The organism is Geotalea sp. SG265 (assembly GCF_022808985.1).
Classification (GTDB): domain Bacteria; phylum Desulfobacterota; class Desulfuromonadia; order Geobacterales; family Geobacteraceae; genus Geotalea.
Map to the genome: position 1 here is coordinate 57,672 of NZ_JAKZFT010000004.1, position 56,764 is coordinate 114,435.

The 56,764-nt window shown below is 56.3% G+C and carries 56 protein-coding genes, 1 tRNA gene, 1 pseudogene and 1 riboswitch (2 of these 59 only partly in view); of the genes and pseudogenes, 31 read left to right on the forward strand and 27 right to left on the reverse strand.

Translation table 11 applies throughout. From position 1 onward, the window contains the following. The 10 genes from ML541_RS06085 to ML541_RS06130 all read left to right on the forward strand — a co-directional run. Positions 1-554: the 3' portion of a hypothetical protein gene (locus tag ML541_RS06085; protein ID WP_243371694.1), read on the forward strand. The gene continues 421 nt to the left of window position 1, outside the view; the window shows 554 of its 975 coding nt (coding positions 422-975); its start codon lies beyond the left edge, outside the window; its stop codon occupies positions 552-554. 535 nt (positions 555-1,089) lie between these two features. Beyond that, a complete protein-coding gene (gene pyrR, locus ML541_RS06090; protein WP_243371696.1) occupies positions 1,090-1,626 on the forward strand; it encodes a bifunctional pyr operon transcriptional regulator/uracil phosphoribosyltransferase PyrR in 537 nt (178 codons plus the stop codon). Positions 1,627-1,663: 37 nt separating this feature from the next. Further along, positions 1,664-2,599, forward strand: a complete 936-nt coding sequence (locus ML541_RS06095) for an aspartate carbamoyltransferase catalytic subunit (RefSeq protein ID WP_243371698.1) — start codon at positions 1,664-1,666, stop codon at positions 2,597-2,599. A gap of 97 nt (positions 2,600-2,696) precedes the next feature. Beyond that, positions 2,697-3,971 (forward strand): dihydroorotase, encoded by a 1,275-nt coding sequence (locus ML541_RS06100; protein ID WP_243371700.1) that lies wholly within the window; start codon positions 2,697-2,699, stop codon positions 3,969-3,971. A gap of 40 nt (positions 3,972-4,011) precedes the next feature. Beyond that, the gene (gene carA, locus ML541_RS06105; RefSeq protein ID WP_243371702.1) at positions 4,012-5,139 is read left to right on the forward strand and encodes a glutamine-hydrolyzing carbamoyl-phosphate synthase small subunit; all 1,128 of its coding nucleotides are present in this window, start codon (positions 4,012-4,014) and stop codon (positions 5,137-5,139) included. Between the two features lie 70 nt (positions 5,140-5,209). Beyond that, complete coding sequence (locus tag ML541_RS06110) at positions 5,210-6,136, forward strand: radical SAM protein (protein ID WP_243371979.1); 927 nt, start codon at positions 5,210-5,212, stop codon at positions 6,134-6,136. Next, the gene (locus ML541_RS06115; protein WP_243371704.1) at positions 6,133-6,462 is read left to right on the forward strand and encodes a DMT family protein; all 330 of its coding nucleotides are present in this window, start codon (positions 6,133-6,135) and stop codon (positions 6,460-6,462) included. The genes ML541_RS06110 and ML541_RS06115 overlap by 4 nt, the downstream gene beginning before the upstream one ends. A gap of 34 nt (positions 6,463-6,496) precedes the next feature. Then, positions 6,497-9,739 carry a carbamoyl-phosphate synthase large subunit gene (gene carB / locus ML541_RS06120; protein WP_243371706.1) on the forward strand — a complete coding sequence of 1,081 codons (3,243 nt, stop codon included), beginning with the start codon at positions 6,497-6,499 and terminating at the stop codon, positions 9,737-9,739. A gap of 79 nt (positions 9,740-9,818) precedes the next feature. Continuing rightward, complete coding sequence (gene greA / locus ML541_RS06125) at positions 9,819-10,295, forward strand: transcription elongation factor GreA (RefSeq protein ID WP_243371707.1); 477 nt, start codon at positions 9,819-9,821, stop codon at positions 10,293-10,295. 59 nt (positions 10,296-10,354) lie between these two features. After that, positions 10,355-10,552, forward strand: coding sequence for a DUF1858 domain-containing protein (locus tag ML541_RS06130; RefSeq protein WP_243371708.1), 198 nt, complete (start codon positions 10,355-10,357; stop codon positions 10,550-10,552). Between the two features lie 86 nt (positions 10,553-10,638). On the opposite strand, the gene ML541_RS06135 is transcribed toward ML541_RS06130, so the two are convergent. From ML541_RS06135 to ML541_RS06165, 7 genes are all read right to left on the reverse strand, one after another. Beyond that, a complete protein-coding gene (locus ML541_RS06135; RefSeq protein ID WP_243371709.1) occupies positions 10,639-11,496 on the reverse strand; it encodes a metal-dependent hydrolase in 858 nt (285 codons plus the stop codon). A 117-nt stretch (positions 11,497-11,613) separates the two neighbouring features. Then, positions 11,614-11,907, reverse strand: coding sequence for a hypothetical protein (locus tag ML541_RS06140; protein WP_243371710.1), 294 nt, complete (start codon positions 11,905-11,907; stop codon positions 11,614-11,616). A gap of 196 nt (positions 11,908-12,103) precedes the next feature. Beyond that, entirely contained in the window at positions 12,104-12,850 is a 747-nt protein-coding gene (locus ML541_RS06145) for a hypothetical protein (protein ID WP_243371711.1), read from the reverse strand. Positions 12,851-12,939: 89 nt separating this feature from the next. Further along, positions 12,940-14,055 (reverse strand): glutamine amidotransferase family protein, encoded by a 1,116-nt coding sequence (locus ML541_RS06150; RefSeq protein ID WP_243371712.1) that lies wholly within the window; start codon positions 14,053-14,055, stop codon positions 12,940-12,942. Positions 14,056-14,125: 70 nt separating this feature from the next. Next, a complete protein-coding gene (locus ML541_RS06155) occupies positions 14,126-15,403 on the reverse strand; it encodes an FAD-dependent oxidoreductase (protein ID WP_243371713.1) in 1,278 nt (425 codons plus the stop codon). Continuing rightward, positions 15,400-15,849: a 4Fe-4S dicluster domain-containing protein gene (locus tag ML541_RS06160; protein ID WP_243371714.1), complete on the reverse strand. Its 450-nt coding sequence runs from the start codon at positions 15,847-15,849 to the stop codon at positions 15,400-15,402. The genes ML541_RS06155 and ML541_RS06160 overlap by 4 nt, the downstream gene beginning before the upstream one ends. Positions 15,850-15,909: 60 nt before the next feature. Further along, on the reverse strand, positions 15,910-17,439 hold the full coding sequence (locus tag ML541_RS06165; RefSeq protein WP_243371716.1) for a glutamate synthase-related protein: 1,530 nt from the start codon (positions 17,437-17,439) through the stop codon (positions 15,910-15,912). Between the two features lie 324 nt (positions 17,440-17,763). Here ML541_RS06165 and yhbY point away from each other — a divergent pair, with 324 nt between their 5' ends. Then, positions 17,764-18,084, forward strand: coding sequence for a ribosome assembly RNA-binding protein YhbY (gene yhbY / locus ML541_RS06170; RefSeq protein WP_243371718.1), 321 nt, complete (start codon positions 17,764-17,766; stop codon positions 18,082-18,084). 54 nt (positions 18,085-18,138) lie between these two features. On the opposite strand, the gene ML541_RS06175 is transcribed toward yhbY, so the two are convergent. Continuing rightward, complete coding sequence (locus ML541_RS06175) at positions 18,139-18,711, reverse strand: hypothetical protein (protein ID WP_243371719.1); 573 nt, start codon at positions 18,709-18,711, stop codon at positions 18,139-18,141. Positions 18,712-18,775: 64 nt separating this feature from the next. Continuing rightward, positions 18,776-18,852: riboswitch (cyclic di-GMP riboswitch) on the reverse strand. A gap of 88 nt (positions 18,853-18,940) precedes the next feature. Next, positions 18,941-20,092: a deoxyguanosinetriphosphate triphosphohydrolase gene (locus ML541_RS06180; protein WP_243371721.1), complete on the reverse strand. Its 1,152-nt coding sequence runs from the start codon at positions 20,090-20,092 to the stop codon at positions 18,941-18,943. Between the two features lie 177 nt (positions 20,093-20,269). Between ML541_RS06180 and rsmD the strand changes: the two genes are divergently transcribed. The 5 genes from rsmD to lepB all read left to right on the forward strand — a co-directional run bounded on the left by rsmD (position 20,270) and on the right by lepB (position 24,178). Beyond that, the gene (gene rsmD, locus ML541_RS06185; protein ID WP_243371723.1) at positions 20,270-20,833 is read left to right on the forward strand and encodes a 16S rRNA (guanine(966)-N(2))-methyltransferase RsmD; all 564 of its coding nucleotides are present in this window, start codon (positions 20,270-20,272) and stop codon (positions 20,831-20,833) included. A gap of 11 nt (positions 20,834-20,844) precedes the next feature. Then, positions 20,845-21,330, forward strand: a complete 486-nt coding sequence (gene coaD / locus ML541_RS06190; RefSeq protein ID WP_243371724.1) for a pantetheine-phosphate adenylyltransferase — start codon at positions 20,845-20,847, stop codon at positions 21,328-21,330. Positions 21,331-21,357: 27 nt separating this feature from the next. Further along, positions 21,358-21,552 carry a DUF1858 domain-containing protein gene (locus ML541_RS06195; protein WP_243371726.1) on the forward strand — a complete coding sequence of 65 codons (195 nt, stop codon included), beginning with the start codon at positions 21,358-21,360 and terminating at the stop codon, positions 21,550-21,552. A gap of 125 nt (positions 21,553-21,677) precedes the next feature. Then, positions 21,678-23,477 carry a translation elongation factor 4 gene (gene lepA / locus ML541_RS06200; protein ID WP_243371727.1) on the forward strand — a complete coding sequence of 600 codons (1,800 nt, stop codon included), beginning with the start codon at positions 21,678-21,680 and terminating at the stop codon, positions 23,475-23,477. Between the two features lie 41 nt (positions 23,478-23,518). Continuing rightward, positions 23,519-24,178 carry a signal peptidase I gene (gene lepB, locus ML541_RS06205; RefSeq protein ID WP_243371728.1) on the forward strand — a complete coding sequence of 220 codons (660 nt, stop codon included), beginning with the start codon at positions 23,519-23,521 and terminating at the stop codon, positions 24,176-24,178. A gap of 56 nt (positions 24,179-24,234) precedes the next feature. On the opposite strand, the gene ML541_RS06210 is transcribed toward lepB, so the two are convergent. The 6 genes from ML541_RS06210 to dnaE all read right to left on the reverse strand — a co-directional run bounded on the left by ML541_RS06210 (position 24,235) and on the right by dnaE (position 30,763). After that, positions 24,235-24,669 carry a pyrimidine dimer DNA glycosylase/endonuclease V gene (locus tag ML541_RS06210; RefSeq protein WP_243371729.1) on the reverse strand — a complete coding sequence of 145 codons (435 nt, stop codon included), beginning with the start codon at positions 24,667-24,669 and terminating at the stop codon, positions 24,235-24,237. Between the two features lie 9 nt (positions 24,670-24,678). Then, the gene (locus ML541_RS06215; protein ID WP_243371730.1) at positions 24,679-25,401 is read right to left on the reverse strand and encodes a pseudouridine synthase; all 723 of its coding nucleotides are present in this window, start codon (positions 25,399-25,401) and stop codon (positions 24,679-24,681) included. Between the two features lie 12 nt (positions 25,402-25,413). Beyond that, on the reverse strand, positions 25,414-25,743 hold the full coding sequence (locus ML541_RS06220) for a nucleotidyltransferase domain-containing protein (protein WP_243371731.1): 330 nt from the start codon (positions 25,741-25,743) through the stop codon (positions 25,414-25,416). Further along, positions 25,733-26,152 (reverse strand): nucleotidyltransferase substrate binding protein, encoded by a 420-nt coding sequence (locus tag ML541_RS06225; RefSeq protein ID WP_243371732.1) that lies wholly within the window; start codon positions 26,150-26,152, stop codon positions 25,733-25,735. Before ML541_RS06225 ends, ML541_RS06220 begins: the two co-directional genes overlap by 11 nt. A 130-nt stretch (positions 26,153-26,282) precedes the next feature. Next, entirely contained in the window at positions 26,283-27,239 is a 957-nt protein-coding gene (locus tag ML541_RS06230) for an acetyl-CoA carboxylase carboxyltransferase subunit alpha (RefSeq protein WP_243371733.1), read from the reverse strand. Positions 27,240-27,298: 59 nt separating this feature from the next. Then, entirely contained in the window at positions 27,299-30,763 is a 3,465-nt protein-coding gene (gene dnaE / locus ML541_RS06235) for a DNA polymerase III subunit alpha (RefSeq protein WP_243371734.1), read from the reverse strand. A gap of 201 nt (positions 30,764-30,964) precedes the next feature. Here dnaE and wrbA point away from each other — a divergent pair, with 201 nt between their 5' ends. The 4 genes from wrbA (at position 30,965) to ML541_RS06255 (ending at position 35,212) form a co-directional block, all read left to right on the forward strand. Then, positions 30,965-31,582, forward strand: a complete 618-nt coding sequence (gene wrbA / locus ML541_RS06240) for an NAD(P)H:quinone oxidoreductase (RefSeq protein ID WP_279342377.1) — start codon at positions 30,965-30,967, stop codon at positions 31,580-31,582. Between the two features lie 147 nt (positions 31,583-31,729). Continuing rightward, entirely contained in the window at positions 31,730-33,118 is a 1,389-nt protein-coding gene (locus ML541_RS06245) for a TatD family hydrolase (protein ID WP_243371981.1), read from the forward strand. 112 nt (positions 33,119-33,230) lie between these two features. Further along, a complete protein-coding gene (locus ML541_RS06250; RefSeq protein ID WP_243371736.1) occupies positions 33,231-33,611 on the forward strand; it encodes a desulfoferrodoxin in 381 nt (126 codons plus the stop codon). A gap of 356 nt (positions 33,612-33,967) precedes the next feature. After that, entirely contained in the window at positions 33,968-35,212 is a 1,245-nt protein-coding gene (locus ML541_RS06255; protein ID WP_243371738.1) for an MFS transporter, read from the forward strand. A 443-nt stretch (positions 35,213-35,655) separates the two neighbouring features. On the opposite strand, the gene ML541_RS06260 is transcribed toward ML541_RS06255, so the two are convergent. Then, a complete protein-coding gene (locus tag ML541_RS06260) occupies positions 35,656-36,666 on the reverse strand; it encodes a transglutaminase domain-containing protein (RefSeq protein ID WP_243371739.1) in 1,011 nt (336 codons plus the stop codon). A gap of 139 nt (positions 36,667-36,805) precedes the next feature. Between ML541_RS06260 and ML541_RS06265 the strand changes: the two genes are divergently transcribed. Both ML541_RS06265 and ML541_RS06270 read left to right on the forward strand, forming a co-directional pair. Further along, positions 36,806-37,717, forward strand: a complete 912-nt coding sequence (locus ML541_RS06265) for a selenium metabolism-associated LysR family transcriptional regulator (RefSeq protein WP_243371740.1) — start codon at positions 36,806-36,808, stop codon at positions 37,715-37,717. 59 nt (positions 37,718-37,776) lie between these two features. Continuing rightward, positions 37,777-38,064 carry a DUF1540 domain-containing protein gene (locus ML541_RS06270; RefSeq protein WP_243371741.1) on the forward strand — a complete coding sequence of 96 codons (288 nt, stop codon included), beginning with the start codon at positions 37,777-37,779 and terminating at the stop codon, positions 38,062-38,064. A gap of 77 nt (positions 38,065-38,141) precedes the next feature. Here ML541_RS06270 and ML541_RS06275 read toward each other — a convergent pair whose 3' ends face one another. After that, the gene (locus tag ML541_RS06275; protein WP_243371742.1) at positions 38,142-38,645 is read right to left on the reverse strand and encodes a nitroreductase; all 504 of its coding nucleotides are present in this window, start codon (positions 38,643-38,645) and stop codon (positions 38,142-38,144) included. Positions 38,646-38,657: 12 nt separating this feature from the next. Beyond that, positions 38,658-38,984, reverse strand: a complete 327-nt coding sequence (locus tag ML541_RS06280) for a peptide chain release factor-like protein (protein WP_243371743.1) — start codon at positions 38,982-38,984, stop codon at positions 38,658-38,660. Positions 38,985-39,085: 101 nt separating this feature from the next. Between ML541_RS06280 and ML541_RS06285 the strand changes: the two genes are divergently transcribed. Next, positions 39,086-39,631 carry an HD domain-containing protein gene (locus ML541_RS06285; protein WP_243371744.1) on the forward strand — a complete coding sequence of 182 codons (546 nt, stop codon included), beginning with the start codon at positions 39,086-39,088 and terminating at the stop codon, positions 39,629-39,631. 32 nt (positions 39,632-39,663) lie between these two features. Then, on the forward strand, positions 39,664-40,755 hold the full coding sequence (locus tag ML541_RS06290; RefSeq protein WP_243371745.1) for an AAA family ATPase: 1,092 nt from the start codon (positions 39,664-39,666) through the stop codon (positions 40,753-40,755). Positions 40,756-40,944: 189 nt separating this feature from the next. On the opposite strand, the gene ML541_RS06295 is transcribed toward ML541_RS06290, so the two are convergent. Beyond that, complete coding sequence (locus ML541_RS06295; RefSeq protein WP_243371746.1) at positions 40,945-43,572, reverse strand: cation-translocating P-type ATPase; 2,628 nt, start codon at positions 43,570-43,572, stop codon at positions 40,945-40,947. A 92-nt stretch (positions 43,573-43,664) separates the two neighbouring features. Here ML541_RS06295 and ML541_RS06300 point away from each other — a divergent pair, with 92 nt between their 5' ends. Then, the gene (locus tag ML541_RS06300) at positions 43,665-44,891 is read left to right on the forward strand and encodes an endonuclease Q family protein (RefSeq protein ID WP_243371747.1); all 1,227 of its coding nucleotides are present in this window, start codon (positions 43,665-43,667) and stop codon (positions 44,889-44,891) included. Positions 44,892-44,894: 3 nt separating this feature from the next. Here ML541_RS06300 and ML541_RS06305 read toward each other — a convergent pair whose 3' ends face one another. From ML541_RS06305 to ML541_RS06325, 5 genes are all read right to left on the reverse strand, one after another. After that, a complete protein-coding gene (locus ML541_RS06305; RefSeq protein ID WP_243371748.1) occupies positions 44,895-45,599 on the reverse strand; it encodes a DsbC family protein in 705 nt (234 codons plus the stop codon). 120 nt (positions 45,600-45,719) lie between these two features. Next, the gene (locus ML541_RS06310) at positions 45,720-46,091 is read right to left on the reverse strand and encodes a pyridoxamine 5'-phosphate oxidase family protein (protein WP_243371749.1); all 372 of its coding nucleotides are present in this window, start codon (positions 46,089-46,091) and stop codon (positions 45,720-45,722) included. Between the two features lie 29 nt (positions 46,092-46,120). Then, positions 46,121-46,501 carry a VOC family protein gene (locus tag ML541_RS06315; protein ID WP_243371751.1) on the reverse strand — a complete coding sequence of 127 codons (381 nt, stop codon included), beginning with the start codon at positions 46,499-46,501 and terminating at the stop codon, positions 46,121-46,123. A gap of 302 nt (positions 46,502-46,803) precedes the next feature. Then, positions 46,804-46,880 (reverse strand) — tRNA-Arg (locus ML541_RS06320). 145 nt (positions 46,881-47,025) lie between these two features. Next, the gene (locus ML541_RS06325; RefSeq protein ID WP_279342379.1) at positions 47,026-47,598 is read right to left on the reverse strand and encodes a DUF488 domain-containing protein; all 573 of its coding nucleotides are present in this window, start codon (positions 47,596-47,598) and stop codon (positions 47,026-47,028) included. A 155-nt stretch (positions 47,599-47,753) separates the two neighbouring features. Between ML541_RS06325 and tkt the strand changes: the two genes are divergently transcribed. From tkt to pgl, 6 genes are read left to right on the forward strand one after another with little or no spacing between them, the layout of a single operon-like run. Beyond that, entirely contained in the window at positions 47,754-49,841 is a 2,088-nt protein-coding gene (tkt, locus tag ML541_RS06330) for a transketolase (RefSeq protein WP_279342380.1), read from the forward strand. Continuing rightward, complete coding sequence (locus ML541_RS06335; RefSeq protein WP_243371753.1) at positions 49,841-50,296, forward strand: RpiB/LacA/LacB family sugar-phosphate isomerase; 456 nt, start codon at positions 49,841-49,843, stop codon at positions 50,294-50,296. The genes tkt and ML541_RS06335 overlap by 1 nt, the downstream gene beginning before the upstream one ends. Continuing rightward, complete coding sequence (tal, locus tag ML541_RS06340; protein ID WP_243371754.1) at positions 50,293-51,408, forward strand: transaldolase; 1,116 nt, start codon at positions 50,293-50,295, stop codon at positions 51,406-51,408. Before ML541_RS06335 ends, tal begins: the two co-directional genes overlap by 4 nt. 38 nt (positions 51,409-51,446) lie before the next feature. After that, the gene (gnd, locus tag ML541_RS06345) at positions 51,447-52,472 is read left to right on the forward strand and encodes a phosphogluconate dehydrogenase (NAD(+)-dependent, decarboxylating) (protein WP_243371755.1); all 1,026 of its coding nucleotides are present in this window, start codon (positions 51,447-51,449) and stop codon (positions 52,470-52,472) included. 40 nt (positions 52,473-52,512) lie between these two features. Then, the gene (zwf, locus tag ML541_RS06350) at positions 52,513-54,039 is read left to right on the forward strand and encodes a glucose-6-phosphate dehydrogenase (protein WP_243371756.1); all 1,527 of its coding nucleotides are present in this window, start codon (positions 52,513-52,515) and stop codon (positions 54,037-54,039) included. Beyond that, positions 54,036-54,758: a 6-phosphogluconolactonase gene (gene pgl, locus ML541_RS06355; protein ID WP_243371757.1), complete on the forward strand. Its 723-nt coding sequence runs from the start codon at positions 54,036-54,038 to the stop codon at positions 54,756-54,758. Before zwf ends, pgl begins: the two co-directional genes overlap by 4 nt. Before the next feature lie 86 nt (positions 54,759-54,844). Here the strand turns inward: pgl and ML541_RS06360 are convergent. The 3 genes and pseudogenes from ML541_RS06360 to ML541_RS06370 form a co-directional block, all read right to left on the reverse strand. Next, a pseudogene (locus tag ML541_RS06360) lies at positions 54,845-55,359 on the reverse strand (adenine phosphoribosyltransferase). Between the two features lie 33 nt (positions 55,360-55,392). After that, a complete protein-coding gene (locus ML541_RS06365) occupies positions 55,393-56,400 on the reverse strand; it encodes a sigma-70 family RNA polymerase sigma factor (protein WP_243371758.1) in 1,008 nt (335 codons plus the stop codon). A 69-nt stretch (positions 56,401-56,469) separates the two neighbouring features. Continuing rightward, positions 56,470-56,764 carry the end of a protein-L-isoaspartate(D-aspartate) O-methyltransferase gene (locus ML541_RS06370; protein ID WP_243371759.1) on the reverse strand. Its footprint extends 356 nt past the window's final position, so the window shows 295 of its 651 coding nt (coding positions 357-651); the start codon falls outside the window, past its right edge; its stop codon occupies positions 56,470-56,472.

Below are 56,764 nucleotides of genomic sequence, written 5' to 3' on the forward strand. Positions count from 1 at the left end.
ACCGTTTTGACCAAGAAGGCGCTATTGCGGCATTGGCCAAAGTGCACCCAGAAGTAATGCATGAGGCACAGATTCACCAGGATGCCCTGAACATGCTTAGAAAGGGGCTCAATGAGCAAGACATTGAGGAGGAGTTGGGGGCGCGAATCCCCCAACAAGTAAAAGAATTCATCCTGAAGGTCGACATACTTTCACGTAAGCTCCTGCCCCACGAGACCAGACTTCTCCTGCCGAGCTCAGCTGATGTAGTAAAGAATCGTCAAGTCTCACAAATTCTTTTCCGAGGCGTAAAACGAAAGCTGTACGGCTACGTCTGCGATGAGAACTCTGAAACATATAAGGCTTGGGTACATGGGGGCCTTAATGCTCTTTGCAATGGAGGCTTCGTGGCCAATGCCGTTATTGCAGTTCTAGCTGATTCTAAAATCTTTGTTCCCTCTTTAGCCATTGGACTTACAGCACTTGTCATTAAAAAAGGGATCGGTAACTTCTGTGAGACTAACAGGCCAAAGCGCTTTATGGATCTACGGAGAAAGAGGGGCGCTAATAAGTAATCAGACATATTCGACCCTCGGGTGCTGCTGCCAAGCGGCAGCCCGTCCTGTGCTACAATGATGCAGGTTTATATTTTGTCTGGAAGAAGTCTTTCGACAGGGCTTCTTCAGGAAAGGAGCTTTACTTATGCGCAGTATAATTTGCCTGGTAATGGTAGGGAGCCTGTTTATCTCAGGATGCATGCACCACAGGGGATATGCGCCTCCGGGACAGGTGAAAAAAGCTACGGGATTCAATCCAGCTTCTGGCAAAATCAGGGTCAAATAATCATTAATGTCTGGCAATACCATTGGCGCTTGATCGGTTTTCTCTCTTGACTCCTGACGGCAAGGATGGTACCTTCCAACGACTCAACTCATACTCCCCTTTTAATTTAGCCCCGTGAGGTTAGCAAAGGTGATGAAGAGAGAACTCCCAAGATATCTACTTGTGAAGAGCCTCTCCGTCTTTTGCGCGGGAGGCTCTTTTTTCATGCCCGTTCATCGGCTGTGCCGACCCTGCTGCACCAATCTGATGTGAGAAAGGAGTGCCAAAGTGGGAACCGAAAACACCGTAATTCTCGATGGCGTCGGCGTCAAAAGAGCCCTCACCCGCATTGCCCATGAGGTGCTGGAGCGCAACAAAGGGGTCAAGGACCTGGTGCTGGTCGGCATCCGCACCGGCGGAGTTCATCTGGCCCATGAGCTGGCCTTGAGGCTGGAGGAGATCGAGGGGGAAAAGGTCGGCGTCGGCGCCGTAGATATCACCCTTTACCGGGATGATATCAAGGGGCACGCTGAGCACCTGCCGGTGGGTAAAACGGATATCCCCTTCTCCATCGAAGGAAAGAAGGTGGTGCTGGTGGACGACGTGCTCTTCACCGGGCGCACCATCAGGGCGGCCATGGATGCCATCATCGACCACGGCCGGCCATCGTGCATTCAGCTGGCGGTGCTGGTGGACCGGGGCCATCGCGACCTGCCGATCAGGGCCGACTTCGTCGGGCGCAATGTGCCCACCAGCTTGAAGGAAAACATTACCGTCGCCTTTGACGCCGCCAACAAGCCTGTCGAAGTAGTTCTGGAAAAGTAGCCCGTCGTACCGGTTAACGTCTGAAAAGGGGGGAATAATGGCATTCAAGCACAAGGACATCATTGGGCTGCAGGATCTCACCAGGGAAGAAATAGAGCTGCTGCTCTCCACGGCGGAGAACCTCAAGGAGATCAACAGCCGGGACATCAAGAAGGTGCCGACCCTGCGCGGCAAAACAGTAGTCAACCTCTTCTACGAGGCATCCACCCGCACCCGCACCTCCTTTGAAATAGCTGCCAAGCGGCTTTCAGCCGATACCATCAACATCACCGCCTCGACAAGTTCGGTGACCAAGGGAGAAACCCTCTCCGACACGGCGCGCAACGTCCTGGCCATGAAGCCGGACATCATCGTCATGCGCCACTCCATCTCCGGCGCTCACCATTATCTGGCCAAGCGGGTTTCCTGCTCGGTGATCAACGCCGGTGACGGAGCCCACGAGCACCCGTCCCAGGGGCTTTTGGACATGCTGACCATGCGCCAGAAATACGGCAAGCTGGAAGGACTCAAGGTCGCCATCGTCGGCGACATCACCCACAGCCGTGTGGCCCGCTCCGATATCTTCGGCCTCACAAAGATGGGCGCCAACGTCTTTCTCGCTGGCCCACCGACCATGATGCCCCCAGGTATCGAGCGGCTGGGCAACGTCACCGTCTGCAAAGACATGCGCGAGGCGGTCGATGGTGCGGACGTGGTGATGATGCTGCGCATCCAGCTGGAGCGCCAGGGGAAGACCCTGCTCCCCACCATGAAGGAGTATTCCCGCTACTTCGGCCTGAACAGAAACCTGCTGCAGCTGGCGAAGAAGGACGCCATGGTCATGCACCCGGGCCCCATCAACCGGGGCGTCGAACTGAACTCGGATGTTGCCGACAGCGACCAGTCCCATGTTCTCAAGCAGGTGGAAAACGGCGTCGCCGTGAGGATGTCCATGCTATATCATGTGAGTGGCGGCGAACTGCCTACTGAATAAAAACCGTTCTATGTTCTAAGTTCTAGGTTCAAGGTTAAAAAGCTTGAAACATAGAACTTAGAACCTAGAACATAGAACCTTTACAAGAGGTGAAACTATGAACTTGCTGATAAAAGGAGGGCGGGTTGTTGACCCGTCGCAGAACATCGATGAAACTCAGGACCTTTTGGTGGTGGACGGCACCATCAAGGAACTGGGCAAAGGATTGAAAGCCCCCGCCGGCGCCGAGGTGATCGATGCCGCCGGGCTTGTGGTCACGCCGGGGTTGATCGACATGCACGTCCATCTGCGCGATCCGGGGCTGGAATACAAGGAAGACATCGTCACCGGCTCAAAAGCTGCCGCAGCCGGCGGATTCACTTCCGTTGCCTGCATGCCCAACACCAAGCCGGTCAACGACAACAAGGCCATCACCTCCTATATCCTGACCAAAGCCAAGGCAGAAGCCCTGGTCAATGTTTTCCCGGTGGGAGCCATTACCCAGGGGAGCAAGGGAGAGAATCTGGCCGAGATGGGAGAACTGAAGGAAGCGGGCTGCGTCGCCGTTTCCGATGACGGCCGTCCGGTGGTCAACGCCGAGCTCATGCGCCGGGCCCTTGAGTATGCCAAAGGGATGGGGATTATGGTCATCACCCATTCGGAGGAACTGGCACTTTTGGGTGAAGGGGTGATGAACGAGGGATTCACCGCCACCGAGCTGGGGCTGAAGGGAATTCCCTGGGCTGCAGAGGATGTGGCCGTCGCCCGCGACGTCTATCTTGCAGAGTTCACCAATTCCCCCATCCATATCGCCCACATCTCCACCAAAGGATCGGTGCGGATCATCAAGAACGCCAAAGCGCGCGGCGTGCAGGTTACCTGCGAAACCGCACCCCACTATTTCTCCCTCACCGACGAGGCTGTGCGTGGCTATGAAACCAACGCCAAGATGAACCCGCCGCTCCGGGAAGCAGACGACGTGGCCGCCATCAAGGCAGGTCTGGCCGACGGCACCATCGACGCCATCGCCACCGACCATGCCCCCCATCACCTGGACGAGAAGGATGTTGAATTCAACCTGGCGATGAACGGCATCATCGGCCTGGAAACATCCCTCCCCCTCTCCCTGAAGCTGGTGGAAGACAAGGTGCTGGATATGAAGGCCCTGATTGAAAAGATGGCTGTTAAACCGGCACAGATCCTGGGGCTCGACCGGGGGACACTCAAAGCAGGAACCCCAGCCGACGTCACCATCATCGACCCCAAAGCGGAATGGGTGGTAGAAGCGGACAAGCTCGCCAGCAAATCGAAAAACTCCCCCTTCCTCGGCCAGAAGATGAAGGGTGTTGCCGCCTACACCATCGTAGGCGGGAAAGTGGTATTCAAAAGATAATCGAACAGTAGCAGCGGCTATTGAAGCAAGGGAGATAGAGATGAAAGCAGTTTTGGCGCTCGCCGACGGGCGCATCTTCAAAGGCAGATCGTTCGGCGCATCGGGGGAAGCAACCGGCGAGGTGGTCTTCAACACCGCCATGACCGGGTACCAGGAAGTTCTCACCGATCCGTCGTACAAGGGGCAGATGGTCACCATGACCTACACCCAGATGGGCAATACCGGCATCAATCCGGAAGACATCGAAAGCAAGCAGCTCTATCTTTCCGGCTTCATCGTCAAGGAATACCACGACCACTACTCCAACTGGCGCGCCACCATGAGCTTGGATGCCTATCTGAAGGAAAACGGCGTCGTTGGCATCCAGGGGCTCGACACCCGCGCCCTGACCCGGCACCTGCGAGACCATGGTGCCCAGAACGGCATCATCTCCACCACAGATTTCGATCCGGAGAGCCTGGTGAAAAAGGCCCGGGGGATCCCGAGCATGGCCGGCCTGGATCTGGCTTCCGGCGTCAGCACCGACAAGCCATATCACTGGACCCAGGGGCTGTGGGACCTGGAGGGGGGCTACCCGGAAGTCGATCCGAAAAACCTCAAGTACAAGGTGGTGGCCTACGATTTCGGCATCAAGTACAACATCCTCCGCTGCCTGGTGGATGCGGGCTGCGATGTGACGGTAGTTCCCGCCACCTTCCCGGCGGAGGAGGCGCTGGCCATGAACCCGGACGGCATCTTTCTCTCCAACGGCCCCGGTGATCCGGAGCCCCTGGTCAAGGTGCAGGAAGAGATCCGTAAGTTCGTCGGCAAGAAGCCGATCTTCGGCATCTGCCTGGGTCATCAGCTCCTGGGACTCGCCCTGGGTGGCAAAACCGTGAAGCTGAAATTCGGCAACCACGGCTCCAACTTGCCGGTCATGGATATGGAAACGCGCAAGGTGGAGATCACCGCCCAGAACCACGGCTTTGCCGTCGATCTGGATTCACTGGGTGATGTGGCCTGTCTGGGGCACGAGAACCTGAACGACCAGACCGTCGAGGGCATCAGGCACTGCAAACTGCCCATATACTCCGTCCAGCATCATCCGGAGGCGTCGCCGGGGCCGCACGACTCACACTATTTGTTTGCGCGGTTTACCCAATTGATGGAATGCCATAAGGCACTGTAAGGAGTAAGGAGTGAGGTGTGAGGAAAAGACAATGGATCAAACCTCACTCCTCGCGCCTCACTCCTCACCGATGAGCTACCTCGATCTTTTTCAATCTGGTGAATTGCTACAGCGCATCTGCGCTGCATGGCAACGGCTGCAGAGCTGCGATCTCTGCCCCCATGACTGTGGGATCAACCGGCTGTCCGGAGAAACTGGGATCTGCCGCAGCGGTGCTTTGCCCAAAATTGCCTCGGCTAATGTCCATCGGGGAGAGGAGCCGCCAATCTCCGGCAGCCGCGGCTCGGGAACGATCTTCTTTTCCAACTGCAACCTCTCCTGTCGCTTCTGCCAGAACTTCCCCATCAGCCAACTGGGCAATGGTGGAGAGCTGAGCATCCGGGAGCTGGCAGAGAAGATGCTCAAGCTGCAACGGCAACGGGTGCACAACATCAACCTGGTTACGCCAAGCCATTTTCTGCCCCAGTTTCTGGCTGCGCTGTACATAGCCATAAAGGAAGGCTTCAATCTTCCCATCGTCTGGAATTCCAACGGCTATGAGAACGTGGATGTCCTGCAGCTGCTCGACGGAGTTGTGGATATTTATCTGCCGGACATGAAATATGCGGATGATGCTCCCGCCAGAGCCCTTTCCGGCGCGCCGGGTTATGCCGGGATCAATCGTCTGGCGGTGCGCGAAATGCTGCGCCAGGTTGGCCACCTGCAGGTTGATGATGAAGGCATCGGCACCCGTGGTTTGATCGTGCGGCACCTGGTTCTGCCGAACCAGCAGGCGGGAAGCACCAAGACACTCCCCTGGATTGCCGAAAACCTTGGAGAGGCAACCCATGTGGCGCTGATGAGCCAATATTTTCCAGCCCATATGGCCTTGGCAACGCCGGGCATCGATCGGGCACTTAACGCCGATGAGTATGACGCAGCGGTGGAGGCTTTGGAGGAGGCGGGCTTGGAAAACGGCTGGGTGCAGGAGCTGGAAAAGGAGCGCCGACCGGTATGAGAACGGTTGTTCTATTGATCATCTCCAACGTCTTCATGACCTTTGCCTGGTATGCGCACCTGAAGAACCTGCAAAACCGGCACTGGCTGATAGCCGTGGTCGTCTCCTGGGGGATCGCCTTTTTCGAATACCTGGTGCAGGTCCCGGCCAACCGGATCGGCTATCGCGGCAGTTATACCCTGGCGCAGCTGAAGATCACCCAGGAGGTGATCACCTTGAGCGTCTTCGTCCCTTTCGCGGTATTGTACATGGGGGCGCCGCTCAAACTGGACTATTTATGGGCCGGATTTTGCCTCGCCGGCGCTGTTTATTTTATTTTCAGATAATGGATCGGTTTAAATCATAAAGGAGTTGTAGAGCATGCCAAAACGTACAGACATCAAGAAGATCCTCATCATCGGCGCCGGCCCCATCGTCATCGGCCAGGCGTGCGAGTTCGACTATTCCGGCACCCAGGCCTGCAAGGCGCTGAAGGAGGAAGGGTTCGAGGTGATTCTTCTCAACAGCAACCCCGCCACCATCATGACCGACCCGGATTTTGCCGATCGCACCTATATCGAGCCGGTGACGCCGGAGATCCTGGCCAAGATCATCGAGAAGGAGCGCCCCGACGCGGTCCTGCCGACCCTTGGTGGACAGACAGCTCTCAATACGGCGGTGGCCGTTGCGGAGAATGGCGTTTTGGATAAGTTTGGCGTCGAGCTGATCGGTGCGAAATTACCTGCCATCAAGAAGGCGGAAGACCGGACTCTCTTCAAGGAGGCCATGCAGCGCATCGGCCTGAGCGTTCCCCGTTCAGGTCTTGCCCACAATAGTGCCGAAGCCATGGAAATCATCAAGGAAGTGGGGTTCCCGGCCATCATCCGCCCTTCCTTCACCCTGGGTGGCACCGGCGGTGGCATCGCCTACAACATGGAGGAGTACGAGAAGATGTCGGCTGCCGGCATCGATGCCTCTCCAACCGACGAAATCCTCGTCGAAGAGTCGGTCATTGGCTGGAAGGAGTACGAGCTTGAGGTGATGCGCGACACGGCCGACAACGTGGTCATCATCTGCTCCATCGAGAACTTCGATCCCATGGGAGTGCACACGGGAGACTCCATCACCGTCGCCCCAGCCCAGACCCTGACCGACAAGGAATACCAGATCCTCCGCGACGCCTCCTTGAAGATCATCCGCGAAATCGGCGTCGATACGGGTGGATCAAACATCCAGTTCGGAATCAACCCGAGAAACGGCCGCCTGGTGGTCATCGAGATGAATCCACGCGTCTCCCGCTCCTCCGCCCTTGCTTCAAAGGCGACCGGCTTCCCCATCGCCAAGATCGCGGCCAAACTGGCGGTGGGTTATACCCTGGACGAAATCACCAACGACATCACCCGGGAGACCCCTGCCTGCTTCGAGCCGACCATCGACTATGTGGTGACCAAGGTTCCCCGCTTCACCTTCGAGAAATTCCCCGCAGCAGACTCAATCCTCACAACGCAGATGAAGTCGGTGGGAGAGGTTATGGCCATTGGCCGGACCTTCAAGGAATCCCTGCAGAAGGCGCTCCGTTCCCTGGAGATCGGCTCCTGCGGCTTCGAATCGCGGCTCTTCGACATTACCGCCGAGACCCGCCGAGCGCTGACCGGCAAGGAGCAGCAGCTCCTCATGGAAAAGCTGCGCACCCCCAACTGGGAGCGGCTCTGGTACCTTGGAGATGCCTTCAGGAGCGGTATGACCGTCGAGGAAATCTTTGCCGCCACTGCTTTTGATCCCTGGTTTCTCCACAACATCCGGCAGATCATCGATAAAGAGGATGAACTGAAAAAGGTCGAGCTGAAAAACTCGGCCGAATTGAAGGATATTGTTCTGGATGCCAAGCAGTACGGCTTCTCAGACAAATTTCTTGGCAGACTCTGGGGCAAAACCGAGGAAGAAGTGCGGGCGCTGCGCCTGTCGTTGGGTGTCAAGCCCGTATTCAAGCGTGTTGATACCTGTGCCGCCGAATTCGTTGCCTACACCCCATATTTGTACTCCACCTATGAGGAGGAATGCGAGGCGGAGGCAACCGACAAGAAGAAGATCATGATCCTGGGGGGCGGCCCGAACCGCATCGGCCAGGGGATCGAGTTCGACTACTGCTGCGTTCACGGGGTCTTTGCCCTGGCCGAAGCCGGTTATGAAACGATCATGGTCAACTGCAACCCGGAAACCGTCTCCACCGATTACGACACCTCCGACCGCCTCTATTTCGAGCCCCTCACCTATGAAGATGTGTTGAATATCGTCCAGTTGGAGAAGCCGGAGGGGGTTATCGTCCAATTCGGCGGCCAGACGCCACTGAAGCTGGCTGTGGCCCTGGAGAAGGCAGGCGTTCCCATCATCGGCACCTCTCCTGATGCCATCGACCGTGCCGAGGACCGGGAGCGCTTCCAGGAGATGCTCCACAAGCTCGGCCTGCGCCAGCCTGAAAACGGCACCGCCCGCTCCTTCGAGGAGGCGGAAAAAGTGGCCGATCGCATCGGCTATCCGGTCGTCGTCCGCCCCTCCTACGTTCTCGGCGGCCGCGCCATGGAGATCGTCTACGACGTGGACAACCTGCGCCGCTACATGACCACTGCGGTGCAGGCGTCACCGGAGCATCCCATCCTCATCGACAAGTTCCTGGACGAAGCCATCGAAATTGACGTGGACGCCCTCTGCGACGGCACCGAAGCGGTCATCGGCGGCATCATGGAGCACATCGAGGAGGCAGGCATCCACTCCGGCGACTCCGCCTGTTCGCTCCCCCCCTACTCCATCTCCCGTGCCATTACCGATGAAATCCGGCGCCAGACGAAGCTGATGGCCCTGGAGCTGAATGTCAGGGGGCTCATGAACGTCCAGTATGCTGTAAAGGATGATGTCATTTATATTCTGGAAGTGAATCCCCGTGCATCCCGTACCGCCCCCTTTGTCTCCAAGGCCACCGGCAGGCCACTGGCCAAACTGGCAGCCCTGATCATGAGCGGCAAAACCCTTAAGGAACTGGGTATTACCGATGAAATCCAACCGAAGCATGTTTCCGTTAAGGAAGCGGTGTTTCCCTTCGTCAAGTTCCCCGGCGTCGATACCATCCTTGGTCCGGAGATGAAGTCCACCGGCGAAGTCATGGGCATCGACGACAATTTCGCCATGGCCTTCGCCAAGGCCCAGTTGGGAGCAGGAGTCAAGCTCCCCATGAGTGGCAAAGTCTTCATAAGTGTGCGCGATGCCGACAAAAAACATATTGTCACTGCCGCAAAAAAACTGTATGATAATGGCTTTGAGCTGGTGGCAACTCGCGGAACTGCGTCTTATCTGCAGGAAAAGGGCATCCCGGTTCAGATTATCAATAAGGTGTTGGAAGGCCGGCCCCACATCGTCGATGCCATCAAGAACAACGAGATCTGCATGGTCATCAACACCACCCAGGGTGCCCAGGCGGTTGCCGATTCATTCTCTATCCGTCGCAATACCCTGCTCCACAACATCGCCTACTACACCACCGCGTCGGGGGCAAAGGCGGTCGTTGACGGCATTATCGCCATGGGTCAGGAAGAACTGACCGTAAAACCGATTCAGGATTACCTGAACTAATCTCTCAAAACTAATTCGGAAGTGTTATGGGGCGGCTCAATGGGCTGCCCCGTAAAGTTACTGAAGGAGTAATACCACAATGTCACAGTCCGTACCGTTAACCAAAGAAAGCTACGAGTGCCTGCAGGAAGAGCTGAAACGGCTCATCAAGGAAGAGCGCCCCAAGGTGATACAGGACATCGCCGAAGCCAGGTCCCATGGTGACCTCTCCGAAAACGCCGAGTACGATGCGGCCAAGCACCGCCAGGGCTTCATCGAAGGCCGAATCCTTGAGCTGCAGGATAAGCTGGCTCGGGCCTACGTGGTAGATCTCTCCAACCTCAAGCCGGACAAGGTCGTTTTCGGGGCTACCGTCACCGTCTACGATACCGCCAGCGAAGAGGAAGTGACGTACAAGATCGTCGGTGAGGACGAAGCGGACATCAAGCTGGGCAAGATCTCCTGCACCTCCCCCGTCGGCAAGGCCTTCATCGGCCACAAGCTGGATGACACCGTCAAGGTCAACGTCCCATCAGGCCTGAGGGAATACGAAATCATCGATATCAAGTACGAATAGTCAGTTAATGGTTGATAGTGATTGGTAACTGGCAAAACAATCAAAGAGCGAGGTAGAAAATGAGTCAACAAATTACCAAGGATATGACTTTTGCCCAGGTGATGCGCCTGCATCCAGACGTGGTGAAGGTGCTGGCAAAATACAATCTCGGCTGCGTCGGCTGCATGGGCGCCCAGAACGAGTCCCTGGAGCAGGGCTGCAACGCCCATGGGCTCAACGTTGACGATGTGGTCAAGGACCTGAATGCAATTTTCTAGGCCCTGCACGCTGTTATTCCCTCACAAAAAAGCCGCAGTCTGCTCCGCGCTGACTGCGGCTTTTCTCGTTTTGTTCCTCTGATTTTTTATTTTGTCTGCATGGTCAGCTTTGCCTGCGGCCAGCTGAATGTTTCATTGACCTGCAGCACCTTGATGGTCGTAGCTGGGCTGGCCTTTTTCGCTTCAGCGACGAACTCTGGAGCAGTGCCCGTCAGGATCGGCAAGGCCCCGAAGTGCATGGGAATGGCCAGATCCGGGCTCACCAGCTTTACGGCCATGGCGGCCCGGCGTGGCCCCATGGTGAAGCGGTCGCCGATGCAGACCATCATGATATCGACCTTGCCGTATTCTTTGACCAGCGCCATGTCGCTGAAAAGATCCGTGTCCCCTGTATGGTAGATGGTTGGCCCATTCTTGATGCTGACCACCACGCCCCCCGGATTACCTGCATATTGCAGTCCTCTGGGATAACTGCTATTGGCAGGAGGCTCAATGGACGAGCTATGCAGAGCGGGCACGAAAGCCACTTTCACCTCACCATCCAAAAGGGAAACCTCTCCACCGAAGTTGCCGGTGGTGCCAAAACCGAACTGCTTCTCTGGAAAGCCGCCATACTGCACCATCGCCTTGCCCAGATCGAAGCTGGCCACCAGCTGGGCACCGGTTTTTTTGGCGATTTCAGTGCTGTCCCCAACATGATCGAAATGGCCATGGGTCACCAGGACCAGGTCTGCCTTTTTAATAGCGGCCAGAATTTCCTTTCCCTTGCTGTTTCCAGGATTGTTGATCCAGGGGTCCATATAGAGGACCTTGCCCGAGGGAGTAGTGATCCTGAAAGCTGACTGGCCATACCAGGTGATTTCCGTGGATGGAGCCGCCAGGGCGGTGGACAGAAGTGAGCTGATAAAACCAGCAGTTAAAAGAAGCAGTCGCAACAAATTCATGTTTCCTCCTTGATGGGCAAGATTTACAGCAGAATTAAAGTCGCCGTAAAAGATTATCATTTCATACCAGGTTTTCCAGGGGTTATGGAAGGCTATAGGGCATCCGGAAGTCCATCGCTAAAGATGGCAATGTACCACAGCCATTCCCTTATCCTGGGGATTAAAGCCCAAGCCGGGTTTGGCAAATACGTCCCCCGTCTCCCCCAGATCCGCCATCCTTGCGACCTCAAAAAGTTTTCCGAAAATAGTTGCTCCGGTCTCGCTCTCTCCGCCCGTTTGAACGCCGCGCAGCACTTCATTTCCTGCTGTGCTGATTCCATGACACTGGGGCTCAACGATACGCAGCCGGCCATTATAGATGAACCGGAGTACGGCCCTTTTCCTGATTGCTTCACAAATGATCCTGTTCACGTTGCACCTCCGGCAGGATATTTCTGTTTCAATTATAACAACCTGTCATACACTATTTCATATACGGTTTAATAGCTTAAAAGGCCATTCAGCTCGGGAAGGTAGCTCCGGTTTGGCCAAGACGGTGCAATAAAAAAAGCCGCTGCCAGACAAACTGGCAAAGCGGCTTCTCGAAGGTTAGATGATGCAGATACAATTAACGCGGCATGGGACAGTACATGTTGCCGTAGGGGCGCTTGCTCTTCGGCAGCACCTTGACGAATTTCTCCTTCATCACTTCCTTCAGGTCCAGCTTGAAGTCGGCACAGTATTCCTTGAGGTACGACTCCAACTCCTTCTTGTCCTCGGCGGTCAGATCGAAGACCCCAACCTCGGGTGACAGTTTGCCTTCGTCCACGCCGCCCCTGACGTAGATGACGCCGCCATGCATGCCGGTGCCGAAGCGGAAGCCGTGTTTAGCTTTATCGGGGCTGTCGGTGAACATGCCGAGGAGGATCAGCACCCCACCGGCCATGTATTCGCCGAAAAAGTCGCCTGCCTTGCCGCCGGCAATGAGAACCGGCCTGTTTTCATTGTAGGACTTCATGTGAATGCCCACCCGGTAGCCCACGTCCTTGAGGATGTGGATGCGGCCACCACGCATGCCGTAGCCGAGCACGTCCCCTGCATGGCCGTGAACAACGACCCGACCGGCATTCATGGTGTTGCCGATGTTGTCCTGGGCATTGTCCTTGACTACGATGGTCGCTCCATTCATGAAGGCACCCAGGTCATTGCCCGGAACGCCGTTGACGGTAATGGTGATGGGCTTGTTGATGCCGTCGCCAATGAAGTACTGGCCGTTGACGTTGACAAGCTCCAGTTTGTCGGCCCCGCCGGCCACAGCTTCACGGATCTTGGTGTTAAGGTCCCGATAATATACGCCATTCGCGTCGATTTTCATTTCTCACTCCTGTTAGAAGCAGTTCTATGTTCTAGGTTCTATGTTTTTGGTTGTAACCTAGAACCTGGAACATAGAACTTAGAACATGTTTAAATGACACCCGGGTTCAGCTTGGCCACCACCGGCTCACCGCCGCGGGGGGACCAGACATAATCTGGGGCGGGACAGATTTCGCGGATGGCCGCTTCTTCCGAAGCCATGTAGACGAAGTCGTCCTTGGTGGCGCAGACCAGCGGCCGGAGTTTAACGCGGTCGTTGAGGCCGATCAGGCCGTCGTTGCTTGCAAAGAGGATGGCAAAGGGACCATTGAGGAGGCCGCTGCCGTATACCTGGCGGATGGCGGTCATCAGTTGGCGGTCCTCTTCAGGGAGACGATCGATCATGTCCCAGAAAGGGGCGGCCAGGGCCATACTGGCAAGTTCAGGGCTCAGTCCGTGCTTGCGGATGAGCAGGTCGAGCATGTAGGCGACGACCTCGGTATCTGTGAGCATGGTGCAGAGATAGCCGTACATCTCCAGGTAGCGCTTGTTGATGCCGTAGGAGGAAATCTCGCCGTTATGGACGATGGACCAGTCCAAAAGCGTGAAAGGATGCGCTCCCCCCCACCAGCCGGGGGTGTTGGTCGGGAAGCGGTTGTGGGCGGTCCAGATATAGCCTTTGTACTCCTCAAGGCGAAAGAAATCGGCAATCTCTTCGGGATATCCGACCCCTTTGAAAGCCCCCATGTTCTTGCCCGAGGAAACGACGAAGGCGCCTTCAATCTCATTGTTGATGCGCATCACATGGCCGACGATTATGTCTTCCACTGTCATCTTCTGGAATTCAACGGCCTCCTTGTAATCGGCCGTTTCCAGCGGTTTGACGAAGTAACGCTTGAAGGCCGGCGGATTGGCAATGGCTGCGACACGCCGTGTGGGAATCTCTTCCTGGTGCTCGACGAAGAAATGCTGCTCCAGGTATTCCTCGGTCAATTGCAGGGCAAGCCCGCTTTCGTACATGAGATGGAAGGCATAGAAATCCTTGTATCCGGGGTAAATGCCATAAGCGGCAAAACCGCCACCGAGGCCGTTGCCCCGATCATGCATGAGGGCGATGGATTTAATGATGACATCGCCTTCCACCAGTTTCCCTGACTTGGAAATGAAGCCGGTAAGGCCGCAGTTGGAGATGTCCTTTTGAAAGTTGTGCGTTGGTTTATGTTTCATGAGGTGCAAATCCTCCGTTTAATCGGTACGACAGCTGTACTGGCGCAGGCGGTTACGTCGCGCCGCAGGGTCAGGCTACTTTCCCCTGGGGAGCAAAGAGGGTGCTGCGGATCTCCTTAGTCAGCTGGGCAAAGCCGAAATCCGTGGCCAGGAGCTGGCCCTTGAACGGGGTCACGTCCACCTTCTCCCGGATCAGTCCGGCGAAAATGCCGGCCCGGTCCACTGCTCCCACGAGGACGGCGCCGACGACGATTTTGCCTTGGAGCACTACCTTGCGGTACTGGTACTTTTCCTGATCCAGGTAGGTGAGGATCTCGAACTTCTTTTCGTCCTGGGGATTGGTAATGCCCATGGAGATGGTCGGCACTTTAAAGAGCTCGATGGAATTCATGGCCAGACCGCCCGCATAACCCTTTTCGCTGCCGGCCATGGCGGCGCCTGCCACATCACCCTGAATATAAGCATCGGGCCAGATTGGCATGGGATTCTTGCTCTTGGTGAAGAAATCGGCCGCTTCGGCAACGTCGCCGGCGGCAAAAATCCCTTTTACCGAGGTCTCCATCCGGTCATCAACGACGACGCCGCGATTGACCTCGATACCGCTCCCGGACAGGAAAGAGGCGGCAGGACGGACCCCGATGGCAACGATAACGGTGTCGCAGGGTATGAAGTCGCCGGATTTGAGCGTTACGCCGGTTATCTCGGCACCTTCTCCCTCGATCTTCACCACCGTATCCTCGGTGATGACGTCGATGCCGTTGGCCTTCATCTTCTTGGCAACGATACGGCCGGCAGTGCGGTCAAAGGCGGCGGAGAGGATACGGTCGGCCAACTCGATGATGGTTACCTTCTTGTCGATCTGGTAGAGCCCTTCGGCAGCCTTGAGGCCGATGAGACCGCCGCCGATGACGACGACCCGCTTGATGTCGTAGGCAAGCTCCTTGAGCTTGGCCGCATCATCCCAGGTGGTGAAGGTGAAGATCTTTTTCTTTCCCTGCAGTCCTTCGATGGGGGGCACAAAAGGATCGCCTCCGGTGGCGATAAGCAGCTTGTCGAAGGCGATGGTTTCATTGGAAGACAGCTTCACCTGCTTCTTCTTGCTGTCCACGGCAACAACCTCTGCGCTCAGGCGGAGATCCACGCTGTTCTTCGCGTAGAAATCCTCCGGCAGGTAGGCCATCTTTTTTTCCGTGATGGTGCCGCCAAGGAGGTAGGAAATGAGGGGACGACCGTAGGCGATGCGGTTTTCCCGGGAAAGGACCGTGATGCTTCCCTTGTCGTCTTGGTTGCGGATGCTTCTGATGGCGCCTGTTGCAGCGACCGAGTTGCCGATGATGACGTATTTCATTTCTGATTCCCCTCCTTGTAGACAAGGGCTCTGTTCGGGCATGCGTCAACACAGGCCGGGCTCTTCCGGTCAGGGCAGAGATCACACTTGTTGCCCTTCTTCTTCTCCAGGTTCCGCTGCACCGCTCCATAAGGACAGGCCATGACGCACGACCAGCAGCCGACGCATTTTTCCGTATCCATAAAGACCCTGCCGTCGTCCAGTTTCTGGATGGCACCGGAGATACAGGCCCTGAGACAGTCGGGCTCGTCGCAGTGGCGGCAGTTGGTGGAGAAGGAGACGACTCCACCATCGATTTCCTCGACAGTACAGCGGGCGATGGGGCGCTCCGCCTCATGGAGGAAGGCCTTGATGGGATCTTTTGATTTGGAGTGCTCGGTGATGCAGGCCACCTCGCAGAGATGACAACCGATGCAGGCGTCTTCGATGCTATAGATTCGTTTCATTGCAGTTCCTCTTATCATTTCCATAGGGCTTACAGGACCTGTAGGACTCATAGATCCTATTTAATCCCCTGCGGCCATGACACCTAATAGATTCATATCCTTTTCAGAAAGCCCAACCGCGCGCAGCTTGTATCGGTTGCCACGCAGGGACTCCAGGGCGTTCAGACCCATGCCGCCGAGAATTTCCTTCATCTCGTGCCCCCAGGCATGAACCAGGTTCACGAGCCTTTCGGCACCAATTTCAGGGTTAAGCCGCTTGGCAAGGTACGGATCGTTGGTGGTGATCCCCCACGGGCATTTGCCGGTGTAGCAGCGCTGGCAGAGGGTGCAGCCCATGGCCAGCAAGGTGGAGGTTCCCAGATTGATGGCATCGGCACCCAGGGCGATGGCTTTAATGGCATCGCCGGAGTTTCTCACGCCACCGCCAACAACGATGGAGACCTCGTTCCTGATCCCTTCGTCACGCAGCCGGGCATCTACCGCAGCCAGGGCCAACTCCATGGGCATACCCACGTTGTCGCGAATGACCTGGGGTGCGGCACCGGTACCCCCACGAAAGCCGTCGATGGTGATGATGTCGGCACCTGCACGGGCAACACCGGATGCAATGGCCGCCACATGATGAACGGCTGCGATCTTGACCGAAACGGGTTTCTCGTAGTTGGTAGCCTCTTTCAAGGCGTAGATCAGCTGGCGCAGGTCCTCGATGGAATAGATGTCATGGTGCGGCGCCGGGGAGATGGCGTCGGAGCCCATGGGGATCATGCGGGTCTCGGAGATCTCGTCGTTGACCTTTTCCCCTGGCAGATGGCCGCCTATCCCCGGCTTTGCCCCCTGCCCCACCTTGATCTCAATGCCGACGCCGGCATTGAGGTATTGCTCGCTGACGCCGAAGCGGCCGGAGGCCACCTGAACGATGACATTCTTGCCGTATTTATAGAGGTCCTTGTGCAGTCCGCCTTCGCCGGTATTGTAGATCGTTCCCAGCTCCTGGGCGGCGGCAGCCATGGCCCGATGGGCATTGAGGTTGAGGGCGCCGTAGCTCATGGCAGAAAAGATGAAGGGGTATTCCAGCTTCAGCTGCGGCGAAAGCTTGGTCTTCAGGGTCGGCTTGCCGCTCTTCTTGTCGTGGACCACCTCGATGGAGTGGGGCTTCTTACCCAGGTAGGTCCGGAGTTCCATGGGTTCCCGCAGCGGGTCGATGGAAGGATTGGTAACCTGGGAAGCATCCAGCAGCAGGTGATCCCAGTAAATGGGGTATTTTGCCGGATTGCCCATTGCGGCCAGGAGAATGCCACCCGTATCGGCCTGGGCGTAGAGATTGCGGATATGGGCCGTGGACCAGGACTCGTTCTTCTTGAAGACTTCCTCGTTGGCCCGAATAGTGATGGCGCCGGTCGGACAGAGGGCGGAACAGCGGCGGCAGCCGATACAGCTGGAGTTATCCTCGACCAGGACGTTTTCTTCCTCCACGTAGGAATGGACACCATAGGAACATTGACGAACACAGACCTTGCAGCGGATGCACTTGGCATCGCTCCTGTCGATGACAAACTCGTTGAACGACTCGTTGACAGTTTTATAAAGCACCTTTACCTCCCGGACCAGATACAGCGGTTTGCATCAGCAGCTTCGTTGCAGCCACAGTTATGCCAAATTCATGCCACTCACCCCATATACCCCACAACCATGCATAACTAGCGATTTTAGCGGCACGAACCATTAAATCAACCTTATATAAGCTGACAACCCCTTTTCCCAATCACAAAAACTGAGTACCCAAAGCACATACAGTATTTCTATTTTTTACACGAAAGATGACAGCGAAGCCTGCCGCACCACAATACATTTGCCTTAGGCGGCTGGAGATGTTAATAATCCATATCAAACTTTATGTATGACGGGGAATGGGAAATGCTGACAGGAAAACAGAAACGATATCTCAGGGGGCTGGGACACCCGCTGAAGGCGGTGATCACCATCGGCAAGGGTGACATTAATGAGTCCCTGATCAAGGAAACGACGGAAGCGCTTGCCGCCCACGAACTGATCAAGGTGAAAATGCTCGACAGCTGCCTGGTTGATCGGCATGAGGCTGCTGCCGAACTAGCCGAGTCGTGCAATGCAGAAGTGGCCCAGGTCCTGGGAAGGACCTTTCTTCTCTATAAACGGTCGGACAAACCGGCCATCGAACTCCCTGCGGAAAAAGGAAGCAAAAAAACCTCTGCCAAATAGACAAGGCGGGGTGGAATGCCCCGCCTTGTTATTTCATTTCAACACGCCCAAGGTTCAGTCGTCATCGCGACCGTGCCTCCGTTCGTGTTTCTCCCACTTGCGCTCGTCCTTTTCCCACCTGCGTTCTTCCTTCATACGCTCGTGCTCTTCTTTGCGGCGCTCCTTCATTTCGTGCTTGTCGGGCCGGAAGTGTCTGCCGCGGTAATGATCCTCATCCCCACGGTAGCGACGGTATTCTTCATCCCTGATGTAGCGAATTCTTTCGAATTTTTGTCGGCGGAGTCCCGGCGGCAGCCGCCGGTACGAGGTAACGACCCATGGACCGTTGTAGCGTGGGGAATAGTACCAGTTATTATTGCGATACACATAATATCTGTTGGAAATGTAGAACATGTCGTAGGGCACCCCCACGGCAACATAAAAGCCCAATGCAGACGGCACGATGAACTCGGGTGGCTCATCGACGACGAAATCCACCGGCGGTGCGGGGGCTACGGGAACGGGAACCGGAACGGCAGTCCTTCCCCCGCCATTGCCGATGTTGATGTTCATATCGAACCCCACCTGAGCAAATACTGGTTGCGCCGCCAGGACTGCCATGACCGGCACCAAAAGCAGTTTCTTCATAAACTCTCCTTTCTGTTGATGCCCCTGAAAACAAAAAAACCGGGGCCGATATCATAATTGATATTTCGGCAACCCGGCTGTCTTCTTGAGACCCTGTAGGCTTTCCGTCCCATCTTCGCAGATGGTTTAGTATTATCGTCTATCGAAGCACTGCAATTTTTTGCTCTAGACAAAATCTATCCCATAAATATTTCGTCCGTCAAGTGATTTCTCTCACGATAAAACCCGCTTATACCCTTTCGTATGGCTCGAACAGCCGCTTGAACTCATCGAGGGCGAAACGGTCGGTCATGCCGGCGATGTAATCGCAGACCACCCGCTCCCGCCCTTCCCGCTCCATCTTCTCCATGTACTTACGGGGCAGCAGGGTCGGGTGAGAAATGTAGACATCGAAAAGCTGGGAAAGGTAGCGCTCCGCCTTCACCCGCATCCGCTCCACCTTGTAGTGATGATAAAGGTTATCCATGAGGAATAGCTTCAAGCGGCGGTTCTTCTCTGCCACCTGGGGGCTGAAGGAAACCACTTGGACATTGATCCTGCGCAGATCGTCCATGGTCTTGATGTTGTTGGCAGCGATGCAGGCAAGGGTTGTGTTGGTAATGTCGGTGATGAGCAGACCGATGATGGAGCTGATGGTCTGGCATTTAAGCCTTTCCGGATCGATTCCCGGATGTTGCCGGGCCATGGGCTCCCACACCTCCCGCCACAGGTCGACGCTCTCCAACTGCTCCAGAGTTATGTAACCCTTCTTGAGCCCGTCGTCGATGTCGTGGTTGTTGTAGGCAATCTCGTCCGCAAAGTTCATCAGCTGAGCCTCTATGGTCGGCACTACCCCGGGGAGGAATTCGGCTATGCTCCCCTCGGGCCTGTCGTAGGGGGATGAATGTTTGATTATCCCCTCGCGAACCTCCCACGACAGGTTCAAGCCGTTGAAATCCAGATACCGCTCTTCCAGTTCATCCACCACCCGCAACGACTGCAGGTTATGTTCAAAGCCGCCGAAGCCCTTCATCAGGCGGTTCAGGACCTCCTCCCCTGTATGGCCGAAGGGAGTATGCCCCAGATCGTGGGCAAGGGCCAGGGCCTCGGTCAACTCCTCGTTCAGTTTGAGTCTGCGGGCAATGCCCTTGGCGATCTGTGCCACTTCAAGGGAATGGGTAAGCCTGGTGCGGTAGTAATCCCCCTCGTGATTGACGAAGACCTGCGTTTTGTATTCCAGGCGTCTGAAAGCAGCGCAATGGATGATCCTGTCCCGGTCGCGCTCGAAGGCGGGGCGGTCGTCGCGCAACTCCTCCACATATCTGCGCCCGCGGGACAAGGAGCTTTTTGCCGCATAGCCGGCCAGGTCTGGTCTTTCCATTACATTTGCAGCTACAGGCATGGATATTTCCTCCAATTGAAAGAATATTTAATAGCAGACAGGGAGTGTGTCAATGGCAAACTTCCCCTTGACGGCGCGGAGCCGTTCATGGTAGCTTTTTAACCTTTTAAAAAATACCGTTCTATAATACCATGTGAGCCGAACAAGGCAAAAAATGGTTTTTGGAGAGATTGGCCATTGCGCATCATAAGCGGTTCCGCAAAGGGACGAAAACTTGTTGCACCCAAAGGGATGCGGGTACGGCCGACTGCGGACCGGGTAAAGGAAGCGCTGTTCAATATCATTGCAAACCTCTATAATGACCTGTCAGAGGTATGGACTCTGGATATTTTCGCCGGAACCGGCAGTGTCGGCATGGAAATGCTGAGCCGGGGCGGAGCATACACCGTATTCATAGACAATCACCGCCAGTCCGCAGCGATGATTGCAAAGAATCTGGAAATGCTCGGTTTCGCGCCCAGATCCCGCATCGTGATCGAGGAGGCACTGGTTGCCTTACCGCTGCTGGAAAAGAAGGGGGAGAGGTTCGGTCTGGTGTTCCTCGACCCCCCCTACGACAAGGGACTTACAGAGAAGGTTCTCGATTACCTGTCCCACTCTTCGATTCTTACTGACGATGGGATTGTCGTAGCAGAGTTTTCAGCAAAGGAAGATATACCAGCCGGTTTCGGCCCGCTGCAACAGTTTGACAGAAGGGTTTACGGAGATACCGTACTGGCGTTTTTCAATCAATCACCATAAAGGACAGTGCCATGCCCCTGAAAATAGCTGTTTATCCCGGGTCGTTCGATCCGATTACCTATGGTCACCTGGACATCATCGAACGGGGCCTGAAGATATTCGATAAAATCGTAGTCGCCGTAGCAAAGAACTCGGAAAAGAGCTCCCTCTTCACCACTGATGAGAGGATCGCCCTGATCAGGGAAGTCCTCGGCGACAACGACCGGGCAAAGGTGGATACCTTCAACGGCCTTCTGGTGGACTACGTGCGCGCCCAAGGGGCAACGGTCATAATCCGGGGCTTAAGGGCTGTTTCCGATTTCGAGTATGAATTCCAGCTGGCCCAGATGAACAGAAGCATCACGCAGGATGTGGAGACGCTCTTCATGATGACATCAGTCCCCTACAGCTACCTCTCCTCATCCATCGTCAAGGAGGTCAGCTCCCTTAACGGTCCTATAGAAGGCCTTGTCCCTCCCATCATCAAAAAGGCCCTTGACGCCAAATTCAACCGATGAAGCGGGCAAATGCAAGGAGAAACAACCATGATCGACAAAGAGATGACCATCGGTGACATTATCCGCAGATTCCCTGCAACGCTCCCCATCTTCGAACGTTACGGACTCGATTGCCACGAGTGCCAGATTGCCGATTTCGAGGCGGTGGAACATGGCGCCTCGGTACACAAGGTTGATATAGACAAACTCATCCGGGAACTGAACGAAGCCATTCACCCCTAGCAGGCCGGCAACCAGCCTGTCCATCTCCCCCCGCGCCCCTCCTGGCAAAACAGCAGAAATCCCTTTACATTGAAGGTATAGTTATATATTGTTACTTGTTCAACTACAGGTAATAAAAGGGTTCTATGGCACTGGACAACATTCGCAACTTCTCCATCATTGCTCATATAGATCATGGCAAATCTACCCTTGCCGACCGTCTTCTCGAATATACCGGCGCACTGACCGAGCGTGAAATGCAGAACCAGGTTCTGGACAAGATGGACCTGGAGCGTGAGCGGGGCATCACCATCAAGGCCCAGGCAGTGCGGCTCAACTACCTGGCCGACGACGGAAAGCAGTATGTGCTGAATCTCATCGACACCCCCGGCCATGTGGACTTCACCTACGAGGTTTCCCGCTCCCTGTCTGCCTGCGAAGGAGCCCTGCTGGTGGTGGATGCATCACAGGGGGTGGAAGCCCAGACCTTGGCCAACGTCTATCTTGCCCTGGAAAACGACCTGGATGTCTTTCCTGTCCTGAACAAGATTGATCTGCCTGCAGCCGAGCCGGAGCGGGTCAAGCAGGAAATCGAGGATATCATCGGCCTTGATGCCCATGATGCTGTCCTTGCCAGCGCCAAGGAAGGAATCGGCACCAGGGAGATCCTGGAAGAGATCGTCACCAAGATTCCGCCCCCCAAGGGAGATGCCTCCAAGCCCCTCAAGGCGCTCCTCTTCGACTCCTGGTACGACCAGTACCAGGGGGTCATCGTCCTGGTGCGCATCCTGGACGGCGCCGTCAAAAAAGGGGACAAGATTCAGCTCATGTCCAACCGCCGCAGCTACGAGGTGCTTAAAGTCGGTGTCTTTTCCCCAGCCATGTGTGAGGTGGCAAGCCTTTCCGCCGGCGAGGTCGGCTTCATCATCGCCGGCATCAAGGAAGTCCAGGACGCCAAGGTGGGCGACACCATCACTAACCTGCACAACCCTTGTGACGCGCCTCTGGCGGGCTTCAAGGAAGTGCAGCCCATGGTATTCTCCGGCCTCTATCCCATCGATACTTCCCAATACGAGCAGTTGCGGGATGCCCTGGCCAAACTGAAGCTCAACGACTCATCCTTCTCCTACGAGCCCGAGACATCACTCGCCCTTGGGTTCGGCTTCCGCTGCGGATTCCTCGGCCTGCTGCATATGGAGATAATCCAGGAACGCCTGGAGCGGGAATTCAACCTGGACCTGATCACCACCGCCCCCACCGTTGTCTATAAGGTTCACCGCCTGGACGGATCGATAATCACTATCGAAAGCGCCAACCAGCTCCCCCCGGCCCAGGAGATACAGTTCGTCGAGGAGCCGTTCATCCTGGCCTCGATCCATGTGCCGAACGAATTCGTGGGGGGCATACTCGCCCTGTGCGAGGAAAAGCGGGGAGTACAGCGGGAGATAAAATATCTGACACCGACAAGGGTGATGATCATCTATGAATTGCCGCTCAACGAGGTGGTGCTTGACTTCTACGACCGGCTGAAATCCATCACCAAGGGCTATGCCTCCCTTGATTACGAACATCTGGATTACCGACGCAGCAATCTGGAGCGGCTCAACATCATGATCAACGGCGAGGTGGTCGATGCCCTTTCGCTGATCATCCACAAGGACAAGGCCTATTACCGCGGCCGCGACCTGGTCTCAAAGATGAAGGAGCTGATCCCCCGGCAGATGTTCGAGATCGCCATCCAGGCAGCCATTGGCAGCAAGATCATTGCCCGGGAAACGGTCAAGGCCCTGCGCAAGGACGTGCTTGCCAAATGCTATGGCGGCGACATCACCCGAAAAAGAAAACTCCTGGAGAAACAGAAGGAAGGCAAAAAGCGCATGAAGAATGTGGGCAATGTTGAGTTGCCCCAGGAGGCATTCCTCGCCATCCTCAAGGTGGAAGGATAACGAGGGAAATCCCTATCTCAGACACCATAAAGGACACCTCAATGGAAGATTACAAGAACACTGCCGCGGAAACGGCAAACTCAGAACCGCAGGTAAGGAAAAAGCATATCGTTCGTGAATATGCCGAGTCCATTATCATAGCCGTCATACTGGCTCTCATCATCCGCACCTTCATCGTCCAGGCCTTCAAGATACCCTCCGGTTCCATGGAAGATACCCTGGCTATCGGCGACCATATCCTGGTCAGCAAGTTCATTTACGGCACCAAGATTCCCTTTACCAGTACAAGGTTGCTCAAGATCAGGGATCCCAGACGCGGCGACGTCATCGTCTTCGAATATCCTGAAGATCCCAGCAAGGACTTCATAAAACGGGTTATCGGCACCCCCGGCGATACCGTTCAGGTAATCAACAAGCGGGTCTACGTCAACGGCAAGCTCTATGCGAATCCCCACGAGGTCCACAAGGAAAAGGACATCATCCCCAAGGAGCAGAACCCGCGGGACAACACCGACCCCATCGTCGTGCCCCCCAATTCCTACTTCGTCATGGGAGACAATCGGGATCGTTCCTACGACAGCCGTTTCTGGAAATTCGTCCGAAACGACCAGATCAAAGGGCTCGCCTTCATCAAGTACTGGTCATGGGACAAGGAAAACTTCGGCGTGCGCTGGAAAAGCATCGGCAAGTTGATCGATTAGCAATCGCCAGTCCGACAAAAAAATCCCGTACACCAACAGGTGTGACGGGATTTTTTTTATGCTTTCGTGCGCTCCCAGTCGGCGACAGGGCCGGGAACAATTAAAAATAAGGGATGCGGATCAGGGTGGGCAATAGCCTGGAGATTTACCAACAGCGAGGGAGCGCGAACCCGCAATTTCGCCTTTAGATGCTCCCATTCAAACGCCAGCTGTCCAGAAGTAGCCTCCATCGTTTCGGCACCTTCCTGGGAGCCTATCTTCGACTTGTCGAAAACATAGCCCCGCCTTGAAGCCTCTCGCTGCACCTCTTGAAGATATGCGGCGATTGAAGCCGCCGGAGAGGAGGTCTCACGAAAGCGGATCAGTTGGGGATGCTTGGTATAGCCGAGAGTCTGCCCAGTGAGCACGGCCTGGGCCAGCAGCGCTTCCCGCCACAGGGCGACCAGCCCCTTCGTATCGAGATATCCGGGGTGTAAGGTCCAGAGGCGCATCCATTCCCCTTACTTCCGCTCTCCCTGCTGCAGGCGCTCCACCTCTGCCGGCGTCAATTCCCGGTACTGACCCGGCTTCAGCTCCCCTATTTCAAGAAAATCATATCGGGAGCGTTTCAGCCGGACCACGGTGAGCCCCACCGCCTCGCACATGCGGCGCACCTGACGGTAGCGCCCCTCGTGGATGGTAATGGAGATCCAGCAGTTGTGATCGCTTTCCTTCACCAACGACACCTGAGCAGGGGCCGTCCGCCCGTCTTCCAGATCCACCCCCATCTGCAAATGCTTCAATTGGGAGGGGCTCGCCTGCCCCCGGACCCGCACCAGGTATCCTTTGTCCACCTCATGGCTGGGGTGGGCAAGTCTGTTGGCCAGGGCGCCGTCATTGGTGAGAAGCAACAAGCCCTCAGTGTTGTAATCCAGGCGTCCCACCGGGTAGACCCGCTCCTTGATCTCCTTTAGCAGATCCGTGACGATCGGCCGCCCCTCCGGGTCCTTCATGGTGGTCATGTAGCCAACCGGCTTGTAGAGCAGGATGTAGCGTTTGCGTGCTTCCACAAGAATCGGCTTGCCGTCCACAGTGATCCGGTCGATGTCGGCATCGGCTTTTGTGCCTAGTTCTGTCACTACCTGGCCGTTCACCGTCACTCGGCCACCGGTGATCATCTTTTCCGCTTCCCTGCGGGAAGCGACCCCGGCCTGGGAGAGTATTTTCTGCAATCGTTCCTGCATATGTAATATTCCTTATTGGCCGTCCGCTTTTTCGTAGAACACCTTGCCGACCCGCTTGATGTGCTCGACCAGATCGGGATTGCTTATCTGGTGAAATAAAGATAAGTCGATAGTGTATGGCAGAAGCAGATCATCAAGCTCGTTTTCCAATTTCAAGATTTCTGGACGGCTTAAAGTCCCTTCTATAGTCAGGTCTATATCCGAACCATGATAGTAGTTGCCCTTTGCTCGGGAGCCATACAGAAGAACCCTATCAATCCCGGAATATTTGACGAAAACACTATTGATCCTGTTTATTGTACTTTCTTTCAGTCCGAATCGTTCCGAAGTCTCACTCGTCATGGACAAGTCCCTGTATTCTCTCGTTGAACCTCTGGAACAGTTCAAAATACTGAGATACCACCTCGCTGACTATTACATCGGCAATTTCTTCGTTGTAAGTATGAGAGGAGTTATTACGGCTGGTGATCATCTTCATCCATCCCTCGCCGTCTACAATGAGCCCTCTTTTGAAAGCCTCACGGATTGCATCACGGGAACCTGAAATAGCGACATTGCCTTGATAGGTGAAGTAGTCTCTCATCACATTCCACGCCAGCTCATAGGTAAATTCAAATGCCTTTACCAAACCCTGTTTCTCGATGTCGGAAAGTTGGCGTTCGTGACAAAGCTTCACCACCTGCTCAAGGTGCTTTAAGGCCTTTTGATAGTTACTGAATCGTTGGCGCCAGCGAACATCCAGATTATCCATGTTGCATTCACCCCATTTTTATGTACCGATGCATACCAATAACTGGGATTTATCAGAATATACCCCCCATGACAACAAAAAAAGGGGACCAGCGTCCCCCAATTTCTTGCGGCATTTCTGCATTCTTGATTTATTCCACAAACCGGGACATTTTCCTGAACTTCTGATAACGCTCCTCGATCAACTGGTCCGCAGGGATCTTGCGCAGTTCCTGCAGGTTCCGGCTCAAGGCCTCGTGCAGGTTCCTGGCCATTGCCTCGTGATCCCGATGGGCTCCCCCCAGCGGTTCGTTGACGATCTCGTCAATGACGTTCAGCTCCTTGATGTCCTTGGCAGTCAGCTTCAATGCCTCGGCTGCCTGCTCCCCCTTGGTGCCGTCGGACCAGAGGATGGCCGCGCACCCTTCCGGAGAGATAACCGCATAGATGGAATTCTGCAGCATGAGGATGCGATCGCCGACGGCGATGGCCAGGGCGCCCCCCGAGCCCCCCTCGCCGGTGATCACTACAATGATCGGCACCGTCAGGCGCGCCATCTCCCGCAGGTTACGGGCAATGGCTTCGGCCTGGCCGCGCTCTTCAGCGCCGATGCCGGGAAAAGCACCCGGGGTGTCAACGAAGGTGATAATGGGGAGCTTGAAGCGCTCGGCCATCTCCATAAGGCGGAGCGCCTTGCGATACCCTTCCGGGTTGGGCATGCCGAAGTTGCGGTAGACCTTTTCCTTGGTGTCGCGCCCTTTCTGGTGGCCTATCACCATCACCGGCTCCCCGTCAAGCCTCGCCAAACCGCCAACGATGGCGTGATCGTCCCCGAAATTGCGATCGCCGTGCAGTTCGTTGAACTCCGTGAAGATGAGCTCCAGGTAATCCAGGGTGAAGGGACGGTTGATATGACGGGCCACCTGGGCAGTCTGCCAGCGGCTCAGATTGGAGTAGATATCCGCCTGGATCTGTTCTGCCTTTTTTTCCAGCTTGCCGATCTCGGTCTTCAGGTCCAGGGTGTCGCCGGACAGTTCGTGCAGTTCCTGAATCTTGCGCTCAAGCTCTGCCAGCGGTTTTTCAAATTCAAGGTAAGTCTGTGTCGCCATTTATTGTGGTCTCCTTTGATTGCACTGAATTTGAAGCAGACGGTGTTGAACCGGCGGGGCTAGTCGAAAGAGACGGCATTATAACCCAGCAGATTCTTTACTTCCAGAGATAAATCTTCAGAGGCGGACAACATGCAGGTGTCGGGAAGGTTGATGGTAGTTCTGGACTGTTCCGGGATGACGATATGGAGGTAAGATCTGCAGGCTCCGGGATAGCGTTTGATGATGCCTTTCAGGGATTCCAGCTGCTCGCGGGCGACTCCCGACTGCAGCGTCAGATGAACGCGGCGGGTCTCCCGCTCGGTCAATTCCCTGAGCAGCGCCACGTCACTGGCGATGACCTTGATATTTTTCTCCCCCACTTCCACCGTGCCGCTCACAAGTATCGGGTCGTCCCCGCCGAGGAATTCCGCAACCCGGCTGTAGACCTTGGCCAGCACCACCACCTCCACCGAGCCGTGCAGGTCTTCAAGGGTTACAAAGGCCATTTTGTCCCCCTTCTTGGTGATGAACTCCTTCCTGGCGACGACGATGCCACAGATCTTCACCTCGGTCTTGTCCTTGATCTCAGCAAAATCGGAGGTGTGCACCGAAGCGAATTTCTTGATCTGGGCCGAATAACGATCCAGGGGATGACCGGTGATGTAGAAGCCCAAGGCTTCCTTTTCCTGGTTGAGGAAGAACTTGTCGTCCCATTCGGGCAGGTCTGGCAGAACTCCCATGCCGTTACCGTTCCCCTTGGTCATTTCCTCGACGCCGAAGAGGGAAACTTGTGCACTCTCCCGCTCCTGCTGTATTTTCTGTCCCAAGGACATGGCATCCTCGAGCCCCGCCATGAGCGGAGCCCGTTTGGCGCCGGTGGAGTCGAAGGCACCGCACTTGATGAGCGATTCCACCACCCGCTTGTTGACCTTGCGCTGGTCCACCCGCTCGCCGAAATCGAAGATATCGGCAAAGGGTCCGGCTTTCCTCGCCTCCAGGATCGCCTCGATGGCCGACTCTCCCACGTTCTTGACCGCTCCCATGCCGAAGCGGATGGAGTTACCCAGAACGCGGAAGGAAAGATCTGAGGCGTTGATGTCGGGGGGGAGCACCTCGATCCCTATATCCCGGCAGTCGCTGATGTTCTTGATGACCTTGTCCGTATTCCCCATGTCCTCGGTAAGGAGCGCCGCCATGAATTCCACCGGGTAGTGGGTCTTGAGGTAGGCAGTCTGATAGGCCACCAGGGCATAGGCGGCGGAGTGGGACTTGTTGAAGCCGTACTCTGCAAACTTGGCCATGAGGTCGAAGATGGCCTCGGCCTTTTTCGGATCGATATTCTGCTTTTCCGCCCCGGCAAGGAACGGAATCTTCTCCTTGGCCATGACCTCCGGGTCCTTCTTACCCATGGCGCGACGCAACAGGTCTGCTTGGCCAAGGGAATAGCCGGCCAGGACGCGGGAGATCTGCATGACCTGTTCCTGATAAACGATGACCCCGTAGGTGTCCTTGAGGATTGGCTCCAGCTGGGGCAGATCGTAGACGACCTTTTTCCTGCCGTGCTTGCGGTCGATGAAGTCATCCACCATGCCGCTTCCCAGGGGCCCCGGACGGTAGAGGGCGCAGACGGCGATGATGTCCTCGAAACAGGATGGCTTCAGCTTGACCAGGAGCCCCTGCATGCCGGAGGACTCCAGCTGGAAGACACCGGTGGTATTGCCGGACTGGAGCAGCTTGTAGGTTTCCTCATCGTCGTCACGGAGTGCGGCAATGTCGAAATCGGGGTTCTTGCCGGCCCGGATCAGTTTCACCGCATTGTGGATGACGGTCAGGTTCTTGAGTCCCAGGAAGTCAAACTTGACCAGGCCGATCTTCTCCACGTACTTCATTGAATACTGGGTGGTGATGGAGCCGTTCTTCTGGTCCTTGTAGACCGGACAGAAGGCCTCAAGGATATCGGGGGCCACGACGACGCCAGCCGCATGGGTGGAAGCATGCCGCGCCAGACCTTCCAGACAGAGGGCCACATCCAGCAGTTCCTTGATCTTCGAATCGCTCTCGGCCAGCTCGTTCAGCTTCGGCTCCTGCTGCAGCGCCTTTTCCAGGGTAATACCCAGCACCTCGGGCACCAGTTTGGCAATCTTGTCCACATCGCCGTAGCTCATGTCCAGGGCGCGCCCCACGTCCCGAAGGACGCCACGCGCCGCCATGGTACCGAAAGTGATGATCTGGCAGACCTTGTCCCGGCCATATTTTTCCGTAACGTACTGGATGACCTCCTCGCGCCGGTCCTGACAGAAGTCCACGTCGATATCAGGCATGGAAATACGTTCCGGGTTGAGGAACCGTTCGAAAAGCAGGTTGTAGGGGAGCGGATCAAGATCGGTGATGCGGATGGAGTAGGCGACCAGTGAACCGGCTGCCGAACCGCGGCCCGGGCCGACGGGAATGCCGTGGTCCTTGGCCCAGTTGATGAAGTCGGCAACGATGAGGAAGTAGCCGGGAAAGCCCATCTGCTTGATACAGTCCAGCTCGATGCGCAGCCGTTCGTAGTAGCCCTTTTCCTGCTCCGCAGTCAGGTCCGGATACTTGGCCCGCACTGCAACCAGTCGCTCCTTGAGCCCATCGTAGGCCTGCTCTTCCAGGACGTCATCGAGGCTTTTATCGTCCGGCTTGATGTACTGGGGAAAGTGGTAGGTCTTGAAATCAAGCTCCAGATTGCAGCTTTCCGCTATGCGCACGGTGTTGCTAATTGCCTCCGGCGCGTAATGGAAGGCGGCGGCCATCTCCTTGGGTGACTTGAAGTAGAACTCCTCAGCCGAAAAACGCATCCGGTTCGGATCGTTCATGGTCTTGCCGGTCTGGATGCAAAGCAGGACCTCATGGGCTCGGGCATCCTCCCGGTTGAGGTAGTGGCAGTCGTTGGTGGCTACCAGTGGCAGTGACAGCTCCTTAGCCACCTCCAGCAGGCGCTTGTTGGCCACATCCTGTTCGGGAAGGGTATTTTCCTGCAACTCGATGTAATAGCGCTCGGGGAAGAGCTCCGAATACCAGCGGGCGGTGGAGATGGCCTCTTCCATGCGGTTTCTGCCGCACTGGTAGGCCACCTCCCCCTTAAGACAGGCGGAAAGGGCAATCAGCCCCTCGCTGTGCGAGGCCAGAATTTCTTTGTCGATGCGGGGCTTATAGTAGAAGCCGTCCTTGTAGCCGGCCGAAACCAGCCAGGACAGGTTCCTGTATCCCTGCAGGTTCTGACAGAGGAGCACCAGGTGATAGGCGGAGGTGTCCCCGTTACCGCTCTCCTTGCTGGTCCGCGACCCGGGGGCGATATAGACCTCGCTGCCGATGATCGGCTTGAGCCCCTTGTCCTTGCACTTGATGTAGAACTCGATGGCGCCGAACATGTTGCCGTGGTCGGTGATGGCCGCGGCGTGCATCTCATACCCCTTGGCTTTCTTGATGAGGTCACCGATGCGGATCGCCCCATCGAGCAGGGAGTATTGAGTATGCAAGTGAAGATGTACGAATTCCGGCTGATCCATGGGTCCCTGAATACAACTAGGGAGCCGATCCTGCAGCGGCTCCCTTTTAGTCTGACTAAAAATTTTGGCCATTATGGCATAACAATGGCTGGGGTGTCAACAAGCCAACCGGGTGAGAACAGGCGTTGCTTGCACCACCGGCAATACATGATACAGTTTCTGGAGTTCGCCGTCTGCCATGATTTTATACAGGAGGTTATCATGAAAGTTCTGGTAGTCTATTATTCCCTGTACGGCCACATTCATCGCATGGCCGAGGCCGTGGCCGAAGGGGCGCGGGAAGTTGTCGGCGCCGAGGTAGTGCTTCGCCGCGTGCAGGAAACCCTGCCCCATGACGTATTGGAAAAAATGGGTGCAGTAGAGGCACAGCGCAGTATGGCCCACATTCCCATCTGCACGGTGGAGGAACTGGCAGAGGCCGATGCAGTCATTTTCGGCTCTCCGACCCGTTTCGGTAATATGTGCGGTCAGATGCGCCAGTTCCTGGATGCCACCGGCGGGCTGTGGGTCAAAGGCTCCCTCATCGGCAAGGTAGGGAGCGTCTTTGCCAGCTCCAACACCCAACATGGGGGACAGGAATCCACCATCCTCACCTTTCATGCCACCCTGCTCCACCACGGCATGGTCATCGTCGGCCTCCCTTATGCTTTCCAGGGACAGATGCGCACCGACGAGATCACCGGCGGCTCCCCCTACGGTGCATCCACCATTGCCGGCGTTCAGGGGGAGCGACTCCCCACCGAGAACGAATTGGCGGCTGCCCGCTACCAGGGCAAGCACGTGGCAACCATCGCCTACAAGCTGGTCATGGCCCGCTGAATCCTCCGTCCCGGGACCGGCAACCGTGCCGGTCTCCGGGTGCCACGCCTCCCCAGCCTTTTTTCTCTGTCCCCACGTCAGGAAATATTTTGCATGGCGGAACTGCCGGTGCTATCCTCTGCTTCATCACCAGTGAAGGGACGGCTCATGACGCAAAAATATACCCTGATTGATTCCCATGCCCATATTTACGGCCCCGAGTTCAAAGAAGACTTTGACGATATGCTGAAAAGAGCCGAAGACGCCGACGTCGGTCAAATGATCGTCGTCGGCACCGACCTGGAAACAAGCAAAGCGGCGTGCGACCTGGCAAATCGCTACGACAACCTCTTTTGCGCCGTCGGCATCCATCCCCATGACGCAGGTGAGGTGACCGAAGAAAGTTACGAAATTATCCGCGACCTGGCCTGCACCTGCCCGAAGGTGGTCGCAATCGGCGAAATCGGCCTCGATTTCTACCGTGACCGGTCGCCTCGCCACCTGCAGGAGGAGGTTTTCCGCCGCTTCATCCGGCTGGCCAGGGAAGTCTCGCTACCGATCATCATCCACGATAGGGACGCCCACGAGCAGGTCATGGCCATTGTCAGGGAAGAGGAGGCTGCAGCTGTGGGAGGGGTATTCCACTGCTTTTCCGGAGACCTGCAGTTGGCCCAGGAATGCATTGACCTGGGCTTCTATATTTCCATCCCGGGCACTGTCACCTACCCGTCCAATGACGCCCTGCGCCAGGTGGTCAAGGGTATCAAAATTGAGAGGATGCTGGTGGAAACCGATTGTCCCTATCTCACCCCCGTCCCCCACCGGGGCAAGCGCAACGAACCAGCTTTTGTCAGCATTACCGCATCAAAAGTGGCGGAGATCAAGGGACTGTCGCTGGAGGACGTCACCCGCATCACCACCAACAATGTCCACACCCTCTTCAACATGGGCACAAAAGACCAGAAGGCCCGCATTGCCTACCGCATCCGCAACTCCCTTTACCTGAACATCACCAATCGCTGTTCCAACCGCTGCTCTTTCTGCGCCAAGTTCGACGATTTCACCGTAAAAGGGCACTATTTGCTCCTTGACCACGAGCCGGGCTTCAGCGAAGTCATGGCAGCCATCGCCGAGCATCACGATTATGACGAGGTAGTTTTCTGCGGCTATGGAGAACCGCTCCTGCGCCTCGACCTGGTCAAGGAGGTTGCCGCCGAGCTGAAAAAACGGGACATCAGGACCCGGATCAACACCGACGGTCAGGCCAACCTGGTTTATGGCCGCAACATCCTCCCAGAGCTCAAGGGGCTCATCGATTGCGTCTCCGTAAGTCTGAACGCTGCCGATGCCGAAACCTATGACCGGCTCTGCCGCACCCCCTTCAGCAGCAAAGGGTTTGCAGGAGTTTGTGAGTTTCTCCGCCTGGCACCGGCATCGATTCCCCAGGTGGTCGCCAGCGCGGTAACGGTTCCGGGGCTCGATGTGGAAAAAGTCAGGGAGCTGGCCAGCTCCCTCGGGGTTACATTCCGGGAACGGGAATACGCCGAAGTGGGCTGATCAGGGATCTGGGACAAAAATTAATGAGCCAGGTTGCAAATGAAAAATCCTCTGCTATAAGATGAAAACGACCGAAATAGTCTGCTTATCTTCAACGATGGAGGGTGACCCAATGGCAAAGAAACTTGAAATCTACAAATGTGAAACATGCGGTAATATCGTCCAGGTACTCCATGGCGGAGCCGGTGAACTGGTCTGCTGCGGCAGTCCCATGGCGCTGCAGGTAGAAAATACGGTGGACGCATCCCGGGAAAAACACCTGCCGGTAGTGGAACGTTCTGCCGCAGGCATCACTGTCACTGTCGGCAGTGTGCCGCACCCCATGGAACCGCAGCATTTCATTGAGTGGATCGAGATAATTGCCAACGGCCGCATTTACAGACAGGAGCTGAAACCAGGGGAAGCTCCACAGGCCCAGTTTCCCCCTCTCAGCGGCAAGATCATCGTCCGGGAATACTGCTCGCTCCACGGCCAGTGGGCCACCAGCGACTGATCCAAAATCCCCTCGGCTCTATTTAATAAGGTTCTTCAGACCTTTCAGGGAAAGGCAGTCGTGGCATCGGGAGAGAACGACGAGTTACAGCGGCGAGCGGACACCCGCCGCATGCGGAACGGAGATGACCTGCCGCTCCAAACATCATGCGCTATTACGCGGACGACACCGCAAGGTCCACAGCTGTGGCGACAGAGCGAACGGACGATGTCGCGACTGTCTTTTATTTCACAGCATTCCTGATGAGCCTTGAACAAGGCCTGCACAAAAGCAGGCTTTTTTTATTCTGGCTAAAAATTTCCACCCCCGTTATAATGCCGCCACCATATTCTCTTATTCCGAGCAAAAGGTAATACATGATCGCAAAAACCCGCTGGCTCCTGGTCCTCTGTCTGGCGCAACTGTTCATCATGCTGGTCTTCCTCAACTACTCCGCCATTCTGCCCCTGTTAAAGCAGGAATGGGGCATGAACAATACCAGGGCAGGTTCCGTTTTCTCCATCTACCAGCTCGGTTACATTGCGTCCGGAGCCGTTCTCTCCACCCTGAGCGATCGTTTCAACACCAAACGTATATTTATATTTTCCGTTCTCTGGTCCGGCACGGCCAATCTCCTCTTCGCCCTTTACGCCCACGACTATTTTTCCGCCATGGTGCTCCGCGGCCTTACCGGTCTCGGCATGGGGGGAACCTACATGCCCGGTCTGAAACTAGTGGCTGAAAAGTTTCATACGGGAGAACGGGGAAAAGCGGTCGGCATATATGTGGCTTCCCTGGTCCTGGGGGCATCCCTCTCGTTGGCGCTGACAGGGGCGGTTACATCCATTGCCGGCTGGCGATGGGCGTTTATCATCTGTTCCATGGGTGTTTATGCGGGCGCAGTGCTGTCTCTCGTCGTTTTCAAGGGCTATGAGCCTGTCGTTCATCACCGCTCCCAAGGCGGATTCCGAGGCGAGGTGCTGAAGAACAAGCCTGCCTTCCTGATGATCCTCGGCTATGGCTCCCATATGTGGGAAATGTACGGCATGAGAAGCTGGCTTGCCCCCTTCTTCACCGCCCTCCTCATCGGTCACGGCATCAGCAAAGGAATCGCCACCGGCTGGGCAGCCACAGCGGCAGGCATCATCATCGGCATCGGCACCTTTGCCACCGCCATCACCGGCACCCTTTCCGATATGCTGGGCAGAACCAAGACCATAGCCATCGCCATGTGCGGCAGCGCCATGTTCTCGTTCATTTTCGGCTGGATGGTCAATGTCAATCCCTACCTTACCTTCGCCGTCGGCCTTGTCTATGGATACCTCATCGTTGCAGAATCACCGGTCTTTTCCGCAGGGCTGACGGAACTTGTCGCCCCCGGATACATGGGGGCAGCCATGGGTCTCCAGTCACTGATCGGCTACTCCCTGGGGATGATTTCGCCGACCGTTTTCGGCTGGGCTCTGGACATATGCAACGGCTGGCAACCATGGCCGGGCGTCAGCGCCGAATGGGGAATAGCCTTTGCCACCGCCGGGCTCGGTGCCATCGCCGGTCCACTCTTCATGTACCTGTTGCGCCGGTGCCCCGAAAGCGAGCGTATGGCCGGGGGCAAGCGCTAGGTGGCTGCCAAATTGTGGAATCAAGTACCGGCGATCTTCAAGTTCCAATATTTTGACAGATACAGTCACCCCACCGGAATACATCGCGGAAATAACTACTTCCCAATTCATTAAAGCGTCATTTTTTTGTCGTTTTTTTCTCACAACCTGAAAAGTGGAAAACTTTCAGGCTGTTATGGCTAAAGGCTTGCTGGATGCGCCTGTAATCCACAGAATCTGTGGATAACTTTGTGGAAAATGGCGGAGCACATGGCAAACTTCGAAGTAACTTTACGGGGGTTTAACAATTTGCCTATTTTTTAGGCAATCCCAAGAACCGCAGTCGTGGCGACCGAACCAACGGATGAAGTTTCAGCAGCCCGGAATTTACTGAAACTCACATGAATGAAAAAGCCGCACCCTTGTTGGATGCGGCTTTTTTCACTTCCAGCAGCTGAAGCCGGTTATTTCTCACGATAGGTGATGCGATAATTGAAGGTTTTCGGCTCCAGCGAGTCGATCGCCTTTCCACCCACCTCGGCATATGGGTAACCGAAGGTATTGAGCGGCGCGCCCGCCTGAGGGGGATCGAGGACCAGATCCCGCCCGACAGAAAGCTTGACCCGGTACTGGTCGATCCCTCCCCAGAAGTATTCTCGCAGCTCCTTCGTCCTGGCGTCCTCCTGCTTCAGCTTCTCCAACAGCATTGCCTTGCGCACATCTGCAGGATCCACGGGAACCCAGCCGTATCCGGGCAGATAAAACTCTGCCCAGCAGTGCTGCCAACCGGTAACGTCCTCCCCTGCCTTTTTCCCCAGTCTTATGCCGAAGATCTCCCGTGAGGGAACGCCCGCAGCCCTGGCCAAGGCAACAAAGACGGACGAGATGTCGGTGCACTTGCCGCCGGGCTTTTTGAGCAGCGCACAGACATCTCCCTTGCCGCAACCGTGGGTCTCAGGGTCACGATAGGTGTTCTCGCAGGTCCAGTCGTAGATCGCCTTCGCCTTCTCCAGCACCGTTTTTTTTCCCCTGGTGATAGTGTCGGCAAGCTTCTTCACCTCCCCATCAGTCGGCCCGAGACTGGTGGCGGACAGGTAGCGGCTGTAATCGGCAGGGCTCCAGGATGCCTCCACGGCAGGAAAGCTGCGGCGCACCTCTTCCTCCCTCTCCACGACAAAGGAGTAGACCAGCTTTCGGCTGGCGGCGCCTTTGTCCCACTGGGCATAGAGAATGGGAGTGCCGTTGGCCCGGTCGGTATAGACGGCAGAAGCGGCATAGTCGCCGGAAACCTTGACATTGGACACCTGCTGTTCCCCATCGGAAACCGCATAGGGCAACCAGAGCCTGGCCTCTTTCCCCGCTTCCTGGGCGGAAAGATCGACCTCCACCGTAACGACGCCGCCACGGCTTTTTGCCCAGGCCGGCGCGGCGCCGACAAGGCAGGAAACAACCACCAGCAACAACAATTTCTTCATATCCTACTCCTCCACTTTTCCGGGATGCATAGCACGTACGAGCGCTACTGTTCTCATAATCTATTGACTCCCTACAGTCAAATTGATAATTTTTATAAAACTCATTCAGCTAATCGTTTTTATCAATAGTGTGGATTAAATGAACCTGAAACAGTTAGAGGTATTTTTGGCCGTTGCCGAGACGGGGAGCTTTTCCCAGGGAGCGGAAGCGACCTTCTTAACCCAGTCAACGGTGAGCCTGCACATATCCTCCCTGGAGAAGGAATTCGGCGTCAAACTGCTAGACCGTACCGGCAAAGGAGCGTTCCTCACCGAAGGGGGCAAGGTGCTCCGGCAACACGCCGCGCAGATCATTGCCGCCACCCGCGAGGTTACACTGGCCATGGACCGGTTCAAGGGAATCGAATATACGACCCTATCCATCGGAGGGAGCACCATTCCCGGCGACTATATGATCCCCGGCGTGCTGGCGGAACTCGTCAAGCGCTTTCCCTCCCTGACGGTGAACATGATCCAAGGGGACAGCAGGCAGATCCTCGACAGGATGCGCAGCGAAGAGATCGAGACGGGCATCGTCGGCAGCTGGTTCGATGACGACGACGTCGTCCTGACGCCGGTGGGCGACGACGAGATCAGGCTGGTGGTGGGAAAAGGACACCGGTGGTACGGCAGAAAGGCGGTCAGCCTGGCGGAGCTGCAGAAGGAAGCCTTCATCCTCAGGGAAAGCGGGTCGGGAACTGGCAAAACCGTTGCCGAAGCCCTGGCCGCAGCGGGGCTCAATATGGCCGCCATCCGAGTCAAGATCCGTCTGGGAAGTAACGAGGCCATCAAGCAGGCAGTGATGCATGGGCTCGGGATATCATTCATTTCCGAGATATCCATTAAAAAAGAGCTGGCAAGAAGGGAGCTGGCGGCGCTGGGAATAAAGGGGGTGAACCTTTCCCGGCATTTTTACCTGGCCAAACGAAAAGGGCGGGATTTATCCCCTGCAGCCAGGGCATTCGTGGACATCGTTCGGGACGTGCATCCGATGCAGGGTCCCTCCCGTTGACATCACCGGGAACTATGCCAGACTTTTTAAAGGGAAGGGGTGCACAAGGAGGAAAGAATATGGCTACGGCAATGCCGAGGATCAAGGTATGCGACGTTTCCGACTGCGCCTACAACAACCAGAAGATCTGTCATGCCATGGCAATAACGGTGGGTGATTCCCATCCCACCTGCGACACCTACACCAATTCGTCACAAAAAGCGGGTGTGTCCGAAATCTCCGGCAGCGTAGGCGCCTGCAAGGTGGACAGCTGCAAGTTCAACCAGTCGCTGGAATGCTCTGCCCCCGATATTCAGGTGACTATCCATCAGGACCACGCGTGCTGCAAAACATACACCGAACGATAAACCGCAGGTCAGGTGCTCGATAAAAAACTACCGCTACCCTTCCCTCATTTCTTCGAAGGATCGTAAAGCCGTTGTGATTAAAGTTCCGCGAGGATCAGCTCCTGCACGTCTTTGCGGGCGGAACGCTGATCAGTCTCCGCAGGATAGCCTACGGTCACTACCGCCATCAGCTCCATCTGGGAAGAAACCCGGAGCAGGCGACCGACCTGCTCGGCACTCTTGAGTATTTCCCCCAGCCAGACCGCCCCCAGCCCCAGCCCGTGGGCCGCCAGGAGCATGTTCTGCAGACAGGCCCCCATGGCTTGGTGATCCTTAACATCGTTGTACATGACAGAGCGGTCGCAAAAAACGGCAATGGCCACCGGCGCACCGTCGATAATATGCCGGTAGCGGGTGAAGCCGGCCAGCTGCCGCCGGATCTCCGGGTCCCTGACGATAACGAACCGCCACGGCTGGTTGTTAAGGCCGGAAGGCGCCCACGAACCTGCTTTCACTATCTCCAGGACCTGCTCAGTGGCCGGCACCTGGTCCGTATAGCTGCGCACGCTGCGCCGCGAATAGATCCCCTCCAGCAGTTCCATTACCTGTCTCCTTTATTCATCGCGAAACGTTCGTTCCTTTTTCCTTCGGGATGCTATTCTTTTCTCGGAAAGCCGCTGCTCCTTGGCCTTTTTCGGCACCTTGGTGGCAATGCGTTTCTTTGCCTTCCGCTCGCGTCTGATGAGCGCCTGCTGCAGGCGTTCCATGGCCAGCTCGCGGTTCTGCCACTGGGAGCGGTTTTCGGCTGCCTGCACGACGATGCCGGTGGGGAGGTGGCGGATGCGCACGGCCGAATCGGTGGTATTGCGATGCTGGCCGCCCGGTCCCGATGCCCGGTAGAATTCTATCTTTATATCGGTTTCCTTGATCTCAATCGCCACTGGAAGCTCCCTGGAGTCGTCAAAAAGCTGAGGCTCCCCGTATACATTGACAGGCGGCCGTGCATCCATATAATAGCTTCAAAACAAAGCGGGGTAAACAGATGGATGCGGCAGCACTGCTGAAAAAATATTTCACCGACGGGGAAGCCCTGGCGATAGTCTTTGAGCACAGCCGTCTTGTGGCCGCCAGGGCACGTGAAGTGGCCTGCACCCTTGCCGTTCCCGTCGATATTCAATTCGTCGAGGAAGCGGCATTATTGCACGATATCGGTGTATGCCGTGTCCATGCGCCGAAGATGGGATGCTTCGGCAGCATGCCCTATATCTGCCATGGCATTGCCGGCAGGGAAATCCTGGAAGCGGAAGGGCTTTCCCGCCATGCCCTGGTCTGCGAGCGCCACATCGGCGTCGGCCTCACCGCCGAAGATGTCCGGCGCCAGCAACTGCCCCTGCCGGAGAGGGACATGGTGCCACTCTCCCTGGAAGAAGAGATTATCTGCTTTGCCGACCTCTTCTACTCGAAGAATCCCGAAACGGTGACGGTTATGAAATCCAGGGATGAGGTGCGCGCCTCCCTGGAAAAATTCGGCGCCGGCAAAACGACCATCTTTGACCGCTGGTGTGCCAGGTTATGTCCGGCCGTCTGATGCGAATGCGATAAATCCCACGGAGGAAGCACATGGCTAAAAAAATCTTCATCGGTGCCACCGGCCAAAACTGCGGCAAGACCACCATGAGTGTTTCGCTCATGCACCTGGCGCGCAAGAAATACAAAAAGGTCGGCTTCATCAAACCCATTGGCCCTAAGATCGAGCTATACGAGGACTTCATCGTCGATATGGACGCTGTTCTCATGGCCAGGGCCTTCGGACTTGAAGAAGATATCGCCCTCATGTCCCCGGTGGCGCTGCACAAAGACTTCACCAAGGATTTCCTCAGCGGCAGGCTCGACGACCTCTCCCTGGAGGGCTGCATTCTCGATGCGGTGGAAGAGCTGGATTCAAAGTACGATTTTCTCATCATCGAGGGAGCCGGGCACGGCGGCGTCGGCTCGGTCATCGGTCTTAGCAATGCCCGGGTGGCGAAGATCCTGAATGCCCCGGTCATGATCGTCACCGAAAGCGGCATCGGCAAGGTGGTGGATGCGGTGCGCCTTAACCTGGCCCTCTACGAGCGGGAAAAAGCCGACGTGCGCGGCATCATCGTCAACAAGCTCCTGAGCAAGAAACGGGACCACGTGCTGGGTTACCTGCAGACAGCCCTGGAACCGGACCACCTGCGGGTAATCGGCGGCTTCAACTTTTCCCCCGTCCTGGCCAACCCCACTCTGGGACACATCGGCAAGCTGCTCAACCTCCCCCTGAACGGCAACCTGGAGGAAAAAACACGTATCATCAATCATATTCAACTAGGGGCAGCTTCGTCACAGCGGGTCATCGACGGGCTCCTGGACTCAACCCTGTTGATCCTCACCAGTTCGCGGGACGAGCTGATCGTCACCCTCTCCTCCCTCTACCACATCCCCGCCTACAAGGCGAAAATCGCCGGTCTGGTCATCGCCGGGCATGTGCCTGTATCCAAGATCAGCCAGCAGATTCTGGACGACAGCAATATCCCCTACATCAGGGTAGATAAGACCACCGCCAAGGTCTTCACCACCCTCTCGGCAGACGTGGCCAAAATCACCGCCGAAGACGAGGAAAAGCTCAGCTGGATCAAGACCAACGCCGATCATGACATTGATTTCGAAGCGATTGACGCACTTTTGTAAAGGGACTGCAGGGGCGGCTGCCGCAACTTCGTCCGTTCGTTCGGTCGCCGGAGCTGCGGACCTTGCGGGGGCTCTTGATTTAGCACCCAACTAGCAATTCGTCGGCATAGGTGATTTTTGCATCGTCTGGCGGGTGTCCGCTCGCCGCTCCGCTCCGTCACTCACTCCCGCAGCCACGGCAGCCTGGGTTCACAGCATGCTTTTTCTGTCCGCTCGCATGATTGTCTTCTCCAGTTCCGAAACAAGCAGAACCGCCACCGACAGGGCCAGCACCAGGCCCATTTCCTTCGCATCCAGGGGTTGCGTGACAAAGATGGGCTGCATGGCGGGAATCCAGACGACGCAGATATGGAGCACGGCGACGATCACTATGGCCGCAACCAGTTGCCTGTTACTGAAGATGCCCAGCTGCAGCAGCGACTGGTGCCGGGAACGGACGGCAAGGGCCATGGCCATTCTGCTGAAAATGAGGAAGGTGAAAACCATCGTCTGCCAGGAATGACCGACATACATGGCGTAGATCTGCAGGGCGATGGCCAGGATGCCGATGAAGAGGCCGTAACGGACCATGAACCATCCCCTCCCTTCAGCAAAGACACCCGAAGCGGGATCGATGGGGGGGCGATCCATGGCGCCCCTTTCAACGGGCTCAACGGCAAGGGCAAGCCCGGGAAGGCTGTCGCAGAGCAGATTGAGCCACAATATCTGGATGGGCAAGAGGGGCAGCGGCAGGCCGAGGAAGGGGGCCAGGGTAATGAGCACCAGGGTGCCGAAATTGGCCGAGATGGAGTAAGTGATGAACTTGAGGATATTCGCATAGATGCGCCTTCCCTCCCGCACCGCCTTGACGATGGTGGCGAAGTTGTCGTCCAGAAGGATCATGGCAGCCGCCTCCTTGGCCACGTCGGTGCCGGTAATCCCCATGGCGACGCCGATGTCGGCCCGTTTCAGGGCCGGGGCATCGTTGACCCCGTCCCCAGTCATGGCCACATATTTCCCGCGGTCCTTGAGGGCCTGGACGATCTTCAGCTTCTGCTCCGGCGCCACCCGGGCATAGACACGGATATCCTCCACCCGCTTCTCCAGCTCTTCCAGCGGCAACTCCTCCAGGCGGGGCCCGGTCATCACTTCCCCCTCCCCTTCCAGGATCGCCAACCGACGAGCAATTGCCGCCGCCGTTGCCGGATGGTCGCCGGTGATCATCACCGGAACGATCCCGGCGGTCCTGCACTGGGCAACGGCGTCAAAGGCCTCCTCCCGGGGAGGGTCCTCCATCCCCACAAGACCAATGAAGATCAGATCCCGCTCCACCGCCTCAGACGAAAGATCTGCGGGCAGCGATGCCCACCGTCCCATGGCCACTGCCAGCACCCGCTGGCCTGAGGCTGCCATGGCTTCATTGGCACGATGGAAGGAGGCCGCATCAAGGGGGACAACGGCAGAACCGGCAAGCATGGCAGAACTCCTGGCAAGGACTGTCTCCAATCCCCCTTTGGTGTATCCTGCTACGCCACCCGGGTTTTTATGGATGGTGGTCATGCATTTGCGCTGCGTATCGAAGGGAAGTTCGGCGAGACGGGGGAATTCCGCCGCAAGCCGCACCGGATCGAAACCGTGCTCCATGGCCAGGACAAAGAGTGCCGTCTCGGTGGGATCGCCGCTCAAGCCATTGTCGCCGTTCATCCTGGCATCGTTGCACAATGCCGCTGCCGCCAGGAGATAGAACCGGGCGGAGTCGTGAACTACCTCTCCCGCCGGCGCAACCGAGGCCGCAGAAATCATTTCTCCATCCACAAAGAGCTCTGTAGCAGTCATGCGATTGCGGGTCAGGGTACCGGTCTTGTCGGTGCAGATATGGGTAACCGCGCCGAGGGTCTCGACTGCCGACAATCGCCGGATCAGGGCTTTCTGCCTGACCATCTTGGCAGCCCCCAGTGCCAGGGCAATGGTCACCACCGCCGGCAGCGCCTCGGGGATGACCGCCACCGCCAGGGAAATGGCGGTCATGAACATGAGGAGTGGTGCTTCCCCATGCAGGTAGCCCATGGCAAAAATTACACCGCAGACGAGGATGATCAAAAGAGCCAGACGGCGGCCGAAGGCGGCCAACTTCCTTTGCAGCGGCGTCCGGATGTCCCCTTCCGCCTGGATCATGGAGGCAATCTTCCCCAGCTCAGTTTCCATGCCGGTGGCAACGGCCAGTCCGGTGCCCCGGCCCGAGGAGACCACCGCTCCCTTGTAGGCCATGTTGGCTCGCTCTCCCAAGGCCAGGGAGGCTTCGCCCAGAACGGCAGTGTCTTTCTCCACGGGAAACGATTCCCCGGTCAGGGATGCTTCGTCCATCTTGAGCTGATAGGCCTCCGAAAGGCGCAGGTCGGCAGGAACCACGTCACCCGCCTTCAGTAGAACCACATCTCCCGGCACGATCTCTTCCACCGCCACGCTCTGTGTCTCACCACCCCGGATCACCTCGGCATTGAAGCCGGCCATCCTCTTCAGGGCGGCAATGGCCCGTTCCGCCCGGTATTCCTGGACGAAACCGATAATGGCGTTGAGTATGACAATGGCAAGTATCGGCGCCATATCTCCGGCATCGCCGATGATGCCGGCAATGACCGCTGCGGCAATGAGCACCAGGATCATGAAGTCACCGAACTGGGCCAGGAACATGATCCAGGGGGGCCTGGCCCGCTTTTCCCGAAGCTGGTTCCGCCCGTGCTGCTCAAGTCGCCGACGAACTTCTTCGGGGCTGATGCCGGCTTGCGATGAATTTAGCCTGTGAAACGCGTCTTCGATGGGGAGCAGGTGCCAGTCCATGGATACTTTCTTCAATGGGGCAATGGTGGGAAATCTGGTATAAGTATAAAGGGCGGCCCCGTCATGGCAATTAATTAACTGAAAAGGGTGCAATGATGCCTTTTTATGCCGATCTCCATATCCATTCCCCCTATTCCATCGCCTGCAGCCGCGATCTCAACCCGGAAACCCTCTGGCGCTGGGGCCAGCTGAAGGGGATTACCGTCATCGGCAGCGGGGATTTCACCCACCCCCTTTGGATTGAGGAGCTGCGGGAAAAGCTCAATGAGGATGAAGGGGGGCTCCTCGCCCTGAAAACCCGGTTGCAGAGAACCGATGTCCCCTCCTCCTGCCGCGCCCCGGTCAGGTTCCTCCTCTCTGCCGAAATCAGCTGTGTCTATAAAAAAGGGGGCAAAACGAGAAAGGTCCACGCCCTGATCTTTGCCCCCGATTTCGTTGCGGCACGGCAACTAGCGGCAAAACTGGCCGGGATCGGCTCCATCACCTCCGATGGCCGCCCCATCCTCAAACTGGACGCCAAACACCTGCTGGAAATGGTGCTGGAGATATCCCCGGAAGCGATGTTGGTGCCGGCCCATGTCTGGACCCCCCATTTCTCCGTGCTCGGAGCCTTTTCCGCGTTCAGTTCCCTTGAGGAGTGCTTCGAAGAGCTCACCCCACATATCTACGCCGTGGAAACGGGGCTCTCTTCCGACCCGGCCATGAACTGGCGCCTCTCCTCCCTGGACCGGGTGCGCCTCATCTCCAATTCCGACGCCCATTCCCCTGCAAAGCTGGGGCGGGAGGCGACCATCTTCGACACGAGCCTGAGCTACGGCAGCATCATGGCAGCGATCAAGACCGGTCGCGGCCTCTGCGGAACGGTGGAATACCTGCCGGAAAAGGGTAAATACCACAGCGACGGGCACCGCAGCTGTGGTATCAGCCTGACTCCACGGGAAACCATCGCCCACGGCTTTCGCTGCCCTGCCTGCGGGAAAAAAGTGACTGTGGGGGTGCTACACCGCGTGGAAGAGCTGGCTGACCGCCCGGAAGGGTTCAGGCGGGCGGGAGCGCCGCCGTTTTGTCGGGTAATTCCTTTGCAGGAGCTGGTTGCAGAGACGCTTGGGATCGGGGAAGGCAGTAAACGGGTGGCACGGATATATTTCGGGATGTTGGAAACACTGGGAAACGAGCTGTCAATTTTATCGGAAAAGGGATATGACGAAATTGCCGGCGCCTCATCCATGGAGATCGCCGACGCCGTCATCAAGGTACGGGAAGGAAATATCCGTATCGAGCCGGGATACGATGGCAAATTCGGCTCGATACGGATTTAATGTTCATTTCTTCAGCAGCTGCTCGATTTTATTGGTGTCGGCTCCGACCACCTGCTGACCGTTGACGAAGAAGGTCGGCGTCCCCTGGACCCCCACTTTTCGGGCCAGATCCAGGTGTTCCTGGGCCAACGCCTTGACCTTGTCGCTCACCGGCGGGGCATTGGCAGGGATCTCCTGCCCCAGCATCATCGCGTCGTAGGCCTTAACCTTGTTCTCTGCATTGAGGATGTACTGGATCTTGGTGATCGCTGCCGGATGGGCCAGGGGAGCGAAGAAGACGTAGCGGGTGACGTCGGTCTTCTTCATGAGGTATTCAGCAGCTTTTCTGCAGAAGGGGCAGTCAGGATCGGTGAATTCGATAATGACATTCTTACCTTCGCCGATCTTCACCGCCTTGTCCAATGGCAGGCTCTGCACCAGCTTGGCCGCCAACTGACCTTTCTTCTCTGCTGTCAGACTTTTCCCTTCCTTGGTGAAAATCTCTCCAAGTATGACGTAATCCTTCTCGGGCGCATAGTAGAGCACATTCTGTCCAGTCACCACCTGGTATATGCCACTGATGTCCGTAGCCTCGAAGCCATCCACCTTCACCTGTGGAAAGGCCTGTTTGAAGGCGACCTCGGGTTTCACAGCTGCGGTGGCGGCAAAAGCGGCCGAAGTGCAAACCAAAGCCAGTGAAAATCCTGCACAGATTCTGCTGATGATCATCTCTTTTCTCCCTCTGATGCTGTGGATGAGCGATTTATACCCCTTGACGCTGTTGGAACTTACCTCAGCCCAATGAGGTTGTCAATAGCTGAGGCCCGTGCCCCATTCACTGAAGAGACGTTACAGCGTCTGCGTGACAGAGTTGATGGTAACTTCCAATGCCGCCCTGGCCCAGGGAAACTTCCCCTTGATCGCATCGAACTGCAGTCCAGATTTTACAAATACGGCCGCCCCTTCAATGAGAAAGCCTGTTCCAGGGCCGTGGTATCCTTCCACCTCGCGGCTTCCCACGGTGATGAGACATTTGCTGTTCTTGGCCAGGTTGGCTTCAGTCGTGTTCATGTAGCCTGCGGGGATCAACAGTTTCCCATCCTGGGTTATCTGAAGGTAGCTGTTCCAAGTGTTGACCAGATGGGGACCGCCGTCACCCTGCGTGGCGATGGCCACAACCCCCTCGTGTTTCAGTACTTGCAGCATTTTCTCAGGAATCATTATTGGACCTCCATTTTTTTCTTGTATTTTCACCACTGTCTCAATTCGATGGGGAACCCATCGGCATCCTGTATCTCGGCCCTTTTCGTTGTCCCCATGGTCACCGGCCCCCAGGTGACCACCACCCCTTTGCCGGCAAGATAGGCCACAGCCTGGTCCATATCTTCCACCTCCAGGGCCATCATCCGATAGCCGGTCTGCCATGGATTTACCACTGCCGGCGAAGCGTCTCTAACCTGCATGAGCTCAACGACCGTGTCGCCAAGCTCAAGATAGGCGATCTCTTCGAGAGGAGGGGCTTCGACCTTCAGCCGCTGTCTGACCTTGAATCCCAGTACCTCCGTATAGAAGCCCATAGCCCTTTCGAAATCGCGAGGGATGATTTCCACATGGTCGATCCGTTTGAACATAATTAGCTCCTTGTCTGTAAATAGTTTACCCCAAGCAAATGTTATATTCCGTCATCTTATTCCTTAACAGCCGGCACCAGGAATGAAGCAACATAAATCTCGTCTGAAGATCTGACAGTTGCATACCCCCTGCAGGGACAATAATTCCTTCCATGGCGGCTCCCTGACTGGCTGCCTGCTAATGAGCTGTTAACCTTTACAAGGTGTATTGGATACGACAAAGCCTCTCGCTCCTTGTATACCTTGTTGTATACCTAAAGCTGAGAGGCTCTGTTCTGCTGCTATTACAGTTATTACAAAGATGGCGTCCCCGAGACGATTCGAACGTCCGACCCCTTCCTTAGGAGGGAAGTGCTCTATCCTGCTGAGCTACGGGGACATAAACTTTCAGCGGTTGCTTTTTTTATTGTCTTTTAACGCGGCATGCTGAATGAAACGTTTCGACGCTTACTCGACAAGGGAACTTTTTTAACAAATCTGATATCCAGAGTCAAGACAATTCAAGCTCCGCAGGCAATACGGGACTATTGCATTGTTGCAGTTAACGGCGCCGGATACGTTATTCGTGTCCCATGGACCTCGGCCATTGGCGAAATAACATGAGGCTTCGCATTGCTCTCGGAATAGATATGGATGACTTCGACCCCTCTTATGATGAGGGCATCACCGATCAGTGAGCGATGGCAGCGCCAAGGTACAGCCTCCGCGCACATTATAGCTGCCGGCTTTTCCCTGGCTAATTCCAATAGCCGACTCAATGCCGCAGCAAACTCCGGGGTCTGCATATAATCGGCAAAGCCTCGGAATGAAGAGTTATGCCACCCCTTGTTTGGCGAATCGGCTCTGGGATGCCGCAACCCGCCAAGGTCTTTCAGGTGCCGGTAGCCGATGCAGCGGTTGTGGAGATCTTTACCGATGGTTTCTCCATTGAACTGGGGATTGTGGCGGGAACGCGGAATGGTCCTGATATCGACTACCAGCCCAATCTCATAGCTCCTCATCAAATCGACAAATTCGTCGAAAGTGCGAGTGGAATGTCCCACAGTGTATAAGGTTATAGGGGTTAATAAAGGTATGTCTCGGTCGCGCTTGGCCATGTCAAAAGTCTATCCCCGAACGTTCCGATGCCAAGATCCGATCGGCGAAAGAAGCACAAACGGCAGAAACCGCACGGCTCCGGATTGCAGCTATCAAAATGTGAGTTACGCTTTTTAATAGCGGCAATTTTATTTGGATAACGAAGGAGAGAATGATGAAGCCGGACATGCCATGCAAATTTATCCCCTCTGCCATTGACTCTCTCTGTATCAATACCATCCGTTTCCTCTCGGTGGACGCGGTACAGAAGGCAAAAAGCGGTCACCCCGGCATGCCGATGGGCGCTGCTCCAATGGCCTATCTACTCTGGGATCGATTTCTCAAATACAATCCGGCAAATCCGGGCTGGTTCAACCGGGACAGGTTCGTTCTCTCCGCTGGTCATGGATCGATGCTTCTCTACAGCCTTCTTCACCTCACCGGATACGACCTGCCTTTGGAGGAGATTGCGCGCTTCAGGCAATGGGAAAGCCAGACGCCGGGTCATCCTGAACGTGGGCGCACACCTGGTGTCGAAGTAACCACCGGCCCGCTGGGGCAGGGATTCGGCAACGGAGTAGGGATGGCAATTGCCGAAGCATATCTGTCCGCCCGTTATAATCGTCCCGATTTCCCCGTCATCGATCACTTCACCTATGGAATTGTCAGTGATGGCGACCTCATGGAGGGAGTAGCCGCCGAGGCGGCTTCCCTTGCAGGTAATCTTAAATTGGGCAAACTGATCTATTTGTACGACGATAATCGCATTACCCTTGCCGCCTCGACAGACCTCTCATTTTCGGAAGACCGGGCCGAAAGATTCGAGGCCTACGGCTGGCATGTGCAGACTGTAACGGACGGCAACGACCTTGCAGCCATATGGGATGCTCTCCATGAGGCTCGCGCAGCCACCACACGCCCTTCCCTTATTATCGTCCGCACCCATATAGGTTTTGGATCGCCCAACAAGCAGGATACGTTCGAGGCGCATGGATCTCCCCTGGGAGATGAAGAAGTGCGCCTCACCAAAAAAAATCTGGGATGGCCGGCAGAGCCGCCGTTTTTGATTCCCCAGGAAGCACTGGAGCATTTCCGCCAAGCACTACAAAAAGGGGGCGAAGCGGAGGCTGCCTGGGAAGCGATGCTCTCCGCTTACGGCAAAGAGTATCCGGAACTTGCTCAGGAATTGCGACAGGCACGGGAAGAGACTCTCCCGGCCGGGTGGAGTGACGATATTCCCGAATTCCCGGCGGACGCAAAGGGTATGGCAAGCAGGGTCGCCTCTGGGAAGATCATGAATGCACTGGCGCCGCGGCTCCCCCTTTTCATTGGCGGGTCGGCGGATCTGAATCCCTCAACCCATACCGTGTTGAAGGGGCTCGGCGATTTTGAAAGCCCTCAAAACCATCCGGCTGATCGGCAGGGCGATTCGGGTGGGGAATGGGGCTACGCAGGGCGTAACCTGCACTTCGGCGTTCGCGAGCACGCCATGGGTGCTGCACTGAACGGCATGGCAGCCCACGGCGGCATCATTCCTTTCGGTGCGACTTTTCTCATTTTTTCCGATTACCTTCGTCCGTCCCTGAGATTGGCGGCACTCACGGGCCTGCACCTGATCTACGTATTCACCCACGACAGCATCGGGCTCGGGGAAGACGGCCCGACCCATCAACCGGTGGAACACTTGGCCGCACTAAGGGCTATCCCCAACCTGCTCGTTATCCGTCCGGGCGACGCAAATGAGACAGCCATTGCCTGGCAGGTCGCCCTTGCAAGCAAAGGGAAACCGGTGGCGCTCATACTCTCGCGCCAGAACATCCCGACCCTCGATCGGGATACTTGTGCGCCTGCACAGGGGCTCAGCCGAGGCGCATATATCCTCCGGGATGGAGCTGGCGCACAGCCCGACATCATATTGATTGCCACCGGCTCCGAGCTCCATCTCGCTGCACAGGCACAGCAGGAGCTTGAACGCAGGAATGTCCGCACTCGGGTAGTTTCAATGCCGTGCTGGCAACTGTTCGATGAGCAGCCGCCGGAATATCGAAACGCCGTCTTGCCGCCGCAGGTAACGAAACGACTGGCGATCGAGGCGGGGTCGCCACTCGGCTGGTGCCGCTACGTGGGGACCGAAGGCGACATTGTCGGCATCGAGCGTTTCGGCGCCTCGGCACCGGGGGATGTGGTACTCCGGGAATTGGGATTTACGGTGGATAACGTGTGCCGACGAGCCCTGAAGCTTCTGGGGCGAAGAGAGGACTGATGCGTATCGGAATTGCAGCTGATCACGGCGGCTTCGCAATGAAAGAACGTATGGCTGCGGCGCTGAAATGTACCGGTTACGAAGTGATCGATTTCGGCGCACGGGTTCTGGATCCGGCAGACGATTACCCCGATTTCGTCATACCTTTGGCGAAGGCGGTCGCCGGAGGAGGTGTGGAACGGGGGATCGCCATCTGCAGCAGCGGAGTGGGAGCATCCATAGTTGCCAATAAAGTGGAGGGCGTTCATGCCGCCCTGATCCATGATGATTATTCAGCCCATCAGGGAGTGGAAGATGACGACATGAACATACTGTGCCTTGGTAGCCTGGTCGTCGGATATGCCCAGGCATGGGAACTGGTCAAAACCTTTTTGGCCGCGCGTTTCAGCGGCGAAGAGCGCCATTGCCGACGGCTGGCAAAGGTGGCAGCCCTGGAAAGGGAGGAAAGGCCATGAAAGAAAATCCGCTACTGAAGTTGAGAAGCCTGGGTCAGAGTATCTGGCTTGATTTCATCCGCCGCAGCATGCTCACCTCAGGTGAACTCAAGCAGCTTATTGGTGATGACGGGCTTGGAGGCGTAACGTCAAACCCATCCATCTTCGAAAAGGCGATCACCGAAAGCAGTGACTATGAGGACGCCGTTCTTGCCCTGGCCCGCCAAGGGAAAAGCGCCGCTGAGGCATACGAAGAGCTTGCCTTGGAGGATATCCGGACGACTGCGGACCTCCTTCGCACGGTTTACGATCTGTCAGGTGGAAAAGACGGTTTCGTCAGCCTGGAGGTATCACCGCTGCTGGCCCACGATTCGGCTGGTACGATACTGGAAGCTCGGCGTCTCTGGGCCAGGGCAGACAGGCCGAATGTGCTTATCAAGGTACCGGCAACACTGGAGGGGCTGACGGCAATACGCACACTGATCAGTGAAGGCATCAACATCAATGTCACCCTCCTTTTCGGCCTTCCCCGTTATCGAGCCGTGGCCGAAGCATATATGGCGGGGCTGGAGGAGCGTGTTGCAAACAGGCTCCCCCTGGATCATATTACTTCCGTAGCAAGCTTTTTCCTGAGCCGCATCGATGTGCTCGTCGACCCGCTGTTGGGAAAAAAGATAGCGGAAGGAGGCCCGATAGGCGATCTGGCTTCCATGCTCGTCGGGAAGGTCGCCATTGCCAGCGCCAAAGTTGCATTCGGCATCTACAAGGAGATCGTGGGCAGCAGAAGGTTCCAGAGTCTTGCCGCAGCAGGTGCCGGAACCCAGCGGGTCCTCTGGGCAAGCACGGGTACGAAAAATCCGGCCTACAGTGATATCAAATACGTGGAACCGTTGATCGGAGCGAACACCATCAACACTCTGCCGATGGAGACACTGCGCGCCTACCGAGATCATGGAAATCCCGAACTCCGTCTGGAAGAAGGGTTGCAGGAAGCACACAGAGTTCTGAACCGTCTCCCGGAGACAGGGGTACATCTCGACGCAGTAACCCAGCAACTGGAGAACGAAGGTGTGGAAAAATTCGTCAAACCATTCGACAAACTGATGCAGACGCTGAAGGACAGGCTGCGGTAACGTTTCAGGGTCACTGCCTTTTTCGCCAGGAGACACCAATGCAAATCGGCATGATAGGGCTTGGCCGCATGGGGGGGGGCATGGTGCGCCGTCTCCTTGAAAAGGGCCATCAATGCATCGTCTTCGATGTCAACAGAGATGCCGTCAAGGCACTGGAGCGTGAGGGAGCCTCAGGCGCGTTGTCGATCGCCGATTTCGTCACACAGCTCCATAAACCCCGTGCTGTCTGGCTGATGGTGCCCGCTGCAATGACGGATTCAATGATAGGGAAGGTCGGCCCCCTGCTGGATGGGGAAGACATCATTATCGACGGCGGAAACTCCTATTATCATGATGATATCCGCAGAGCTCTTCTTCTTCAGGAACGCGGCATCCACTACCTGGATGTGGGAACAAGCGGCGGTGTATGGGGAGCAAAAAGAGGGTACTGTTTAATGATCGGCGGAGAGAAAAATGCTGTGGAGCGCCTTGACGCCATATTCGACGCACTGGCGCCCGGCATCGACGCGGCACCGGAGACGCCGGGGCGCGGGAAGAAGCATGGAACTGCAGAAAAGGGGTATCTCCACTGCGGACCGACGGGGGCAGGGCATTTTGTGAAAATGATACACAACGGCATTGAATACGGCATAATGGCCGCTTATGCCGAAGGGTTGAACATTCTTCACGGTGCGGATGCAGGCAGGCGTGACAGGAAAGCAGACGCTGAGACTGCTCCCCTTCGCCATCCCGAATATTACCAGTATGAGTTCGATCTGGCCGATATCACCGAGCTCTGGCGGCGTGGAAGCGTAATCGCTTCGTGGCTGCTGGATCTCAGCGCAACGGCCCTTGCGGACGACCCTGATTTGTCGGCGTTTCACGGTCGCGTTTCAGATTCAGGAGAAGGGCGATGGACAGTCATTGCCTCCGTCGAGGAGGGGGTACCGGCCCATGCCCTCAGTGCCGCCCTGTACGAGCGCTTCAGCTCCCGCGGAGAAGCCGATTTCGCAGACCGGCTCCTGTCAGCCATGCGGTATGGATTTGGCGGACACCGGGAAAAAGAGGGGGGTTCGAATCAGTAGCCTTTAACCATTACGCCGGTGCAGGTATCGCGGAGTGCCTATGGACATTCAATCCGAACCGCTGGTAATGGTCATTTTCGGAGCAGGAGGGGACCTCACCTGGCGAAAGCTGATCCCTGCCCTTTACAATCTTTTCCTGGACGGGCATCTGCCTGACCGGTTCGCTGTTATCGGAGTCGATCGGAAGAATGTCGCTGAGGATGATTTCCGAAGCCGGCTCAGGGACGGAGTAGATCAGTTTTCCCGACGCGGCAAATCCGATGATAAGGCATGGCAGGATTTTGTCCCCCGCATCTCCTTGATAAACGGAGATTTCACCGGTTCCGAGGCGGGTGAAAACCTCAAGGGGCGACTGGTTGATCTGGAGAAGGAGTGGCAAAAACCCTCCCGTCATGTTTTCTATCTGGCTATCCCCCCTGCGTTAGTAAGCGCTGTTGCCCGCCAACTGGACCAGCTGGCACTCTGCAGAGACTGCGACAGGGAACGGCTCGTCGTTGAGAAGCCCTTCGGTCGTGATCTGAAAACGGCCCGGGAACTGGACCGGCTCCTCACCGCCAGGTTCGCCGAGTCACAAATCTACCGCATCGACCATTACCTGGGCAAAGAAACGGTACAGAACATTCTTGCCTTTCGCTTTGCCAACGCGCTCTTCGAGCCCCTGTGGAACCGACGCTACATTGATCACATTCAGATCACCGTGGCGGAAACCGTCGGCGTAGGTCATCGTGGCAGCTATTATGAACATGCCGGCGCTTTACGGGACATGGTGCAAAACCACCTGCTCCAGGTCCTCTGTCTCATTGCCATGGAACCGCCGGTGTCATTCGGCGCCGATGAAGTACGGAACAAAAAGGTCGATGTGTTGCGAGCCATACGCCCTATTCTCCCTGAAGAGATCCACAAAGTTGCGGTACGCGGCCAGCATGGTGCAGGAGTAATCGGCGGTAAGCGCGTATGCGGTTACCGGGAAGAACAGGATGTGGCGGCCAATTCCCAAACGGAAACATTCGTAGCTTTAAAACTGTTCATAGATAACTGGCGCTGGCAGGGGGTTCCTTTTTATCTTCGGACAGGAAAACGCCTGCAGACAAAGATCTCCGAAGTCGTAATTCTTTTCCGTCCCGCGCCCCATCAGCCGTTTCCTTCAACAGCCGTGGAAAGCTGGCAGCCCAATCGATTGGTGATCCGCATCCAGCCCGAGGAAGGAATCATCGCCCGAGTACAGGCCAAACAACCGGGAACCCGCATGCTGCTTGGTCCGGTGGACATGCAGTTTCTATACAGGGAAGCTTTCAGAGCCCTGGCACCGGAAGCTTACGAGACGCTTCTCCTGGATATCATTCGTGGCGACGCCACCCTCTTCATGCGTGCCGATCAAGTGGAGAGCGCCTGGTCGGTGATTACGCCAATTCTGGAAGCATGGGATTCCGTGCCCCCTGCAGACTTCCCCAATTATGAGGCGGGTGGGTGGGGTCCGGAAGCGGCCGATGTCCTTATTGCCAGGGATGGGCACAGCTGGCTGAAGCCCGGCATACATATCGAGGAGAACAATGGAGATTTTCCATGATGAAGATCTGTTCAGATTTGGAAGACCTGAGTCAGACCGCGGCGGAAGTCTTTGCGGCAGAGGCCCGGCGGGCGGTAAAAACTTCCGGCAGATTCACCGTTGCCCTTGCCGGCGGAAGCACGCCGCGCCGCACCTATGAAATCCTTTCCCACCCACCGTACGGGAAGATGGTGCCGTGGCAAGAGACGCACGTTTTCTGGGGAGATGAACGGTGTGTTTCCGAGATGGATCCACGGAATAATGCAAGAATGGCGGATCAGGCGTTGCTAGCCCATGTTTCTTTGCCTCGGGAACAGGTCCACCCCATGGTCTGTGACCGATCGCCCCATGAGGCAGCAGAAAAATACGAAAAAGTTCTGCGCACCACCTTCGGAGAAGAGCTGCCCCGTTTCGATCTGATCCTGCTGGGGCTCGGGGAAAATGGACATACGGCATCGCTTTTCCCGGAAACCCCTGTCTTGAAGGAACAACTGCGCTGGGTGACTGAAGTATACATTACCGAGGAGGGGCTGCACCGGCTGACCCTGACGCTCCCGGTCATCAACCGGGCCAGGACGGTTCTTTTTTTGGTATCCGGAGCCGGCAAGGCAGGGATCATCAGGGAGATACATGAGGGCTCCCCTGATCCATATTCCATTCCAGCCGCTTTGATCCGACCTGATGGCCGCCTGCTGTGGCTGATCGACAGTGATGCAGGTCAGTTGCTTCGTAAGAAATGATCTCTCGGTACGGGCACAAAAAAGAAAAGTCCCCGTAAACCCTGCTGAGTTACGGGGACAATCAGAGGCAGTCACAGCCGGAAGTTTTAAAACTTCAGCAGTGAAAATACTTTCTCGGCAGGCAGCCTGGTTCTGCCGTTAAGGAACTCCAGCTCCGCCATGAAGCAGCATTCCACCAGTTCCCCCCCATGGAATCGACCATATCCACCACGGCGGACATGGTCCCCCCCGTTGCCAGGAGGTCATCGGCGATCAGCACCCGTTCTCCCTTTTTGATGGCATCGGTATGCATCTCCAGGGTATCGGTCCCGTACTCCAGGTCATAGGTCTTCTTGAAGGTTTCCGAAGGGAGCTTGCCCGGCTTGCGCACCAGGATGATGCCGGCACCGAGTTTGTAGGCCAGGGCGGCGCCGATGATGAAGCCGCGCGCCTCGACCCCCACAACCTTGTCGATGCGCTTGCCGATGTAGCGGTGGGAGATAAGATCTATCATCCGCTGATAGGATGCCGCATCGGAAAGCAGCGTCGTGATGTCCTTGAAGATGATTCCTTTCTTGGGGAAATCGGGGATGTCTCTGATAATGCTCTTCAACTCTTCCATGCCTTCTCCTTGAACCTTTCTCAACAAGCCTTTTTATTTGCTGGGGACGCTGCAGCGCGCCGCCATTTCGTTGCTCTCCATGATTTTGCGCAGCTTCTCCAGCGACTTCGCCTCGATCTGGCGGATCCTTTCCCGGGTAACGCCGAAACTGCGGCCGATAGTGTCCAGGGTCTGGGGATCCTTGTCATCCAGGCCGAATCGGAGGGTGAGGATCTTCTTTTCGTTGTCGGACAAGGTCTCAAACCACTTGGAGACCATTTCGTAGCGGTTCACATCCTCCAAAAGTTCGGCCGGCGAGACGGTGGAAGTATCCTCGATGGTATCGATGAGGAAATAATCGTTGTTTTCCCCCATGGGGCGCTCGATGGAGTAGGTCTTTTTCAGCAGGACCATCAGCCGGCGGATGTAGGCGGAATTTACCTCCATGGCGGTGGCAACTTCCTTGATGGAGGGTTCGCGATTGATCTTCTGCAACAGCTCGCGGGTGATGCGCAGCATCTTGTTGATGTCGTCGGAAACGTGGACCGGCAGCCTGATGGTCCGGGACTGGTTCACCAGTGCCCGCTCGATGGACTGCCTTATCCACCAAGTGGCATAGGTGGAGAAGCGGCACTCCTTGGAGAGCTTGAAACGTTCCACCGCCTTGATCAACCCCATGTTCCCTTCCTCTATCAGGTCCAGGAACGGCAGGCCCCGGTTGATGTAGCGCTTGGCGATCTTTACCACCAGCCGCAGGTTGGATTCGATCATCTTGTCGCGGGCAGCCTTGTCCCCCTTGTCGATGCGCGCTGCCAGCTCTTTTTCCTCGTCCGCCGTCAGCAGCTTGGTTTTCTGGATTTCCCGGAGATAGAGCTTGATGGCATCATCGAAATGCTCGACGACGGCCACCTTGATCTCTTCCTCCTCGACCTCCTCGTGTTCGACTTCTTCCACCTGCTCCAATTCTACGGCATCGGGCTCAACTTCCGGCTCCATGAAAAGGTCCAGTTCCTTGTGCTGGCCCTCGGCCGGGAAATCTCCTATGGCTTCATCGTTGTCCATGGCAACCTCGCGTGTCGATTGAAGTATACTTCCGTTTGCCTTCTCGAGCATAGCATCACTTTCCATAGACTACCCTTCCCCACTCCAGCCGTACTTGCCGATCAGCTTGACGAAACGGCAAGACACGGACTCTTCACGTGTGGTCGTCCCGTCTTGTTCCTTCGTAACCCGCACCAGGGTCTGATCGACCTGGTTTCCAACGGGTATTACCAGTCTTCCCCCAAAAGCCAGTTGGTCCACCAGGTGGCCCGGCACATCGGGAGCTCCGGCGGTAACAATGATGGCGTCGAAAGGTGCTTCTTCGGGCCAGCCATCGGTGCCATCGCCGATCTTCAGATTCACATTCAGGTAATGCAGCCGGTCC

Excerpts from the sequence above, each read along its gene's own strand:
- ML541_RS06095 (WP_243371698.1), top strand. The coding sequence starts at position 1,664 with ATGGCATTCAAGCACAAGGACATCATTGGGCTGCAGGATCTCACCAGG.
- ML541_RS06100 (WP_243371700.1), top strand. The coding sequence starts at position 2,697 with ATGAACTTGCTGATAAAAGGAGGGCGGGTTGTTGACCCGTCGCAGAAC.
- carA (WP_243371702.1), top strand. The coding sequence starts at position 4,012 with ATGAAAGCAGTTTTGGCGCTCGCCGACGGGCGCATCTTCAAAGGCAGA.
- ML541_RS06110 (WP_243371979.1), top strand. The coding sequence starts at position 5,210 with ATGAGCTACCTCGATCTTTTTCAATCTGGTGAATTGCTACAGCGCATC.
- ML541_RS06115 (WP_243371704.1), top strand. The coding sequence starts at position 6,133 with ATGAGAACGGTTGTTCTATTGATCATCTCCAACGTCTTCATGACCTTT.
- carB (WP_243371706.1), top strand. The coding sequence starts at position 6,497 with ATGCCAAAACGTACAGACATCAAGAAGATCCTCATCATCGGCGCCGGC.
- greA (WP_243371707.1), top strand. The coding sequence starts at position 9,819 with ATGTCACAGTCCGTACCGTTAACCAAAGAAAGCTACGAGTGCCTGCAG.
- ML541_RS06130 (WP_243371708.1), top strand. The coding sequence starts at position 10,355 with ATGAGTCAACAAATTACCAAGGATATGACTTTTGCCCAGGTGATGCGC.
- ML541_RS06135 (WP_243371709.1), bottom strand. The coding sequence starts at position 11,496 with ATGAATTTGTTGCGACTGCTTCTTTTAACTGCTGGTTTTATCAGCTCA.
- ML541_RS06145 (WP_243371711.1), bottom strand. The coding sequence starts at position 12,850 with ATGAAAATCGACGCGAATGGCGTATATTATCGGGACCTTAACACCAAG.
- ML541_RS06150 (WP_243371712.1), bottom strand. The coding sequence starts at position 14,055 with ATGAAACATAAACCAACGCACAACTTTCAAAAGGACATCTCCAACTGC.
- ML541_RS06155 (WP_243371713.1), bottom strand. The coding sequence starts at position 15,403 with ATGAAATACGTCATCATCGGCAACTCGGTCGCTGCAACAGGCGCCATC.
- ML541_RS06160 (WP_243371714.1), bottom strand. The coding sequence starts at position 15,849 with ATGAAACGAATCTATAGCATCGAAGACGCCTGCATCGGTTGTCATCTC.
- yhbY (WP_243371718.1), top strand. The coding sequence starts at position 17,764 with ATGCTGACAGGAAAACAGAAACGATATCTCAGGGGGCTGGGACACCCG.
- ML541_RS06175 (WP_243371719.1), bottom strand. The coding sequence starts at position 18,711 with ATGAAGAAACTGCTTTTGGTGCCGGTCATGGCAGTCCTGGCGGCGCAA.
- ML541_RS06180 (WP_243371721.1), bottom strand. The coding sequence starts at position 20,092 with ATGCCTGTAGCTGCAAATGTAATGGAAAGACCAGACCTGGCCGGCTAT.
- coaD (WP_243371724.1), top strand. The coding sequence starts at position 20,845 with ATGCCCCTGAAAATAGCTGTTTATCCCGGGTCGTTCGATCCGATTACC.
- ML541_RS06195 (WP_243371726.1), top strand. The coding sequence starts at position 21,358 with ATGATCGACAAAGAGATGACCATCGGTGACATTATCCGCAGATTCCCT.
- lepA (WP_243371727.1), top strand. The coding sequence starts at position 21,678 with ATGGCACTGGACAACATTCGCAACTTCTCCATCATTGCTCATATAGAT.
- lepB (WP_243371728.1), top strand. The coding sequence starts at position 23,519 with ATGGAAGATTACAAGAACACTGCCGCGGAAACGGCAAACTCAGAACCG.
- ML541_RS06210 (WP_243371729.1), bottom strand. The coding sequence starts at position 24,669 with ATGCGCCTCTGGACCTTACACCCCGGATATCTCGATACGAAGGGGCTG.
- ML541_RS06215 (WP_243371730.1), bottom strand. The coding sequence starts at position 25,401 with ATGCAGGAACGATTGCAGAAAATACTCTCCCAGGCCGGGGTCGCTTCC.
- ML541_RS06220 (WP_243371731.1), bottom strand. The coding sequence starts at position 25,743 with ATGACGAGTGAGACTTCGGAACGATTCGGACTGAAAGAAAGTACAATA.
- ML541_RS06225 (WP_243371732.1), bottom strand. The coding sequence starts at position 26,152 with ATGGATAATCTGGATGTTCGCTGGCGCCAACGATTCAGTAACTATCAA.
- ML541_RS06230 (WP_243371733.1), bottom strand. The coding sequence starts at position 27,239 with ATGGCGACACAGACTTACCTTGAATTTGAAAAACCGCTGGCAGAGCTT.
- dnaE (WP_243371734.1), bottom strand. The coding sequence starts at position 30,763 with ATGGATCAGCCGGAATTCGTACATCTTCACTTGCATACTCAATACTCC.
- wrbA (WP_279342377.1), top strand. The coding sequence starts at position 30,965 with ATGAAAGTTCTGGTAGTCTATTATTCCCTGTACGGCCACATTCATCGC.
- ML541_RS06245 (WP_243371981.1), top strand. The coding sequence starts at position 31,730 with ATGACGCAAAAATATACCCTGATTGATTCCCATGCCCATATTTACGGC.
- ML541_RS06250 (WP_243371736.1), top strand. The coding sequence starts at position 33,231 with ATGGCAAAGAAACTTGAAATCTACAAATGTGAAACATGCGGTAATATC.
- ML541_RS06255 (WP_243371738.1), top strand. The coding sequence starts at position 33,968 with ATGATCGCAAAAACCCGCTGGCTCCTGGTCCTCTGTCTGGCGCAACTG.
- ML541_RS06260 (WP_243371739.1), bottom strand. The coding sequence starts at position 36,666 with ATGAAGAAATTGTTGTTGCTGGTGGTTGTTTCCTGCCTTGTCGGCGCC.
- ML541_RS06265 (WP_243371740.1), top strand. The coding sequence starts at position 36,806 with ATGAACCTGAAACAGTTAGAGGTATTTTTGGCCGTTGCCGAGACGGGG.
- ML541_RS06270 (WP_243371741.1), top strand. The coding sequence starts at position 37,777 with ATGGCTACGGCAATGCCGAGGATCAAGGTATGCGACGTTTCCGACTGC.
- ML541_RS06275 (WP_243371742.1), bottom strand. The coding sequence starts at position 38,645 with ATGGAACTGCTGGAGGGGATCTATTCGCGGCGCAGCGTGCGCAGCTAT.
- ML541_RS06285 (WP_243371744.1), top strand. The coding sequence starts at position 39,086 with ATGGATGCGGCAGCACTGCTGAAAAAATATTTCACCGACGGGGAAGCC.
- ML541_RS06290 (WP_243371745.1), top strand. The coding sequence starts at position 39,664 with ATGGCTAAAAAAATCTTCATCGGTGCCACCGGCCAAAACTGCGGCAAG.
- ML541_RS06295 (WP_243371746.1), bottom strand. The coding sequence starts at position 43,572 with ATGGACTGGCACCTGCTCCCCATCGAAGACGCGTTTCACAGGCTAAAT.
- ML541_RS06300 (WP_243371747.1), top strand. The coding sequence starts at position 43,665 with ATGATGCCTTTTTATGCCGATCTCCATATCCATTCCCCCTATTCCATC.
- ML541_RS06305 (WP_243371748.1), bottom strand. The coding sequence starts at position 45,599 with ATGATCATCAGCAGAATCTGTGCAGGATTTTCACTGGCTTTGGTTTGC.
- ML541_RS06310 (WP_243371749.1), bottom strand. The coding sequence starts at position 46,091 with ATGATTCCTGAGAAAATGCTGCAAGTACTGAAACACGAGGGGGTTGTG.
- ML541_RS06315 (WP_243371751.1), bottom strand. The coding sequence starts at position 46,501 with ATGTTCAAACGGATCGACCATGTGGAAATCATCCCTCGCGATTTCGAA.
- ML541_RS06325 (WP_279342379.1), bottom strand. The coding sequence starts at position 47,598 with ATGGCCAAGCGCGACCGAGACATACCTTTATTAACCCCTATAACCTTA.
- tkt (WP_279342380.1), top strand. The coding sequence starts at position 47,754 with ATGAAGCCGGACATGCCATGCAAATTTATCCCCTCTGCCATTGACTCT.
- ML541_RS06335 (WP_243371753.1), top strand. The coding sequence starts at position 49,841 with ATGCGTATCGGAATTGCAGCTGATCACGGCGGCTTCGCAATGAAAGAA.
- tal (WP_243371754.1), top strand. The coding sequence starts at position 50,293 with ATGAAAGAAAATCCGCTACTGAAGTTGAGAAGCCTGGGTCAGAGTATC.
- gnd (WP_243371755.1), top strand. The coding sequence starts at position 51,447 with ATGCAAATCGGCATGATAGGGCTTGGCCGCATGGGGGGGGGCATGGTG.
- zwf (WP_243371756.1), top strand. The coding sequence starts at position 52,513 with ATGGACATTCAATCCGAACCGCTGGTAATGGTCATTTTCGGAGCAGGA.
- pgl (WP_243371757.1), top strand. The coding sequence starts at position 54,036 with ATGATGAAGATCTGTTCAGATTTGGAAGACCTGAGTCAGACCGCGGCG.
- ML541_RS06365 (WP_243371758.1), bottom strand. The coding sequence starts at position 56,400 with ATGGACAACGATGAAGCCATAGGAGATTTCCCGGCCGAGGGCCAGCAC.